A 49,420-nucleotide genomic window follows, 5' to 3' on the forward strand; every position below is an offset into this window, starting at 1 on the left:
ACACCGACCCCAAGCCCTACATATGGACCAAGACCGCAGACGAGATCCTCGAACGCCTCGCCTCATATCTGAACAGAATTCCTGACTCAGAAGACTAGCCGACCCCGGCGTCCGCCACGAGCAGGGGATCGTGCGGGGTGCGAGCCGGTGGGACGCGGCCGGCGCGTCCGCCTGGACCGCGCCCAGAGTGTCGCCGTCCGCGGGGACCGCCCTCCGCCGCCGGTCACCGGCGGACCCTGGTGCCCCTCCCGTCACGCGCCGGTGCGCGCTCGGGGGCCGTCTCGCCGTCCAGGGCGATGACCACCGGTAGGGCCGGCTCGCTGTCCCACACGGTGATGGCGACCAGCCCGCCCTCCAGCCGCAGTTCCAGCAGAACGGGTCCGGGGGCGTGCTCGTAGGCGTTGGTGACCAGCTCGCTGGTGACGAGCCGGGCGGCCTCCACCGCGCGGGGCGGCACGGATCGGCCGCGCCGCGCGAGACCCTGCAGGAAGTCCACGGTGAGGCGACGGGCCCGGGAGGGCGAGAGGCCGCCCCGGACGAAGGCGTCGGTGATGTGCGCGTCGTCGGTCTTCCGCATCGTTCGCTCTCCGTTCGCACGGCCGGGTCTTTCGGAGCTCCGGGGGCGTCCTGCCCGCAGGTTGTCCTTGTGCCCCGATATCTCCGCTTATTGCCCTGCGGGGCGATCGCATGCGCCCCCCGCTCTCGCCTCTGCCCTCGCCCCCGCTCTCCTGTCCGCTCGCCTCCGCGTGCGGCCCCGGCCCGTCCTGGACGCCCGGTTTGCCTTCCTGGGTGAGGGGCACGCGGACCTCCATGAGTCCTGGGCCCCCGAAGGGCCGGGACGGAAGAGCTCGACTCCGAGAGAGAACGCGGAAGGGTGAGAACCGATGTCGATCGGAATCGTCCTGGTCGTCGTCGCGGCCGTCGTCGTGGTCGGGTTCGCCGCCGGTGTGGCGGTGGACCGCCGGCGGCGATCGCGACTGCGCGACCGCTTCGGGCCCGAGTACGGACGGGCCGTCGAGGCGACCGGCAGCAGACGGGCCGCGGAGCAGGAACTGGAGGCCCGCGAAAGCCGCTTCGCCGACCTGGAGATCAAGCCGGTGCCCGGTGAGGTGCGGGAGCAGTACGCGCGGCGGTGGATGCGCGTCCAGGAGGAGTTCGTGGACCGGCCCGAGGCCGCCATCCACGACGCCGACGAACTGGTGGCGGCCCTGATGCGCGACCGGGGTTACCCCGACGAGGGCCACGAGCAGCGGCTGCGTGACCTGTCGGTGCGGCACGGCCGCGCCCTTGAGTACTACCGGGCGGCCCTGGAGGTCCACGCGATGAGCACCCACAACGCCGCCACCACCGAACAGTTGAGGGGCGCGATGATGCACTACCGCACCCTCTTCGACGACCTGCTCGCCGACGGCGAGCCGACCGGCACCCGCCGGTCCTGACGCGGAGGCAGGAGAGATGCGACACCACGAGACGTCCGAGCGCACGACCCGGGCGCCGGGTCGACGACACCACGCGGACCCGACGGGCGAGTACCCCGAGCGGTCGGAAGGCCGCCCCGACCCGGCTGACCGCCCCGAGCCGCGGACCGGACAGGGCCGGTCCGGCCCCGGCCGTCCCGGGCCCGCGGCGACCGGAGGCGACGCGGTGCGGCAGCCGGAGCACAGCCCGGCGGTCGTACCGACCCCGCCGCGGCAGCCCGGCGTGGAGGAGGCGGACGGGCGCCGACAGGCCGCGCCCCAGGCCTCGTCCTCCGCCCCACCCACGCCGTCGGGCCCCGCGACCGGTTCGGCGGTCCCGGGCAGCCCGGCGGTCGTACCGACCCCGCCCCGGCACGACCAGCCTCAGCAGGGCGCGTCGCAGCAGGGTCGGCCCCAACAGGGCCGGCCCCGATACGACCAGTTCCCGCAGGGCGGGCCGCAGCCCGGCCGGCCTGGGCACGACCAGTCCGGGCCCGACGGCCCCGGGGGCCCGCCGTCCACGCCCGCGGCGTCCCCGCAGGTCCCGGCTCAGAAGACGCCTCCCGCGTACCCGTCGGCCATGCCCCGGACACCGCCCCTGCCCTCCGCGCCCCCGGGCCCGGCACCCGCGGCCCACGGCGGTCACGCCCGGCACGCCGCCCCCGCCCCGCAGGAGCGGTCGCAGGGACCGGGCGACGAACGCGTCGCGCGACCCGGCGCCGCCGGAGCGGACGGGGAGGGGATCCCCGATCTGCTCGGCCCGGCCGAGGAAGGGGAGTTCCGTCGCCGCTGGCACGAGGTCCAGGGCCGGTTCGTCGACGACCCCCGCCAGGCGGTCCACGCGGCCGACGTCCTCGTCGGGGACGTGATGAGGACCCTGGCGGACACCTTCGCCCGGCACCGGCACACCCTGGAGGGGCAGTGGAGCCAGGGGCTGGAGGCCGACACCGAGAGCCTGCGCCTCGCGCTCTGCCAGTACCGCGCCCTGTTCCAGCGCCTGTTGTCCACCTGACGCCCGGGGGTCCCCCGGTTCCCGTGCCCGGCGGTGCGATCGGCCTCGCGGCCCGCACCGCCGGGCCGGCGGCATGTCCGGCACCCGCGTCGCCCGCAGGCGCTCCTCTCCGACGATCCTGGCCGTACGGCGCCTTCGCGCGGCGGTGTTGTACGCGCCGCGCACGCGCCGTACGCACGCCGACGCCCCGCGCGGTACCTCGCGCGGGGCGTCGGCGGTCCGGCTGTGAAGGCCGGGTGAGCAGGCGTCAGCGGTGGCGCAGCCTGCCGAACAGGCGGCGTGCCTGGGCGCGCCTGCGCGGGTCGGCCGCGGCGCGGCGAAGGGACTCCGCCGCGCCACGGCCCTGGGGGCTGCGGGCGAATCGCTTGATGCGGTCCAGCAGTGCGGTCATGGGATTCTCCTCCGATGTCGAACGCGCGGGACGGTTCCCGAAAGGGCGCCCCCTACCGGAAGAACGCGGGGAGGAGACAGACGAACCGCCTCCCGTCCCGGCCTCCGGCAACGCCCCCGCCTTCCTTCCGTGTCCTGGCACTCCGTGTTGCCCCAAGCGGCCGTCTCACACTTCAAAATTCCTGATGAGTCGTCAGGCGCGGTTTTTCGGAGAGTCGTTCGCGTGCGGGAGCGGCGACGTCGGTGCGCCCGTCCGGGCCCGTCCGCCGCCCCGTCCCGGGGCGGGGGCGCCGCCTCGCCCGCGCTGGCGCGCTGCCCAGTGAGCGTCGGTCCGGTGGGCGCCCGCCGGCCGGAACGGCTTCACCGCCACGGGCGCCGCAGCCGCAGGTCCAGCGCCTCGAACACGTCCGCCGCGCCGCCCCGGCCCAGGAGACGGTCGGGCCGGTAGCGCCTGGCGACGGTACGGGCCGTCCATGTGACGTCCGGATGTGCGGGCCTCGCTCGGACCTGCATCGGGGCTCCCGGGGAGTGCGGCCGGCCCTCTGCCGACGGGCCGGGAGTCGGGTGCCTCGCCCGCCGGTGCGTGTGCGGGCCCGCGGCTGAACGCGTGCCCCGCCCGTCCATGAACATCCCCTGGAAGACGGCGAATCGGCGATTCCGGCGTGCTCCCGGGGCCGGGAGGTACCCGGTCCGAACGTCTCCGAGGACGGCGGAATGATCCCCGGAGGCCCGGGTACGCGGACGCTGTCCAACCCGCAGGGGAGGAGCAACCAACCATGGGTCTGGGACTGTTCATCATCATGATCGCCGTCGGCGCCATCCTCACGTTCGCGTCCGACTGGGAGCTCGCAGCGGTCGACCTCGATCTGGTCGGCCTGATCCTGATGGGCGTCGGCCTGCTCGGGACCGCCGTCTACACCAGCGTTCTGCGCCGCCGCCGGATGGTGGTCCCGCCGGTGGCGCCCACGGTCACCGACGACCGTCGTGACCTGCTCTGAGGCGGCCCGCACGTCCGGCGCCGCGACCTGCACGAACACAGCGACAGAGGAGTGACAGCGATGACCGACCATCTGTGGTCCTTCAGCACCGAGTCCGGCCACCTGGCGGGTACCGACCTCACCGGGTGGCGCGTCGAGGCCTCCGACGGGCACATCGGCAAGGTGGACAAGCACTCCGACGAGGTGGACGACTCCTACCTGGTCGTCGACACGGGCGTCTGGATCTTCGGCAAGGAGGTGCTGATCCCGGCGCGGGCGGTGACCAGCGTCGACCTGGAGGAGCAGACCCTCCACCTCGCCCTGTCGAAGGAACAGGTGAAGGACTCGCCCGAGTTCGTCTCCGACAAGCACCTCGCGGACCGCCAGTACCGCGAGGAGATCGGCCAGTACTACCGCACGTCCTGGCCCTTCCCGGGAGGCGTGGGCGGCCTCTGACGGGCCGTCGGTCCACCCCGGCCCGCGCAGCGCAGCGGCACGTCCCCGACGGGAGACGATCCCCGTACGAGAGAAAGGTGTCGCCATGTCCAAGTCCGAGGATCCGGCGCCGGCGCGCCCTTGGCAGGGGTGACAGGAGTCGAGCCTGCGGCATCCGGTTCTGGAGACCGGCGCTCTGGCCGGCTGAGCTACGCCCCCTCGGTGTGCGGGAAGCGCGCCAGGCCGACGGGAGGCGGCGCCACCGGATATCGCGGCGGGGGATCGGACGACACCGCGCGCCCGGTACCTGCCGGGTCGACCGTGGATCGGACGACACCGCGCGCCCGGTACCTGCCGGGTCGACCGTGGATCGGACGACCGCCTCCCCGGGGCGTAGCCGGTCTCCCGGCCGGCGACGACCGCCGCCCGGGAACGTCCTTCGGCGGCTGCTTCAACTCGATCTCCGCGGACGCCGGCGGGGCGGAGCCCGCGTCGACGCCCTCGTGTTCGCCGCCGGCCGGGCGGGCGTCGGACCGGCTCGCCCGGAGATCGGAGACGTCGACCGTGGCGCCCGCGCCGATCACCCGGGTCCGCCGGTCGGTGACGGGCACGACGACGTCGTCGTACGCGTGGACGTGGCGGCCGGTGGACCGGCCGGTTCGAAGTCCCAGCGGGTCACCCCGGCCCGCCCCGGGTGAAACCGGACCGGGTGGCATGGATCCCGGTCGGCGGGGCATGCGGGTGTCGAGCGATGGGACACGCTCACGCCGGACGATCCACGGTTCCCCCCCTTGCCGTGGGTCGGCGGCACCCGCGAGCGGCCCGCACCCCGTGGAGGTGCGGGCCGCTCGCATGCCGCCCGAGCCGCCGCCCCGAGCCGCCGCCCCGAGCCCGCGCCCCGGGACGAGGTGCCCCGGCGGGCCGGACCGCCGAGCGGTCTCGCCGCATTCTCGGGGTTTGACCCCGGGAAGAGCGGCAAGCCGAACTGGTATGCACCGGAACCAGGGTGACGGACAGTCGACCCGCGGAACCCACCCAGGAGGCGCTCGTGTCGAAGCCGACCCGAGTCCTCGTCCGGGTGGCGCCGTGCGCCGTGCCGGTGGGACCGACCCGGCCCCGCCGCCTCGCCCGCCCCTCCGGTGGACCGTCGGGACCGGGGACGGCGCCCCGGTCCGCCCGCCCCGTCGCCCGCCCAGCCCTCCGGTGACACCGCCGTCGCGCCCGCCGGAGGCCGCAGTCCCGTCCGAGAACCCCAGTGCCTTGGGCCGGAGCGGGGGGAACCGCACGTACGCTCCCGCCGTGACCCCCGGCGCACCGCGCGGACGAGACGGGCAGGAGGGCTGAACGGGCGGGCCGACGGTCCTGTCGCCGGTGACCGCGGGCGGCTGCCCGGCGACGGCGGGAACGCCCGTCGCGGACGGTGGCCGCGCCACGCGCCCCCGCGAACGGCCGGTACGCCGCGGTCCTGACTCCGCACCGTGCGCGCCGGACGGAAGCCCCCACGCTCGACGGGGGCTTCCGCCGTGCCGGCCTCGCTCCGGGGAGCCGCACGTCCGCGCCGTGCCCCCGAGACCCGGCGCGCGCTTCAGAGGAGGATCGTCATGAACGAACGAAACGGCGGTACGTCTGAGGACGGGCCGAGGGAGGCGCGGCACGGCGGGAAGACACAGGAGCCGGACAGCGGCACCGGTGCCGGCACCGGCAGGCACGACGGGCGCGGCGAGACGGAGGAGGAGCGCGCGGACCGGCGCTGGCAGGAACTCCTCCAGGAGATCCGGGTCGCCCAGACCGGCGTCCAGATCCTCCTCGGCTTCCTTCTCACCGTGGTGTTCACCCCGCTCTTCCACGACCTGGGGCAGACCGACAAGACGATCTACCTGGTCACGGTCGTCCTCGGGTCGCTGGCGACGGGCGCGCTGATCGGCCCGGTCTCCTTCCATCGGATCGTGTCGGGGCGGCGGGTCAAGTCCCAGGCCGTCGTCTGGGCCTCCCGGCTCACCTTCACCGGCATCCTGCTGCTGCTCGCGACGCTGACGGCCGCCCTGTTCCTCATCCTGCGGGTGGCGACGCACGACCCGTACGTGCCCTGGCTGGTCTCCGGCGTCCTCGCCTGGTATCTGATCTGCTGGTTCGCCCTGCCCCTGTGGGTCCGCACCCACTACGCCGACTGAAGCCGACCGGAGCCGACCGGAGCCGACCCGGGAAGGCCCCCCGACCCGGGGCGCGTACCGGGGGCCCGGGTCCACCAGGTTTAGCGTGCGGGAGTCCGGCGAGACGGTGCCCATGAGTGCTTCTGAGAACAGCGAACGGAACCGGTTTCCCTGGACCGGCCCCTACGTCGTCCCGGACTACCCCGACCTGACGCGGGCGGACGCCCCTGACGTGGACGAGGGGTACGTGCCGGCCGCCCTCGGGGAGCCGGGCTTCCTGCCGGTGCCGTTCGCCGAGAAGGCCCGCGCGGCCGCGTACGTGGCCCGGGGCGCCGGGAGCGACCTGTGGGCCGCCGCGCGTGCGCACCGGACCGTGACGGCCGGTGCCGTCGCCGGCACGGCGGCCGCGCTCGCCCTCGCGTACGGGTGGGGGCACCGGGCCGGGCGCCTGGTCGCGCGGCGCGACCTCGGCCCGGTGGCCCTGTTCTTCGAACGCCGCGGCTGAGCGGGCGGCGCTTCCCGCCCCCGTAGGAGGCCGGTGCGCATGTGTACGCCGTCCGGCCGTCCCTTCATTTTCCCGTCACCGTCCCGACGGAGGTCGATTCGCATGGTCCCCCTGCTTCTCGTACTGCTGCTCGTCCTGCTCCTCTTCGGCGCCGGCTTCGCCGTCAAGGCGCTCTGGTGGATCGCCGTCATCGTGCTCGTCCTGTGGCTGCTCGGCTTCGTGGCCCGGCCGAAGGGCGGCACGGGGCGCTGGTACCGCTGGTAGGCGGCCCCGCGGCGCGCGCCCGCCCGTGGCGTGACCGAGCCCGGCACCTTCGTCGGAAGGTGCCGGGCTCGGCCGTGTGCTCAGGTGCTCAGCACCGAGTCGTCCTCGGGGCGCGCGCCCGGCAGGCGATGGCGGGCCGCGATCAGCGCCGCGTCCACGTCACGCGTACCGGTGGAGACGCACAGCGTGTAGGCGAAGTCGTCCATGCGCCGCCGTACCTCTTCGCCGCCGTTCTCGGCCTGGAGCACTTTGAGCGTCTCGTACTGCTCGATGAGATCGCGCAGGACCGCGGGGTGGGCCATCAGCACGTACTGCTCCCCTCGTCGTCGGGGCGGGGACCGCCCGGTTCGCCGCGCGTGTACCCCGGTCGCGGCGTCGTATGCCCTTCGCCCGGGGCCGGAGAGGACGGGTTCCGGCCGGATGGCCCGGCACCGCCCTCCTCTTGTCGATCACGGAGGGGTAGTGTCGTCATGATTGCCGTACGGCAACGATCGCGGCAGTCGGAGCCGTCCCGGGGGGAGCGGACGTCCGGCGCGCGGCGTGTGCCGCACGGTCCGTGTGCGCAAGCTTGGTGGGGAACGAGGATGGGGCATGTCTGAGACGACGACCAGGAGCTCCTCCGGCCGGGAGCACCCCGGACCGGCCGCGGTGGGCGAGCCTGAACTCCGTCAGCTGCTGGCAGGGCTCACGGCCGTGCGGGACGGCGACTTCGGCACCCGTCTGCCCGACGAGGCGCACGGGCTGATGGGCGAGATCTCCCGGGTGTTCAACGGGATGGTCGACCAGCTGTCCCTGTTCACCTCCGAGGTGACGCGGGTGGCGCGCGAGGTCGGCACGGAAGGGACGCTCGGCGGGCAGGCCGCCGTGCCCGGTGTCTCCGGCACCTGGGCCGACCTGACCGACTCGGTGAACGCGATGGCCGGCAACCTCACCACCCAGGTCCGTGACATCGCCCATGTGGCGACGGCCGTCGCCAAGGGCGACCTCTCCCAGAAGATCGACGTGGACGCGCGCGGCGAGATCCTGGAGCTGAAGAACACCATCAACACCATGGTCGACCAGCTCTCGGCCTTCGCCGACGAGGTCACGCGCATGGCCCGCGACGTGGGCACCGAGGGCATCCTCGGGGGACAGGCCGACGTGAAGGGCGTCTCCGGTACCTGGCGCGACCTGACCGACTCCGTCAACTCGATGGCGGGGAACCTCACCGCGCAGGTGCGGGCGATCGCCCACGTCGCCACCGCCGTCGCGGGCGGCGACCTGTCGAAGAAGGTCGACGTGGACGCCCGGGGCGAGATCCTGGAGCTGAAGACGACCATCAACACGATGGTCGACCAGCTCTCGGCCTTCGCGGACGAGGTGACCCGGGTCGCCCGCGAGGTCGGCACCGAGGGCAACCTCGGCGGCCAGGCCACCGTCGGGGGCGCCTCGGGCACCTGGAAGGACCTGACCGACAACGTCAACGTGATGGCCTCCAACCTCACCGGGCAGGTGCGCTCGATCGCCCAGGTCGCCACCGCCGTGGCCCGCGGCGACCTCTCCCGCCGGATCACCGTGGAGGCCAAGGGCGAGGTCGCCGCCCTCGCCGACACCATCAACACCATGGTGGACACCCTGTCCGCCTTCGCGGACGAGGTGACCCGGGTCGCCCGCGAGGTCGGCACCGAGGGCCGGCTCGGCGGCCAGGCCAGGGTGCCGAACGTGGCCGGTACCTGGAAGGACCTCACCGACAACGTCAACTCCATGGCGAACAACCTGACCGGACAGGTCCGGAACATCGCCCAGGTCACGACCGCCGTCGCCAACGGCGACCTGTCGAAGAAGATCGACGTCGACGCCCGGGGCGAGATCCTGGAGCTGAAGACGACCATCAACACGATGGTCGACCAGCTGTCCTCGTTCGCGGCCGAGGTGACCCGCGTGGCCCGCGAGGTCGGCAGCGAGGGCCGGCTCGGCGGTCAGGCCGAGGTCGAGGGGGTTTCCGGTACCTGGAAGCGGCTGACCGAGAACGTCAACGAGCTGGCGGGCAACCTCACCCGCCAGGTTCGCGCCATCGCCGAGGTCGCGAGCGCCGTCGCCGAGGGCGACCTCACCCGCTCGATCACCGTCGAGGCGTCGGGTGAGGTGGCCGAGCTCAAGGACAACATCAACGCCATGGTCGGCTCGCTGCGCGAGACGACGCGGGCCAACCAGGAGCAGGACTGGCTCAAGTCCAGTCTGGCCCGGATGTCCGCGCTGATGCAGGGCCACCGCGACCTGGCCGTCGTCGCCGAACTCGTCATGGACGAGCTGACCCCGCTCGTGGCCGCCCAGTACGGCGCGTTCTACCTCGCCGAGGAGGGCGCCGACGGCGTCGAGCTGGGCCTCGTCGGCTCCTACGGACGCCCCGCCGGTGACCAGGACCGGGGCCGCTTCCGGCTGGGCGAGTCGCTCGTCGGACAGGCCGCCCGCAGCCGCCGCACCATCGCCGCCGAGCACGTCCCCGCCGACTACGTCACGATCTCCTCGGGCCTCGGCAGCACGTCCCGGGGCAGCCTCGTGGTGCTGCCGGTCGTCGTCGAGGAGCAGGTGCTCGGCGTCATCGAGCTGATGTCCTTCAGCCCCTTCACCTCCGTGCACCGGGACTTCCTGGAACAGCTCATGGAGACCGTCGGCGTCAACCTGAGCACCATCGTCGCCAACGCCCGCACCGACGAACTGCTGGACGAGTCCCAGCGTCTGGCCGGCGAACTCCGCTCGCGCACCGAGGAACTCCAGGTGCGGCAGGAGGAACTCCAGCGCTCCAACGCCGAGCTGGAGGAGAAGGCGGCCCTGCTCGCCACGCAGAACCGCGACATCGAGGCCAAGAACCTCCAGATCGAGCAGGCCCGGCAGGAGCTGGAGGACCGCGCCCAGCAGCTCGCCCTGGCTTCCACGTACAAGTCGGAGTTCCTGGCCAACATGAGCCACGAACTGCGCACCCCGCTCAACAGCCTGCTGATCCTGGCCCAGCTGCTGGCCCAGAACCCGACCCGCAACCTCACGGCCAAGCAGGTCGAGTACGCCGGCATCATCCACTCGGCCGGATCCGACCTGCTCCAGCTGATCAACGACATTCTCGACCTCTCCAAGGTGGAGGCCGGGAAGATGGACCTCAACCCGGAGCGCGTGCCCCTGCGCAGGCTCCTCGACTACGTCGAGGCCACGTTCCGCCCCCTCACCTCGCAGAAGAGCCTCGCCTTCGCGGTCTCCACGGCCGCCGGCGTCCCCGTCGACCTCGTCACCGACGACACGCGGCTCCGGCAGGTGCTGCGCAACCTGCTGTCGAACGCCGTCAAGTTCACCGAGCACGGCAGCGTCGAGCTGCGCATCGAACCGGCCTCGGACGGCGAGCTGCCCGTGTCCGTGCACCGCGGCGGCCCCGTCGTCGCCTTCCGCGTCGCCGACACCGGCATCGGCATCGCCCCCGAGAACCTGGAGGCCATCTTCGGCGCCTTCCAGCAGGCCGACGGGACGACCAACCGCAAGTACGGCGGCACCGGCCTGGGCCTCTCCATCAGCCGCGAGATCGCGCATCTGCTCGGCGGCGCCCTCACCGTCACGAGCGTGCCCGGCGAGGGCAGCACCTTCACCCTCTACCTCCCCGTCACCCGCACCGACTTCACCGAGCAGCCCGACCCCGCCGCCCCGTCGGCGGACCCCTCCGCGGTGCTCACCGCCCAGGCCCCGGCCCGGGGCGGCGCGCTCGCGCTGCCCGGCGCCCCGACCGCCCGGCCGACCCGGCGCCTCCTCGTGATCGAGGAGCGTCCGCGCGGGCTCCTCGCCGTCGTCGCCGAGAACGCGGTCACCCAACTCGCGGCCGACGGCGGGGACACGGGCCGGGCGGACATCGAACTGATCGCGGTCGTCGGCCCCCAGGAGGCCGCCTCCGCGCTCGCCACCCAGCCGTTCCACTGCGTCGTGCTCGACGTCGACATGGCGGAGGGCGACGCCCTGCGCTTCCTGGACGCCATGGACGGTGACGAGGCGCTGCGCACCGTCCCCGTCCTCGCCCACAACAACCGCCGGCTCCCCGCCGACGAGGAGGGCGCCCTCCAGGACCTCGCCGGCCGCCGTCCGCTGGAACTCCTCTCCAGCCTCGACGAGCTGCGCGAGCGGATCGCCCTCCACCTCTCCGCGGAGCAGCCCGGCGACGTCGTCCCCCTGGTGCGCGGCGACCACTGGGCGCCCGCGCCCCAGGCCATCGACACCACCCTGCGCGGCAGGACCGTCCTCGCCGTCGACGACGACGCCCGCAACCTGTACGCCCTCAGCGGCATCCTGGAGCTGCACGGCATCACCGTGCTGCACGCCGAGAACGGGCGGAAGGGGATCGAGACGCTCCTGGCGAACCCGGCCGTCGCCCTCGTCCTGATGGACGTGATGATGCCGGAGATGGACGGCTACACGGCGACCGCGCGGATCAGGGAGCTGCCGCAGTACGCGGACCTGCCCGTGATCGCCGTCACCGCGAAGGCCATGCCCGGCGACCGGGAGAAGAGCCTCGCGTCCGGGGCCAGCGACTACGTCACCAAGCCCGTCGACGCCGACGAACTCATCGCCTGCGTCAGCCGCTGGCTCGACGGCGAGGCGGCCTCGTGACCGTTCCCGCGGGACCGCCCCGCGCTCCCCGCCCGGCCCCGGAGCGCCGGACCGGCGCACCCGGGCCCCGTCCGCACGGCGGCCCCGGGGCCGCCCCGACCGAGGAGTCGTCGACGTGAGCGGCCGCCGCTTCCCGGGCGGAGACCCGTCCGTCGGCCTCCCCGAGACAGGCGCCGCCGCGCCCCCGACCCCCGGCACCGCCGTCCCGTACCCCGCCGACGGCGCGTCGGCCGACGCGTCCGCCGACGGCCGACTGGCCGCCACGGTGGAACGGCTGCGCGGCGAGGTGCGCGCCGCGCACGCGGCGGCCGAGGGCCGCGCCCTGATCGAACTCGCCAAGGGGGTCATCGTCGAGCGCCTGGGCTGCGGCCCCGCCCAGGCGGCCCGCCAGCTCGCGGAGCTCGCCGACCGGGCCGGACTGTCCCGGCTGGAGCTGGCCGCGGACATCATCAACCAGGCGGCCCGGGACCGGATGGCCGAGGCGGCGGACGAGTTCGTGAGAACGGCCATCGGTGAGCCCCCCGCCACCGCCACCGCCCCTGCCGCCTCGGTCGCCGTGCGGCTGCGTACGGCGGAGAGCGCGGCGCTCAGCGCCGGCGACACCCAGGCCGTCGCCGAGTCGCTGCTCCGGCACGCCCTCGAACCCCTGGGCGCCGTCGCCGTGGCGATCTGGACCACCGGCCCGGACACCTCGCTGAGCCTGCGCGGCCACGCCGGCTTCGGCCTCGACGAGGCGGCCCGCTGGCACTACGTGCCGCCGGGGGTGACCACCGCGGCCCGCCAGGCGCTCATCGGGCGCCGCACCGTCCGATACGCCTCCCTGGCGGCCGCGGGCGTCCCCTCGATCGGCCGCGCGCGCCATCCCGACGGCGGCCGGGTCGTCGTCCCCGCCGGGACCGGCGGCCGCATCCACGGCGTCCTGGAGATCTGCTGGGCCCGTCCGCTCGACCCCCTGCCGCAGGCCGTGGAGCGCCAGATCGAGGCCCTGGCCGAGCTCTGTGCCCACACCCTGGAGGCGCTGCCCGAGGCGTCCCCCGGCGGCTTCCCCGTCCCCGGCGGCTTCCCGGTACCCGGCGGGGACGGGGCGCCGGCGCTGGCCGAACTCTCGGACGGGCTCTACGATCCCGCCCTCGTCCTCACCCCCCACCTGGGCGAGGCGGGGGAGCTCGTCGACTTCCGCATCCGGCACGCCAACGCGCACTTCCGGGATCCGGCCGGACGGCCCCGCGGCTCCGTCGACGGCGCCCTGCTCCTGGAGGCGTACCCGGCGACGGCGGGCGGCAGCGAACTCTTCGAACGGATCGAGCGGGTCTACGCCACGGGAGAGCCGTTCCGCGCCCGCCGGGTCCGGCTCACGGCCCTGGTGGATCAGGTGCCGCTCGCCTCGCTCGCCGACATCAGCATCAGCCGGTACGGCGCGAGCGTCCTGCTCATCTGGCGCGTCGAGGACGAGTCGGCCCGCCTCGCCAGCCTCCTCCAGCATGCCCAGCGCCTCGGCCGGGTCGGCGCCTTCGAGGAGGACGTCGTCGCCGGGGACATCACCTGGCACGGCCAGCTGTACGAGCTCTTCGGCCGCAGGCCGACGGAGCCGCCGGTCGCCCTGCGCGACCTCGCCGCCCACGCCCACCCCGACGACGCCGACACCATCCGCCGCTTCCTGCAGAAGGTGCTGTACCAGCGGCGGGTGGGTTCCACCGCCTTCCGCATGCTCCGCCACGACGGCGTCACGCGGCACATCCGGGTGACCGCCGAACCCGCCCTGGGCACCGACGGCGGTCTCCAGGCCGTCCGGGGCGCCTACCAGGACATCTCGGCGCAGCACTGGACCGAGGTCGCCCTCACGGCCACCCGCGACCGGCTGGCGGCGACGGAGGAGGCGGCCGAGGAACGCAACCGGCTCACCCTCCAGCTCCAGCACGCCATCATGCCGCCGGCCAAGCCGCCGCTCGACGCGCCGGGCCTCGACGTCGCCGTGCGCTACCGTCCCGCCGAGTCCGAGTCCCTGGTCGGCGGCGACTGGTACGACGCGGTCGTGCTGCCGTCCAAGAAGGTGCTCCTGTGCGTCGGGGACGTCGCCGGCCACGGCGTGGAGGCCGCCACCGGCATGGTGGTGCTGCGCAACGCCCTCCGCGGCCTCGCCGTCACGGGCGCGGGCCCGGGGCAGCTGCTGTCCTGGCTCAACAGCGTCGCCCACCACCTCACCGCCCAGGTCACGGCCACCGCCGTGTGCGGCATCTACGACCCCGCGAGCCGCACGCTGCGCTGGGCCCGCGCGGGACACCTCCCGCCCGTGCTGGTGCGCGGGGACGACGCGGTCGACCTGCCGCTCCTGCGCGGGCTGCTGCTGGGGGCCCTCGCGGAGGCCGAGTACGAGGAGACGGAGCTGCGGCTCGAACCCGGCGACACGGTGCTGATGTACACCGACGGGCTCGTCGAGCGGCGGGACACCGCCGTCCACGACTCCGTCGCCCAGCTGCTCACCGTCGCCCGGCAGCCGTCCGACAGCCTCGAACACCGGCTGGACCAGCTGCTGGCGCGCAGCAAGTCGGACACGGACGACGACACGTGCGTGGTCGGTGTCCAGGTGTCATGACCCCCTCCGTCCGCCCCAAGACCGGTCCCAACCCCCCATGGAAAGCAGGGAACATGTCCGAGCGAGAGCCGAACCTGGATGTCGACGTCGAGATCCGCGACGACCGCACGGCGGTGCTGACCGTGGAGGGTGAGCTGGACATGGAGACGGCCGGCCGGCTGGAGGACCTTCTGACCGAACAGTTCGGCCAGGGGCGGCGCCGTCTCGTGCTGGACCTGGCCGCCCTCGGCTTCATGGACTCCTCGGGGCTGAACGTCCTGATCAGGGCGGTCAACAGGGCGCGGGAGATCGGCGGCGACCTGTATCTCGCCGCGCCGACCCCGGCGGTGCGCCGCATCCTGGAGATCACCGGCGTGACGACGACGATCCCGCCGCACGACGGCGTGGCGGACGCGCTGGCCGCGGCCGGCGGTGCGAGATAGCGGACGGGTGGCCCGGTCCCCGTGCACGGGACCGGCCCAGGGAGAGGAAAGAGGAGGACCGTGCACGAGATCGCCGAGATCGAGCAGGCGCTCCGCCGGGCGGCTCCGCACCGGCTCGTGGGGGTCGTCGAGGACGCCCTGAGGGAGCACTGCGGAGTGCGGCGGGTGGAACTCCGCCTGGCCGACTACGGTCTGCGGACGCTCCAGCTCGTCGGGCACGTCTCCGGGGCGGATCCGTCGGTGCCGATCCACGACAGTCCCCAGGGGCGCGCCTTCGGTGCCCAGGAGCCGCACGTCGTCCGGGAGCCCGGGGCGCTCCGGCTCCACCTGCCCGTCACCGTCCGCGGGGACCGGCTGGGGGTGCTGACGGCCGAGCTGCCCCTGGAGGCCGACCTCAGGCCGCTGCTTCCGGGGCTCGCCCAGGTCTGCGAGGCACTCGGCCACGAGATCCTGGTGGCGGAGCGCGACACGGACCTGTACGTCCTGGCGCGGCGTGCGACGCGGCTCACGCTCGCGGCGGAGATGCAGTGGCAGCTGCTGCCCGGCCGTTCCTGTGCCCGTCCCGAGTTCGCCCTCGCCGCCCATCTGGAGCCCGCCTACGCCATCTTCGGCGACAACTACGACTGGTCGGTCTCGGACGGCCGGCTGACCCTGACGGTCACCAACGGCATGGGGGAGGGCATCGAGGCCGCCCTGCTGACGAACCTCGCGATCAACGCGCTCCGCAACGCCCGCCGGGCCGGCCTCCCGCTGGCGGACCAGGCCGTGCTGGCCGACCAGGCCGTGTACGCCCAGTACCGAGGCGAGGCCTTCGTGTCGGTGCTGCTGCTCTGCTTCGACCTGGCCACGGGCGAAGTGGAGGCCGTGGACGCCGGTTCGCCCCGTCTGTGGCGGCAGCGGGGGCAGGCGGTGGAGTCCGTCGGCTTCGAGGCGCAGCTGCCCCTCGGCATGTTCGAGGACACCGTGTACGTGCCCGAGCGGTTCGCGGTGCGGCCGGGCGACCGGCTGCTGTTCGGCAGCGACGGCGTGTACGAGGCCGTCTCGCCCGCGGGGGAGAGCTACGGGGACCGGGCGCTGGCCCGCGCGCTGCGGGGGACGCGCCTGCTGCCGCCCACGCACGTGCCGCAGGCGGTGCTCCGGGAGCTCGCCGCCCACCACGGCGGCAGCCCGCTGGAGGACGACGCCCTGGTCGTCTGCCTCGACTGGCATGGCACCGTGTAAACAGTTGCCGTGTAGCAACTGTATCCTTGGGGCAACACCTGGCGGGGTGACCGGAAGAACGCCGCCAAGGACGATCAGAGGTGGCAATGAGGACATGGGGTGTGCGCCCGGCCGGAGCCGGCGTCGCGGCCGGCGTCGCGCGGGGATCAGGCCGAACTGACGTCCTTCAGCGGCGTGCGGGACGGTGACGAGGCTGCCGCTCCACCCCTTCCCACGGCCTCGTGGAACCCGGCGAGCCCCCGCAGCAGCGCCTTGCGGCTCGTCGGCGACATGTCCGCGATGACCGCGAGCAGGGCCTCCTCGCGCTGGGCCCGGAGGTCCCGCAGGTACGCCTTGCCGTGCACGGTCAGGTGCAGCTCCAGCTGTCGACGGCTCACCGGGCTGGGCAGCCGCTGCACGAAGCCCAGCGCCTCCAGCCGGTCGCACATGCGGCTCACCGAGGGCGGTGCGGAGCCGAGCAGCTCGCCCAGGGTGCGCAGGCTGATGCCCTCCTCGCGGTCCAGGCTGTACAGCACGCGCAGCTGACTCGCCGAGACGGGTGTCGACGACACCATGTCCCGGCCGCGCTCCCACAGCACCTCCAGCAGCTCGATGAGCTCCCGGGCGGACTCGGCCGTCCGCTGCGGTTCCCGCGGCGGCGGGGCGTGGTTGCTGCTCATGCCTGCCGACCCTCCTCGGACGTCCCGGGCCGGGGACAGCGGCCTTGCGACGGACCGGTCATCTCTACATCTCTCCAGAAGGCGGTACGGATCCGGTGGATCGACACGAGACGGTGGAAGGCGCACTGCGCGGGGCGGCACCACACCTCCTCCTGGACTCCCTCCGTACCAGTCTCGCGTACCTGTACGCCGCGACCTCCGCCGACCTGCTGCTCGTCGACTACGGATTCACGACCCTGCGCCCCGTGGAGCCCGTCCAGACACCTGCCGGGATGCCGCACGCGCCCGTGGGCGCGGGCCCCGCCGGCCGCGTCTTCCACACCCAGCAACCATATCTTTTCCGTGATGTCGGGCCCACGGCGACCGTTTACCTTCCCGTCACGGTCCGCGGCGACCGGTTCGGCGTCCTGGTCGTCGTTCTGCCCGCCGACCGGTCCACCCCGCAGACCACCGCGAGCCTCGCCCGGGTCGCCGAGACCCTCGGGCACGCCCTGCGCGTCGCCGACCGCCACACCGACCTGTACCGCCGCACCCGCCGGACGCACGCCCTCAGCGTCGCGGGGGAGATGCAGTGGGACACCCTGCCGGGCCGGGCCTGCGCCGGACCGGCCTTCGACCTCCACGCCCACTGGGAGCCCGCCTACACCTCCGGAGGACACCTCCTGGACTGGAGCGCCACCGAGCGGGACCTGGTGATCGTCGTCGCCGACGCCGCCGGCCCCGGCACCCCGGCCGCCCTGGCGAGCACCCTCGCCCTGACGGCGATCCGCAACGCCCGGCGGGCCGGGCTCGACCTGGTGACCCAGGCCAGCCTCACCGACCAGGCGCTCTACGGGCAGTACCGCGGCGAGCACCCGCTCTCCGCCCTGCTGCTCCGGCTCGACCTGACCACCGGCGAGGCCGAGGTGGTGGACGCCGGATCGCCGACGCTCTGGCGTGTCCGCTCCACCGTGACCGAGCGCGTCGAACTGGACCGCCAACTGCCCCTGGGCATGTTCGAGGACACCGTCTACGCCCCCCAGCGCCTGCGCCTCCTGCGCGGCGACCGGCTGGTCTTCGTCGCCCACGGCACCGGAGAGCCGACGGCCGGCGACGGGCACGACGCGCCGGACGGTCCCGTCGCCCGCGCCCTCACCGGCGCACGCCGCCGGAAGGGCGCGGACGTCCCCCGGGCCGTCGTACGGGCGCTGCGCGGGACACCCCGTGGCGCGCCGGACGCCGTCCTCGTACTCTGTCTCGACTGGCGCGGCCACGGGGCCGGGACCCCGGACGAGGGACGGCTCGGGGGGCCACGCCGACCGCGCAGGCATCCCCTTGACGGACTGTCGGCGGGTGTGTGATCCGCGTTGCGGGCGGTGTGGGAACCATGAAGAGGGGAAAGGCGGGTACGAGGAGCCCAGCCGCCGACCCAGGACGAGGGGAGTACCAGCGCCATGACGGACGCGGTCACCGCGGAGCGCACGGTCCCGGAGCCCCTGCTGTCCGCGGGTGCCGTCTACGGCGACGCCTCCCGCGGCGGGGCGATCGCCTCCGCCCGCGACTTCACGGCCGAGTTCCTCGCGGCCGCCCCCACCGTGCTGCCCGGACCGGTCGGTGAGGAGCGCGTCGAGCTCGCGCAGCTGGTGGTCAGCGAACTGGTCACCAACGCGATCCGACACACGGCCGGCCCCTGCCGGCTCCTCCTCGAACTGGGCCGCGACATCCTGGAGATCTCGGTCTTCGACCAGGAGGACGCCGCCCCCGTGTCCCGCGGACACGACCCCCGCCGCATCGGTCAGCACGGCGTCGAGATCGTCGTCGCCGTCTGCGAGAGCCTGACCGTGGAGCCCGCCCCGCAGGGGAAGCGGGTCCGCGCCCGTCTCTCCCTCCTGCCGGAGTACGCCGCCACGGCGAACCCGCCGGACCGGCGATCGCGCTGACGCACCGGCACCTCACCGGCGTCCCCGGGCGCACCACGGCCCCTGGGGACGCCGGGGGCCGTGATCCGGCGGCCGGTCACCGGCGGTCGTCCGCCCGGCGGCGGGCCCGGCGTTCCAGCGAACGCCGCTCGGCCTCGGTCAGGCCGCCCCACACGCCCGACGGCGGGTGCGGCTGCGCCAGGGCCGAGCGCAGACACGGTTCGCGTACCGGGCAGCGCCGGCAGACCCTCTTGGCCTCCTCCTCCTGGGCGAGGGCGGGGGCCCCGGTCCCCACCGGGAAGAACAGATCGGGGTCGACCTCCTGGCAGGCCGCGGCCGCACGCCAGCCGTCCATGTGAGCCTCCTGGCACATGAGTGGGGATGGGATTCGTGTCCCCGTTCGCCTGACCGTTCGTCCGTCCGTGAAACCCGGGCGGCACCGCTCCGGGGCGTCACCGGGGCCCTCGCCGCGGACCGCGGGGGACGGGCGCGACGCTCCACCACGCCATCGCCACACCGACACCGAACACCAGGACCAGCATGACCGTCACGACGGAATCCTTCCGGGAGCGGACCGCGTTCGAGGATCCGACTGACCGCGAACACCACGCCGAAACGCCTTCCTCCGCGCCGGTGCTCCGGCTCCGGGTGCGGTGCCCGGCCCGGCCGGCCCCGCGGCGGACCGGACGGTTCTCGTCCGCACCGCCGCCCGAAGGCCGCGTCCCGTGAAGTACCTGTGCCGGAATCGTGGGGGCGGTGCGGGGAGGGCGGGGCGTACCGGAAGAGGGGGGTTCACTTGATGTGCGGCGCCCACTGCGGAAGGGTGGACGGACGAGCTGTCGTCGAGTGGGAAGGTGGCGGGCCACTACGCGCGGGCCACGCTTATGACTGTTTTCGAAGACGAGTCCGGCCGCTCCCGGGAGACCGCGGGAGCGGGAAGCACCTCCTGGATCGGGTCGCCGCATCCGGCGGTGGTGGCCGACCGCGATGGCGGCGTCGTGGAGTTCAACGCCGCCGCGGCCGACCTCTTCCCGCGGATGGGGGTCGGCAAGTGGCTGGACGAGGTCGTCCCGCGATGGCTCGCCGACGCCCACCAGCGGCTGGCCCACCCGGCACGCGCACCCGCCGCCGCGGCTTCGGCACGGACCCGCCCCGCCCCGCTGCGCGGCAGACACGACGGCCGGCTCCTGAGGGCCCACCCCACCGAGTCCGGCCACGGCGACGTGGCCTGGTGGCTGGTCGACGACTCCGACCTGACGGCCGCGCAGGACGCCCTGCGCACCGAACGGGAGCGCCACGCGATCCTGGCCGAGGCGTCCACCCAGCTGCTGGCCTCGCTCAACCCCGACCGCTGCCTGGAGAAGGCGGCCCTGCTCGCCGCCGACCACCTCGGCGACGCGGCCCTCGTGATCTCCCCGCCCGTACGGAACCGCTACACCGTGGTCACCGCCATGGGCGGGGGATTCGAGCGGACCCAGCTCACCCTGGACCCGGCCCTCGTGCCTGGCCTCGCCGAGGCGCTGCAGGGTTTCCCGCCGGTGCCCGCCCGCTGGATCGACCCGGCCGAACTGCCGTCCTGGGCCGTGCCCGAGGGCTTCGGAGGGACCCCCGGGTCCGTCGCCATCACCCCGCTGCCCGGCCACGGCGTGCCCGCGGGCGCCCTGATCCTGCTGCGGCGCGGCGGACAGCGGGCCTTCGACGCCTCGGAGGAGCTCTTCGCCCGGCTGTTCGCCGCCCGCGCCGGCGCCGCCCTGTCGGCCGCGCGCCTCTACGCCGAGCAGGCCCGCATCACGCGCGCGCTGATCGCCGAACTCCTTCCGCCCCGGCTCCACCACGTCGACGGAGTCGACTTCGCCGGCGGCTACCGCACCTCCCAGGACACCGAGCGGATCGGCGGCGACTTCTACGACGTGCACCCCGGCACCGACGACGGCCAGGAGACGCTCGCCGTCCTCGGCGACGTGTGCGGCAAGGGGCTGGACGCCGCCGTGCTCACGGGCCGGATCCGCAGCACCGTGCAGGCCCTGTTGCCCCTCGCCGGCGACCACCAGAACGTCCTGCGGCTGCTCAACGGCGCCCTGCTGACCGCCCGGCACACCCGCTTCGCCACCCTGGTCCTGGCCTCGGTGCGGCGCACGGGCGGCCGGGTGCGGCTCCGGCTCACCAGCGCCGGCCACCCCCGCCCGCTCGTCCTGCGTGCCACGGGAGAGGTGGAGGAGGCGGACACCGGCGGGACCCTGGTAGGCGCCCTCCCCGTGGTCACCAGCCGGTCGGCGACCGTGGACCTGTCGCCCGGCGAGACCTGCCTGCTCTACACGGACGGGATCACGGAGGCCCGCGGCGGGCCGCTCGGCTCGGCCATGTTCGGCGAGGACCGGCTGCGCTCCGCGCTCGCCGAGTGCGTGGGGCTCCAGGCCGAGGCCGTCGTCGAGCGCGTGCAGATGATCGCCGGGGACTGGGTGGGCCGCGGTCCTCACGACGACATGGCGGTCGTCGCCATCACCGCGCCGCACACCACCCATCTGTCCGCGGTGAACGGCCACACCCGGGGCAGGTACACCGCATGAGCCCGCAGACCACCATCTCGACCACCTCGACCGCCGACCTCGCCGCCACCCGCCGACAGCTGTGGGCGGCCCTGGAGGCGAGGGACGAACCGGCGGCCACCGCCGCCGTCCTCGGCGCCCACGACGCCGGGGTCCCGGCCGAGGACCTCCTCCTCGACGTGATCGGCCCCGTCCAGGCCAGGGTCGGCGCGGAATGGGCGACCGGCCGCATCGGGGTCGCTCAGGAGCACGCCGCCACGGCCATCCAGGACCGTGTCGTCGCCGCCCTCGCCCACCGCACGGCGGACGGGACCGGTGCCCGGCCGGAGACCGGGGAGACGCCCCGGCGCGTCACCGTCGCCTGCGTCGACGGCGAGTGGCACGCCCTGCCCGCCCGTCTCCTCGCCGAGGTCCTGCGCGGCCAGGGCTTCCTCGTCGACTACCTCGGGGCGCACGTCCCCACCCCCCACCTCATCGCTCACCTGCACCAGACCGGCACGGACGTCGTCGCCCTCTCGTCCTCGCTGCCGGTCCGGCTCCCGACGGCCCACGCCGCCGTCACCGCCATCCAGGCCATCGGGCTCCCCGTCCTCGTCGGCGGCGCCGCCTTCGGCCCCGACGGCCGCTACGCCCGCCTGCTGGGCGCCGACGGGTGGGCGCCGGACGCCCGGGCCGCCGCCCGTCTCCTCGCCGCCGGCCCGCCGCGGGCGCACGCGGCCCGGCCCGCCGGAGAACTGCCCCATCTCGCCGACCAGGAGTACACCCTGGTCACGCGCGCCCGGACACAGCTGGTCCGCCAGGTCCTCCAGGGCCTCGAGGACGCGGTCCCGGCGATGGCCTCGTACACCGACCGGCAGCGGGAGCGGACCGCCGAGGACATCGCCCACATCGTCGACTTCCTCGGCGCGTCCCTCTACACCGACGACGCCGAGCTGTTCACCGGCTTCGTCACCTGGACCGCCGGGATCCTCCGGTCCCGCGGCGTCCCGGGCGACGCCCTGGTCGCCGCCCTCGACCTGCTCGCCGACGCCCAGCACGATTTCCCCCGCGCGCGGGCGCACCTCGCCGCCGGGCGCCGCGCCCTCCTCCGCGTACCCGCCCCGCCCACCCCAGGACCCCGCTCGTGAGCACCCCCGGCCACCCCTTCGAAGCCAAGGCCGTCGCCGCGCCCGACGGAATCCTGTACGTGACGCTCGCCGGCGACCTGGCCTGGGACAGCGCCGACGAGCTGCTGGACGCGGCCCGGGCCCACCTCGACCCGGCGACCGCCCCGGCGGACCTCCGCGTCGACTGCGCCGGACTCACCCTGTGCGACTCGACGGGCCTCTCCGCGCTGCTGGCCCTCCACCGGCTCGCCGAGGCCGCGGGCGTCCCGCTGCGCCTCGACCGCAGACCGCCCTTCCTCGACCGGCTGCTCCTCCTCACCGGCACGTACGAGCACCTGACGGGCCGGTCCGAGACCGCCGGGCCCGACGGCGACACCCCGAGCGGCGCGGCGGAGGGCCCTGGTCCCGCCGGTCCCTGACGGCATTTCAAGACCTTCACCGCATCGTGACACCATCGGCGCATCCGCCACGGCGGCACGAGGTGTAACAGGGACGGGACGGGTCAAGCGGACACCGCACCCGCCCGCTGACAGCCTCTCAGTCGGAGGACCCCATGCCCCAGCACCCCGTCGCGCCGCTCCCCGCTCCGCGCGTCCTCACCCGGCCCATGGCCATGGAACTGCTCACTCCGGACGTGGCGGTCCGGATCGACACCACCGTCGGCTACGACTCCCGCGACCCCCACGCCCTGAGCATCGCCTTCCACCTCCTCGGCGAGGACACGGTGGTGTGGCGCGTCGATCGCGAGATGATCCTCACCGGATCGCTCCAGCCCGCCGGCGACGGCGAGGTCCGGCTCCGTCCCGCGCCCGACGGCGGACTCCTCCTGCGGCTCGGGCGGGCGGGACAGCGCGCCGTCGTCAGGTGCGAGCAGGAGGCACTCGGCCGCTTCGTGCGCGACACCTTCGTCCTGGTGCCGCAGGGCACGGAGGAACGCCACATCGACTGGGGACCGCTGCTCGCGTCCCTGAGGCGCTGAAGTGCGGTGCGCCGGAACGTCGTACGGGGCCGAGACGAGCGTTGCCATCGACCGGGAGGAAGGAACCGACCCAGAACACGTGAGGAGTCGGTGGGTGTGATCGCGAGAAGTCCGGGTAGGCGAGCAGCCTCGGGGACATGCGTCCCGATGAGGAACACACGTGAAAGGGCAATGGTGTGACGGTCACCACGATGTCGGTCGCGGGAGTCGAGTCCGGAGCGGGGACGCTGCCGCAGATCCCGGACACGTCGGCGATCGCACCCAAGGACGCGAGGGCCCTGTCGAAGGTCTTCTTCCAGGAGCTCGCGACGCTGGAGGAGGGGACGCACGAGTACCAGTACGCGCGCAACACCCTCATCGAGATGAACATGAGCCTGGTCCGCTACGCGGCCGGGCGGTTCCGCCACCGCGCCGACGAGATGGAGAGATCAAGCGCTTCTTCCGGGACACCTCCTGGGCGGTGCACGTACCCCGCCGGCTCCAGGAGGCGCGGGTGGAGCTGGCCAAGGCGACCGAGGAACTCGGCACCCGCCTCGGCCGGACGCCGACGGTCAAGGAGCTGGCCGACCTGATGAGCCTCACCGAGGAGGAGGTCACCGAGGCGCGGCTGGCCTCCAACGGCTACAACTCCTCGTCGCTGGACGCCGCCCTCAGCGGCGAGGACGAGGACGGCGACGCCTCGCTGGCCGACTTCATCGGCAGCGAGGACCCCGCCATGGCGCTGGTGGAGGACTTCCACTCGCTGGCCCCGCTCATCGCCGACCTCGGCGAGCGGGACCGCCGGATCATCCACCTGCGGTTCGTGGAGGAACTGACCCAGGCTCAGATCGGTGAACGGCTGGGCTGCTCGCAGATGCACGTCTCGCGGCTGCTCGCGCGCACTGTGAAGCGCCTGCGCGAGGGCCTGCTGGGCACCGGCGCCGGCTGATCCGGCCGGCCCGCACGGCTCCGGGGTCCCGCGCCGGACACGCGTCCGGCGCGGGAACCCCGGAGCCGTTCTCATGCGGGCGGGTGCTGGCCCCGGCCCACCGGAGGGCCTGCCAGCGGTGTGGGCGAGAGCGCCGACGGCTCCTCTCCCGGTTCCAGGAGGGTGTCGGCGGCGCCCACGATCAGGGGATCGGGCCGGCCCACGGCCTCGGCGTCCTTGTTGGCGTAGTCGATCCGCCACAGCAGATAGCGCATCGCCTCCAGCCGCCCCCGGCGCTTGTCGTTGCTCTTGACGACCGTCCACGGCGCGTCGGCGGTGTCGGTCGCGCGGAACATCTCGATCTTCGCGGCGGTGTACGCGTCCCACAGGTCCAGCGAGGCCAGATCCGTCGGCGACAGCTTCCACTGGCGGACGGGGTCCACCTGCCGGATCGCGAACCGGGTGCGCTGCTCTGCGCGGGAGACCGAGAACCAGAACTTGACCAGGACGATGCCGTCCTCGACCAGCATCGACTCGAAGGCCGGGCACTGCCGGAGGAAGAGCGCATGCTGCTCCTCCGTGCAGAAGCCCAGGACCTTCTCGACACCCGCGCGGTTGTGCCAGGAACGGTCGAAGAACACGATCTCGCCGCGCGCCGGCAGGTGCGGGACGTACCGCTGGAAGTACCACTGTCCCGCCTCCCGCTCGGTCGGCTTGTCCAGGGCGACGATCCGCGCCCCACGCGGGTTCAGCCGCTCCGTGAAGCGCTGGATCGTGCCGCCCTTGCCCGCGGCGTCCCGTCCCTCGCAGATCACGACCAGCCGGGCCCCCGTCTCCTTGACCCAGCGCTGCAGCTTCAGCAGCTCGATCTGCAGGATCCGCTTGGTCCGTTCGTACTCCCGGCGGCGGACCTTCCGGTCGTAGGGGTAGTTCTCGCGCCAGGTCCGGACGGGTCCCCCCTGCTCGTCCAGCAGGACGGGCTGCTCCGGCTGGCTGGTGTCCACCCTCAGCCCGGCCAGCAGGCCGTCGGCGGGGTCGTCGGAGTCGCTCATGTGTCGGCCTCCTTCGGCCGGGGCGGCGGGGCCGGGGCCGTCCCGGCCGTCGTCGTGAGTGCTCATGGGGTCCCCTTGCCCCGTCGGCGGACCGACACGAGCGTGACAGCCGACACATCACCCGGACGGCGCGGTCGGGGCGGTGGGCGCCCCGCCCCGCGGAACGCCCTCGGGCCCGGCGGATCCCGCTCGGACGAAGGTCACGGTCACCCGCTCGAAGCCCAGGCCCCGCAGCAGTTCCCGCAGCATCGCGGCGGTGTTCCGTTCCGCCCGGGACGTCAGGTCGGACTCGCGGGCCGCGTCGCCGATGCGCCGGGCGGCGAGGACGTGGACGGCCTGCTCGCTCGCAGGGTTGTCCGAGAAGAGGTCACCGATCCGGTCGAGCAGACCGCGCTGCTTCGACACGGCGTACGACCGCTCCGGATCGAGAGCCGGGTCGGCCAGCCGGGCGTGCGGCAGCCGGAGAGTGGCCTCGGTGCGGTCGGCGTCGACGGTCACGGCGTCGTCCCCGAGGCCGCCGAGGTCGACGTAGGAGGCGACGCTGCCGCTCGCCACGTACAGGGTGCGGGTACCGCGGATCGCGTCCGGCAGGAGCCGCGCGTCGTGCTCCAGGTCGACCACCACCTGGTAGGTCCCCGCCGCCCCCTCGTACCGGCTCAGGTCCTGGACGGACTTCAGGACGGCGGGGCCGGAGCGGTCCTTCACGTCCGTCCCGAGGACGTCCATGCCGGGGATCCGGAGCAACTGGCCGATCAGCATGAGGGCGACGGCGAGCACGAGCAGGACGACGGCGGCGAGGGGCCACCTCCCTCCGGGGCGCTTCCACGAACGGCGGGCCGGCGCGGGGCTGTTCTCGGTCTCTTCTCCCATGCGGGCCGGATGCCCGAGTCCGCCGCGCTCACACCCGACTCCGTCCGAAACGAGCTCTGTCGGGGCACGAGGGGAGGGTGGTTCGGAGGTGAGTACCCCGGCGGACCGCAGGGCATGCGGTCCCCCGGCGGGGGTACGCGGGATTCGTTCGCACGAGGACACCAAGGGGAGGAGACGGCTCATGTTCGGTCGGAGAGCGTCGAAGGGACGGGGCGGTGCACCCGCCGGAGGGGACGGGGACGACGGGAGAGACGCGGAGGGTGCGGGCGGCGTGGCGCCGGCCGACGGGAGCCCGGAGCGGAAGGATCCGGACACCGCGACGTCCCGGGCCGCGGTCCCGGTCCGGCGCGGCCCGGGGCGGTTCGTGCGGGCGCTCGTCGCCCTCACGGCCCTCGCGGGCATGGTGGCCTTCGCCGTGGTCCTGGCCCGGCTGACGCTGGAGGCCTCGCCGGCCTCCGTCCCCCTCACCCACAGCAACCTGACGCCCGGGCGCTCCATCGAGGCCTACCTCGGCCGGCCCGCGTTCGTGGACACCGTCAAGCAGCTCGGGGGCAACATCCTCCTCGGCGTCCCCTTCGGGATCCTGCTGCCGCTGCTGTCCCGCAAGGCCCGCGGCTTCCTCCGTGTCGCGCTCCTCACCGCGGCCACCATGCTGCTCGTGGAGCTCGTGCAGGGGGCGCTCGTCACGGGCCGCGCCTTCGACATCGACGACGTCCTCCTCAACACGACGGGAGCACTGCTCGCCTACATGACCGTCGGCCGACGGCTGGGCCGGGCCGTCCACCCCCGCCCCCACCCCCGCTGGTGGCAGCGCCGGCGCCCGGACCGCACCTCGGCATGGAAGCGTGGAACCACCGCCACTCCGTCGAAGTGACCGTGAACACGGAGGCCCAGGGGCGAGCACCGCACAAACAGATATGGACTCGTCTGTGACGGACGACGTCCCTGTCCTGAGTGGGAGTGGGACTGCGCGTGGTCCTGAAGGTTGCGTGCCGTGGCAGAGCGGTCCGATGCGATCGTCGTGGGGGACGGCCCCTCCGCGTCGAGTGACGGAGACGGGGCGGCCTTGCCCCTGTCTGTCTCGCGGGTTCGAATCCCGTCGGCACCGCAACCGTGCTGGGCCGGCCGAGAGCGATGCGCTCCCCCTGGGGCCGGCCGCAGTGGAACGCCGACGACCCTGCGTGAGGGCCCGGATCGGTCGACGTGATCGGTCAGGGCCCGACGCCTTTCGGATCAGGCCGGGATGCGGGCTCCCGCGCCGCTGACCCTGATCCGCCGGTCACCCGCCCGCAGTTCCACCGTCAGGACACCGGGACGTCCCATGTCCTCACCCTGATGAAGGGTGAGGACTGTCGCCTCCGGCACGAGTCCGAGCTCGCGGAGGTACGCGCCCAACGCGGCGGCCGCCGCCCCGGTCGCCGGGTCCTCCACCACCCCGCCCACGGGGAACGGGTCGCGCACGTGGAAGATCCCCGCATCGGCGCGCCACACCAACTGCACCGTCGTCAGGTCCAGCCGGTGCATCAGGGCCTCCAGGCGAGCGAAGTCGTACGCCAGGAGGCCCAGGCGCTCGCGGGTCGCGGCGGCCAGGATCAGATGGCGGGCGCCCGCGAAGGCGACACGGGGAGGAAACGCCGGATCGAGGTCGCCGGCCGGCCAGTCGAGGGCGGCGAGTGCCTCGGCCAGGTCCTCGGCCGCGATCTCCTCGACGTACGGCTCGACGCTGGTGAGCGTGGCCAGCAGCGCGCCGCCCTCCCGCGTCACGGTGACCGGCACGATCCCGGCGGGCGTGGTGAACACCAGGTCCCCGGGGCCGATGCGCTCACCGAGGGCCACGGCCGTCGCGACGGTGGCGTGCCCGCAGAAGGGCACCTCCGCCTTGGGGCTGAAGTAGCGGATGGTGTACGCGCGCCCGGCGTCCGATGCGCCGCCGGAACCCGCTTCGCCGGACGGAGCCGACGGAGCCGCTGTCAGGAACGCGCTCTCGCTGTAGCCGACGTCGGCGGCGATCGCCAGCATCTCCTCGTCGCCGAGGCCCGTGGCGTCGAGGACGATTCCGGCGGGATTGCCTCCCTCGGGATCGTCGGAGAAGGCGGTGTAACGCAGGACCTCGGAGGTTGCCCGTACGGAATTCATGCCGGGGGAACGGCACACGGCCTCGGTTTGATTCCCCGGCTCAGGGGCCATGCCGGCATCCCGTACCCGCACAGCTCCCAGCCGCCGCTGATGGACAGCGCGGATCGGGGTACACGGGCGGGCATGCCGACGAAGACCGAACGCCTCACGCCCTTGCGGGCCGCCCCGGGCCACAAGCCCGCGCACGCACGCGTCACACCGCCTTGGGCCACGCGCGCGTCAGGCCGCCCCGTGACGCGTAGCCGCTCCACGCCACACGAGCGCCTGAGATCGGGACCGCGACGCACCGACTCTTCACCGCGGCCCGATGCCATGTCAGAAGCCTTTCGGAGCACGGTCATCACGGAGGATGAGGGAAGCAGAACGACGCCCACACTCCGTCCCGCGCGAGGAGCCCCTATGACCACCTTCGTCGTCACCGTTCCCGGCACGTTCACCTCGGACATCACCGACTCCGAGCGCGCCGCCCTCGAACGGGAGCTGGCCCCCCACCACACTGACGTGAGCGAGAGCGAAGGCGTGAACCTGCTGACGCTGAACGAGGACGGCACGTTCGCCATCCGGCTGGAGGTCGAGGCCGCCGACCGTTACGAGGCGAAACTGGACGCGACGAGGCTCGTCTCGGCCGCACTGGGGGAGGCGGGAATCGCGGAAACCGACGCCCCGCTCGCGCCGCCGGCCGTCACCGGCATCGACAGCGATATCTGACGTACCGATGAGCGGTCGCCCCGGCTTACACGGCCGATGCGGGGGCATACGGACAGCACCCTTCGAGAGGAGCCTGTTCATGCTTGGCATAGTTGCGGCGGTGCTGTTCTTCATCGCCTTCCTGATCAACGCGGCGGTCATCAGCACCAACGACACGTTCTCCTCGACGAACGTGATGCTGCTCGGGCTGACTGCCCTGGCTCTGCAGGTGGCGGGCATCGGTGCCGGCCGGGGCGTCGGACGGCGTTCCTGACTGCCGTGCCGGGCGTCGTGAACGGCGGAGGGACCACCAGGACGCGCCTCGGCCACCTGTGACGGTTAGGGCCTGTCCGGCGGATCAGGGCCGGACAGGCCCTGGGCGGCGGTAGCCGAGAGGCACCCCGTCATGGGGTGGAAGGTCCGATCATCCTGGTCTGCCAGCTTCCGCCGTCCACCTGGTACACCGTCAGTCGGCGGTTGACGGGGTCGCCGCCGTTGAAGGCGACGCGGCCGGTGACGCCGTCGAAGGCCAGCTGCTCGACGGCTCGCGGCAGTTCCGCCCGGATGCCGTCGGCGAGTGTGCCGCCCTCCGGCTTCGCGACGGCCTTCACCGCTTCGATGAGGGCCCAGGTCGCGTCATAGGCGTAGGGGCCGTACCAGCCGGGCGGCTGGGAGTAGCCCGCTTCGCCGTACCGGGTCAGGAAGTCGCGTCCCGCCGCCGAATCCGTCGCGGGTGCGCCGATCTGGGTCGCGAGGTCGCCGTCGGCCCGAGGGTTGCCCGTGAGGTACTGCTGGTCGAAGATGCCGTCGCCACCCATCAGGGGGATGTCCACTCCCGCCTGCTTGAGCTGCTGGGACAACGGTGCCGCGGTGTCGTAGTAGCCGCCGAAGTAGACGGCTTCGGCGCCCGAGGACCGCACCCTGACGGCGAGGCCCGCGAAGGAGCGTTCCGCGGGATCCACCTGCTCGGTGCCGACGACGGTCCCCCCGAGCTTCTTCCACTGGGCCGTGAGGCCGGAGGTGAGGGCGGTGCCGTGGCTGCTCGCGTCGTCGACGACGTAGAGCTTGGTCTTCCCGGCCCCGTGCAGGTACCGGGCGGCGAACGGCCCCTGGTCGACATCCGTGCCGATCGTCCGGAAGTAGGTGGAGTACGGACGGACGCGGGTGCCCGACGCCCAGCCGGGGCCCAGTGTCAGGGCCGGGTCGGTGTTGCCCGGTGACACGTTGACGACGCCCGCGCGTGACAGCGCCGGCACCAGAGTGCGGGCGACGCCGGAGTTGAGCGGGCCGACCACCCCCACCAGTTTGTCGTCGGACACGAGCCGGGCGGCGTTGGCCGCGCCCTTGGCGGGGTCGGCTTCGTCGTCCACGGCCGTGATCTCGAAGGTCACACCGGGGACGTGACCGGTTTCGTTGGCGGTCCTGACCGCCAGTTCGGCGGAGTTCCTGATACCGGCGCCCATCGAGGAGAGTCCGCCGCTGAGGGGTGCGTCCACCCCGATCCTCACCGTGACGGAGGACGCCGCCGGCCCGCTGCCCCCCGCCCCGCCGCCGCTCCGTGCGTCGTCGTCGCGGGTGAGGGACCAGGTCAGGAAGGATCCCGTGGCGAGCACGGCGAGCGCCGTGCCCAGGACCGCGGAGCGCCGGGTGAGACCCCGCCCTCCCGCGGACACCCCGTCTCCCCGCTCCGATCGAGCTGTCGCGCCGAGCGTGCGCCGCTGCTCGTCCGGGGTCACGACGACCGGCGGGGCCGTCGGTCGGTCCGGCACGGGGTGACGCGGGGGGCCCGCGTCGGCCCCGGAGGAGTCCGGGACCGTGGGGGTCGCCACGGAAGGTGCCGACGAGGGAGCCTGCTTCGGCATCGTCGGGGCGGAGGAGGGCTCCACCGCCGCGTCCGGTGCCGGATCCGCCGTCGGACCGGGGGTCGGAACCGGTCGGCTGTCCGGCTCGGATTCCCGTGCGGGGCCGTGCCCGTGGGGCGCGTCGGGGAGGGACGGGGCGGACATCAGTACGCCCCTGAGCATCTCAGCCGCTTCCGCGGCGCCCACGCGTCGTGCCGGGTCCTTGGTGAGGAGGGCGTCCAGCACGGGCGCGAGCGGGCCGGCGTGGACCGGCGGCCGGTGCGGGCGGGTGAACACGGCCACCGCGAGGGCGTGGAGACCCTCCGCCTCGAACGGGGGGTGCCCCTCGACGGCGTGGTACAAGGTGGCGCCGAGCGCCCACAGGTCGTTGGCCGGGGTCGGGCGCTTGCCGTCCAGCTGCTCCGGCGGCATGTACTGCGGCGTGCCGATGACGATCCCGCTGTGGCTCAGCTTGGTCGTGGCGTCCGCGAGGTGGGCGATGCCGAAGTCGGTCAGGACGACACGGTCCTTGGCCAGGAGCACGTTGTCCGGCTTGATGTCGCGGTGGACGATCCGAGCCTCGTGCGCCGCGGTCAGCGCGTCGAGGACGGCGGCGCCGATCTCGGCCACACGCCGTACGGGCAGTCGGCCACGGCTGCGGATCGCGGCGGCCAGGGACTGGCCACGGACCAGCTCCATGACGATGACCGGGGCACCGTGATGCTCCACGACGTCATGGACGGTGATGACCCCCGGATGGCTGAGAGTGACCGCGGCGCGCGCCTCGCCCGTGAACCGCCGGAGCAGCGCCTCACGGGCGTCGTCGTCCATGCCCGGTGGGAAGAGGATTTCCTTGACGGCGACTTCGCGTCCGAAGAGCTGCTGGTCAAGACCACGCCAGACCCGGCCCATGCCGCCTTGGCCGATACGTTCGACCAGTTGGTACCGGCCGGCGATGAGTTCGTGGTTCTGCTCGGTCACGCGCACACTCTAGGTCCCGATGAGCCGAGCAGGTGACGGAAAGACGGCTTGATCACGCCCTTCGCGGCGAAGGCGGCGTTCTCGGCGGTCCGCCTCCGGTGGACGGCCGCCCGCTCCTTGACCGCGTCGGGCGCGGAGGCGGCCACGACCGTGGCCGCCGGGCTCCGGTGTCGGATCACCGTCCGCGCCCAAGGAAAGGACGACTTACGGCGAGGTGGACCGCTCCGGGGAGCGGAGCACGAGCAAGGTGATCTCGCTGGGGGCGAAGACGCGGAAGGGCGGGCCCCAGAAGCCGGTGCCGCGGCTGGTGTAGAGGAGGGTGCGAGCGCCGTGGTGGCTGAGGCCTGCGACGACGGGCTGGTCGAGGCGGACCAAGTGGTGGAAGGGCCAGATCTGACCGCCGTGGGTGTGGCCGGAGAGCTGGAGGTCGATTCCGTGGGCCGCCGCCCGGTCGACGAACTTGGGCTGGTGGGCGAGCAGGAGGACGGGCAGGTCGGGATCGGCGCCCTGGAGGGCTCCGGCGAGGTGGGCTCGGTGACCCGCCAGTCCGGAGGACTCGGCGGTGACGTCGTCGACACCTGCGACCACGAGGGTGTCACCGCCGCGTTCGAGCAGCAGATGACGGTTGCGCAGCGGCTCCCAGCCGAGCTCGTCCATCAGGTCGACCCAGCCCTGGGCCTCGCTGTAGTACTCGTGGTTGCCGGTGACGTAGACCCGGGCCCGCGTCGCCCGCACGGTGCCCAGGGGAGCGGCCTGGGCGCGACGGCGTTCGGCCGTGCCGTCCGCGATGTCACCGGTGTGGCACACCAGATCGGCTTCCAGGCCGTTGACCGTCTCGCAGACCCGTGCCGACCAGCGGGCGCGGTCGAGCGGACCGTAGTGGGTGTCGGTGATCAGAACGACCCGGGTGCCGTCCAGCCCGGCTCCCAGACGCGGGAGCGGCACGTCGAGTCGGCGCACGCGCGGCACGCGTCGGGCCTCGGCGTACCCCCATGCGAGCAATACGGCGGCTGTGCAGAGGACGGTCCAGGTGACGATGCGCGCCCGGTCCTGTCCGTCACCGACACCGGCCACGGTCAGGACGAGCCGCAGCGGGACACCCAGCAGAACGGACCAGGTGAACAGGACCCAGATGCCGCCCAGCAGCGTGTCACCGACGATCGCCGCCCGGTCCTGCTGGCGGCGACCGTGGCCGCGTGCCATCGCAAGCGGCATTCCGGTCAGGCCGAGGGCGAAGAGCGCGGTGCCGGTCAGTGCGACGGGGAGCGGCCAGCGCTGACCGGTGTGCAGGAGAACCCAGCACGGCACGGCCCACAGCAGGAGGGGGGCGATCAAGGGGAGGTAGCGCATCAGGCGCCGCAATCGGCTCCGTGAGGCTCCTTGCGCCTCCTGGGCGGCGGATCGGGTGTTGCTGATCTCTGTCACGCTTCCCCTCCTGAGGTCCGGTCCGGCGGACCGTGCGAGTGGCGGCGCCGGGTGACGGCAGCGGCACATTCGTCGTGCCGGCCATCCGCCGGTGGCCTCGACCCGAGCCGCCGCCCACGCCCTGATTCTGCTCCTGCCTTGCTTGCCGGAGTCTCTTGGACCCCATTGTCCGCCGTGGGGGACCGGGCGACCCGCCGCGCAGGTCGTCACCCCGCGGCCACGACCGGTCTTCCCCCACTGCGCGGCAAAGGACGCCCTGGCCCCCCACCGCATCCTGAACCCCGGCGTCCTGCTCGACCGACAGGACGAGGTGGGAGGACGGCGGTGGGGCCGTGCCGCCATGTGTGCTTCGCCTTCGTGGGGCGGGGTCCCCGCGAGGGCGGGCGGCCGGCACCCGGCGCCGCGGGTCGCCGTCATGCATCCGTCCCGGACATCGGAGTGGCCCCGGGGAGGGCGAGCGGCGTGGTTCCCGCATCTTCCGGCGCCACTTCCTGGGGTCGGCGCAGGTACGGCAGTGGGCCCCTGTACGTGTCCGACTACGGCGGCAACCGGGTCGTCGCCCTGCCCACGAGAGGCGGAGATCAGACACCCGTGCCCTTCGAGGGTCTCGTACGGCCGACGGGCATGGTCTGGGACGCTTCGGGCCGCCTCTACGTGTCGGACACCGGCAACAACCGCGTGGTCGTGAGGGCGGGGTACGGCGGTGGCCAGTCCACCGTCCCCACCGACGGCTTGTCGCGTCCCCTGGGGCTCGCCCTCGATCGGGCCGGGAATCTCTACGTCGCCGACGGCTTCAACAACCGGGTGGTCCGCGTCCAGGAGACGGGCGGTGGTCAGACCACCCTCCCGACCACCGGCCTGAACACGCCGACGGGCCTTGCCTTCCCACCGATGGGCACCCGCCCCTGAAACACCACGATCCGGACCTTCAGGTCATCGCGGTGCGCGACAGGGGCATCGGCCGGTTCCGGCTCCTGTCGGACTGCCCACGAGCCGCGGGCAGGGGCTTCTCGGCTCCTCGCGGAGGGACTCGTCGGTCCTGGCCGCTACGGGGCCGGTCGTCCCGGGGTGCGGGGAGCGCGGCCCACCCGCCGCGGGCCGGGACGGGCGGGCCGTGCAGGGGTGTCGACAGGGTTCAGTTCCGGGCGTTCAGTTCCGCGACGATCGAAGCCGGTGTGTGGCCGCTGCCGTCGGACACCCGGTGGAAGTCGACCGAGACGAAGTTCGGGTCGCGACCGCCGGCCGCCGGGCGGCACTGCCGGTCGATGCGGTCGCGCAGCTTGGTTCCGTTGTCGAGGGCGGCGTTGATGACCGTGGGTACGTTCCGGTGGTGGCTCATGGTGAAGAGCCGCCGGAAGCCCGGCTCCTGACGGTCCAACGGCACGTCGGGCCACCGGCTGACGCAGGAGAGGTCGTTGCCGAGGTCTCCGAGGCTCCAGAAGTTGCTGACGGTCCAGGCCTTGTCGTACATGACACCCAGGTGTTCACGGTCGGGCGCGTCGCTGAAGACCAGCAGGCGCTTCCCGGAGCCGACGAGGTCGGTCATCCTCGGCCACCCCTGCCGGCGCACGTTCCACGCGTCGGGCCGGAAGAGCAGCTGGTCGAGGCCGCGTACCCGGCCGAGCGAGTTGCCGAGCTGCTGGGCGCTGACGTAGTCCTCCAGGAAGACGGTCACGACTTCCTGGGGGTTCGCCGTGAGGAAGTCCACCACGGTCTGCATGCTGTTCTGGAAGGACTGCCGGGGCAGGGCGTACGTGACCCCGGCGAAGGTCTTGCACTCGCCGTGGCAGAGGTAGACGTCGCTCGGGTAGCAGTCGCTGCCGAAGCTGATGACGCAGAGCCACGTGCTGCGCTCGTACCAATGGGCGTCCAGGCTGAGGCCGCGCACCCCGTTGTCGAGCTGGTGGCGTATCGACTCGGACTGGGAAACCGAAGTCCATCGCGAGTCTTCGTAGTTGGTGAACGCGTTGTGGGTACCGAGGAAGGAGACCTCGTCGAGCCGCCGATCGCCCCAGCGTGCCCGGGCCTGGGCCACGGCCGTGTCGTTCGCGTTCGACGCCGCCGCGGACGCTCGGGTCGACGCGGGGGGCGGCGCGGCGCTGGCCAGGGCCGGTATGCCGAGGAGGCTCACCAGAAGGAGGAGGACCACGGAAAGCCGTCCGGCTCTCCGTGGCGAAGCGGTCCCGACCGAGCGCGGTCCGAACCGTGGGCCCACGTCTGGGTGGGCACTCCGGGGTGACATGTCCATGATTGGCATGCGGGGAGCGTAACGGTTCGACGGTCGATTCGGTCCTATGGGGAACGCAACGGCCGACATTGCGCGACGTGTTCGTGCTTCATGGCCCCTCGCGTCATCCAGAACGACGGGGGACGGGCCGCGGCAGCCGAGGCGGGCGGAGTTCAGGCAGGAAACGCCTTCCGCCACGCGTGGCGAGGCGAAGGCGCAGATCGAGAACGCTCCTGAGGCTCATCGCGACAAGCACCCCGGTGAGCCCCGAGACCGCGACGAACCGGCCGCGCACCACGGCCCGGCGGGCCCTCGGCACGTTTCGTGCCCGGCTTCTCGGCCAGACGCGTGAGTGGAGTCGTTCGGCGAGCGGAGCGAGGGAAAGGGCTGTCATGTCGAAGGTTTCGCATCTGCCCGGACGGGCGGAGCATCAGTGGGCCTGGCAGAGGGCGGCCGCGTGCCGCGGCCTGGGTACCGAGGTGTTCTTCCCCCCGGAGGGCGAGCGCGGCAAGAGCCGGGCGATGCGGGAGGAGACCGCCAAAGCGGTGTGCGGCCGATGTCCCGTACAGGCTCGGTGTCTGCAACACGCCGTCAGCGTGGGCGAGCCGTACGGGGTCTGGGGCGGTCGTACGGTGAGCGAGCGCCAGGCGTCCGGGGAAACCGACGCGGCCGCGGCGTAGCCGTGTCCGGCGGTGGCGACGCGGGAGCCGTGTCCGGCCCTGACGTACCTCCGGCACGGCACGGCGCGGTTCGGGTCTGGCCGGCCGGGAAGCGGCAAGGCGGCCCGATGACACCTTCTCAACCCGAGGGAAAGCGCCTGGTTCAGCGCCTGCGGACCCGCCCGGGGGATCATGGCCACTGATCCGTAGCCACGGTGGTCGGAGTCGAACCCAGCCCGGAGCGGCACCTTCGGCTCGCGGCGTGTGCGGGTGGCGAGGCGGGCCGTGGTTTCCGGGGCGGGCCGTCGGCCGCGGGGTGCTCCTTGTTCGGCGGCCGGTGGGGTGCCGGTGGAGAGGGCCTGCTCGACGACGGGGCGACCGCTCTCGAAGGCGTCGGCGGCCCGGCGGCCCCGAGGGGGTGGTCACGCGGCCACCGCCACCGCGGGCGGGGCCGGTGCCGGAGCGGTACGCCGGCCTCCGGCGTAAGGTCAGGGGTGTGCAGCCGATCGACACCTCCGGCGCACCGGCCCCGCCCGCAGCGCCCCGGCCCGCCGCGCCGCCGTCGTCGCTGTCGCCCTCGCGGGCGGGCGACTTCATGCAGTGCCCGCTGCTCTACCGGTTCCGGGTGATCGACCGGCTGCCGGAGAAGCCGAACGCGGCGGCGGCTCGGGGCGTCCTGGTGCACGCGGTGCTGGAGCGGCTCTTCGACGTCCCGGCGGCGGAGCGCACGGCCGTCCGGGCCCGGGCCATGGTGGCGGGCGAGTGGGAGCGGCTGCTGGCGGCGCGGCCGGAGCTCGCGGAGTTGTTCGCGCGGGACGGAGGGGCGCCCGCCTCGGAACGGGTCGCGGAGTGGCTGGCCACGGCGGAGCAGCTGGTCGAGCGGTGGTTCACCCTGGAGGACCCGGCCCGGCTGGAGCCCGCGGAGCGGGAGTTGTTCGTCAAGACGACGCTGGACTCCGGGCTGAGGCTGCGCGGGATCATCGACCGGGTGGACGTGGCGCCGACCGGCGAGGTGCGGATCGTCGACTACAAGACCGGCCGGGCGCCCCCGCCCGAGTACGCGGCGGACGCGCTGTTCCAGCTGAAGTTCTACGCCCTGGTGCTGTGGCGGCTGCGGCGGGTGCTGCCGCGCCGGCTCCAGCTGGTCTATCTGGGCAGCGGGGACGTGCTCACTTACGACCCGGCGGAGGCTGATCTGCGGGCCGTGGAGCGCAAGGTGCTGGCGCTGTGGGACGCGATCGGGCGGGCGACGCGGACGGGCGACTGGCGCCCGAGCCCGAGCCGGCTGTGCGACTGGTGCCCCCATCGGGCGCTGTGTCCGGCCTGGGGCGGCACCCCGCCGCCTTATCCCCTGGCCGTCACCACGGACCCGGCCGCGGGGGAGGGCGAGCGCCCGGCCGCCGACGTCGGCTGAGGCCGGAGGCGTCCGACACCCGCACATGCGAGGAGGCATTATACGCCTCCTTACTGACATTTCCGCCTTTTCTGTATTTTTCCTGCGAAAAAGGGTGGATTGTTACCTCTGGGGCGCCTAGTGTGGGTGCAGACAGTAATTCGAATGCATATTCGATCCGAGCGACGGCCACGCGGGGGCACGTCCTGCCGGACGAGGACCGCGTCCCCTGCCGGCCAGGCCCACCCGGAACCGCCGTCGCAGACGCCAGGAGAACGGCGTGAACCTCACCTTCACCACCGCCACCAAGGAACAGGCCAAGGCCCGCATCGCGCTCGCCGGCCCCACCGGGTCGGGCAAGACCTACACCGCCCTGGTCACCGCCGCCGGGCTCGGCGAGCGGGTCGCCCTGATCGACACCGAGCACGGCAGCGCCGCCAAGTACGCCGACGAGTTCGCCTTCGACACCCTCCCGCTCACGACGTTCCAGCCCACCACCCTCGTCGACGCGCTCGCGGTGGCCGCCCACGAGGGCTACGACGTCATGATCGTCGATTCCCTGAGTCACTTCTGGTCCGGCACCGGCGGGATGCTGGAGCAGGTCGACAACGCGGCCAAGCGCCTCGGGGCGGGCGGCAGCTTCGCCGGCTGGAAGGAGGCCCGCCCCCAGGAGCGGGCGATGATCGACGCCCTGCTCGCCTACCCCGGTCACCTCATCGTCACCATGCGCACCAAGACCGAGTACGTCGTGGAGGCCGACGAGCGCGGCCGCAAGGTGCCGCGCAAGATCGGGCTCAAGCCCGAGCAGCGGGAGGGCATCGAGTACGAATTCGACATCGTCGGCGATCTCGACCACGAGAACACCCTGGTGATCTCCAAGTCCCGGGCGAAGCCGCTGTCCGGGACGGTGCTCCACAGGCCGGGCCCGGAGTTCGCCGAGGCCGTCCTCGACTGGCTGGAGGCCGGCAAGCCCGCCCTCTCCGTCTCCGACTACGTCACGGCAGCCACCGCGCCGGGCGCCAGCCACGAGGAGCTGCGCGACCTGTACGAGGAGGCCCGCCGGCACAACCTGCTCGGTGCCGCCGTCCTGGACGACGCCGGGGAGACCCACACGCTCGGCCAGCTGATAGTGCGCCACGGCACCGCGGCGGCGAGGAACAGGGTCGCCGAGGACATCGAGTCCGGGGCCGGGACCAGGCGGGAGAACGGGACCGAGCGGAAGGAAAAGTCCGCATGAGCCTCAAGGAGCACGCCACCCGGGTCGCCGTGCTCCGGGTGCTGCGCGACGCCGTCGACGCCGAGTACCAGACCGAGCGCCACGAGGTCCTCGAGGGGCTGCGCGCGGCCCGCGCCGAGCTGAACCTGAAGTCGGTCCGGGTGGCCCTGCCGGACGACACACCGGTCGCCACCCTCACCCTCGTCGACCCCGAACCCACGGTCGTGATCGCCGACGAAGAGGCCTTCACCGCCTGGGTGGCCGACAACCACCCCGGCGAGGTGGAGACGCTGGTCCGGGTGCGCCCCGGCTGGCAGCGGCAATTCCTCGCCCGGCTGACCTGCCTCGATCCGGTCGCCGACCCGTACACCGGCGAGGCGATCCCGGGGCTGGGTGTGCTGTCGGTCTCCGAACCGCGGTCGTTCAGCCTGCGCCCCCTGCCCGGCGGGCGGGAACGGATCGCCCGCGCCTGGCACACCGGCACGCTCGACCTGCGCCGTCTGCTCCCCCTCAAGGGTGGCGAGGATCCATGACCGCTGTCGTCGCCCACCCCGACCGGGACACGTTCGGCACGGTGTGGTTCCTGGTCTCCCAAGCCGGTCACCTCGATTGCGGCCGCTGGACGTTCGAGGACGACAAGCGGCTGCGATGCGCCTGCGGGGCCGTCCTGTACGTGTACCAGCAGCCGGTGGATGCGGCGGGAAGCGGCGCACCGGCGTCAGCCGGGACGTTCCCCCGCGGAAGGGAAGAGCGAATGCTGCCGGCCGAGACGGCCCAGCTCGTCGCCCTGGTCGCGGCGATGTGCCCGTCGATGCACCTGGAGGACACCACGACGGACGCCTGGCACCTGCTGCTCGCCGACCTGGACGTCGCCGATGTACGGGCGGCTGTGACCAGGCTGGGCAGGCAGCGGTCCGACATCGCCGCCGCCGACATCCGCGCCGAGGTGCGCGCGATCCGGGAGGAGCGGCTCGCCCGCAACCCGCTGCCACTCCCGGACAGCGACCCTGACGACCCGCGCCGTTATCGTGCGGAACTCCTCGAGCTGGTGACCGCGATCGCCTCAGGGCAGCGAGTCGAGCGAATACCCGCCGCGCCGGGCAGTCCGCCCTCCCACCTCACCGGCTCGAAGCACGACCCGCGCGTCCGCTCCCTCCGCGTGCCCTGTCCCTGGTGCGGGGCCGCCGCAGGCCGTCCCTGCACCGTCCCCCGGCTCGGGACCCCGCTGAGGAGGGCCCCTGCCCACCAGGCACGGCTCCTCGCGGCCGGGCTCGCCGAGCCCGGGCCGAGGCAGGAGGGGGAAGCGAGGTGAACCCGGTGATCGCCCCGACTCGAGAAAGGCCGCGTACCGGAGCCCTGCCACCCCTCGCCACCACGACTCCCCCGGAGCCCCGCGCCGCCCAGCTCACCCCTCACACCAGGCCGGAGCGGTGCGGCCTCCCCTCCGGGCACCCTCACCACCGGTACGAGGCTGCCCGTCGAACTCGAACCGGCACGGGGTGAGGAATCACCCGTCGCACGAGAGGAAAACCGCCATGGTCGGTGAAACCGTCATCACCGTCGTCGGCAACCTGACCGACGACCCCGAGCTGCGCCTCACCCCGTCCGGCGACACGGTCGCGCACTTCACCGTCGCGTCCACGCCCCGCACCTTCGACCGGCAGAGCAACGAATGGCGGGACGCCGAGACGCTGTTCCTGCGCTGCTCGGTCTGGCGGCAGGAGGCGGAGCACGTCGCCGAGTCCCTGACCCGCGGCACCCGCGTCATCGTCCAGGGGCGGCTGCGCCAGCGGACGTACGAGACCCGGGAGGGCGAGAGGCGGACCGTCATCGAGCTGGAGGCCGACGAGATCGGCCCGTCGCTGCGGTTCGCCGCCGTGACGATCACCAAACCCCCGCACACCGGCGTCCCCGCCGGTTCCCGCGGCGGCCCCCGTCCTCCCGCCGAGGACCCGTTCACCCGGCCCGACGGCGGCGAGCGGCCGGTCCCCGCCGAGGGCGGACGACATGCCCCCCGCGAGGAGACGGAGCCCTTCTGACGGGCCGGCGCACCCGTGCGCCGGCCGCGACCACACACCGCACCCATCCGAGGCGGACCCCATGAAGGAACAGGACCGCGAGGAAGCGCTCGAACTCGCCCTCGCCCAGATCGAAAAACGGTTCGGCGCGGGCTCGGTGATGCGCCTGGGCGATGAGCCGGGGGTCCCCGTCGAGGTCATCCCCACCGGCTCGATCGCCCTGGATCTCGCGCTCGGCGTCGGCGGCCTGCCGCGCGGCCGCGTGGTGGAGATCTACGGCCCGGAGTCCTCCGGCAAGACGACCCTGGCCCTGCACGCCATGGCCAACGCGCAGAAGGCGGGCAGGATCGCGGCGTTCATCGACGCCGAGTACGGCCTCGACCTCGAGTACGCCAAGCGGCTCGGCGTCGACACCGACGCCCTGCTGGTCTGCCAGCCGGACAACGGCGAACAGGCCCTGCAGATCGCCGACACCCTCATCCACTCCGGCGCCCTGGGCCTCATCGTCATCGACTCCGTCGCCGCGCTGGTGCCGCGCGCGGAGATCGAGGGCGAGATGGGCGACTCGCACGTCGGTCTGCAGGCCCGGCTGATGAGCCAGGCGCTCCGGAAGATCGCCGGCGCGCTGAGCCACTCCGGAACCACGGTGATCTTCATCAACCAGCTGCGCGAGAAGATCGGCGTGCTCTTCGGCTCGCCGGAGACCACGACCGGTGGCCGCGCCCTGAAGTTCTACGCCTCGGTCCGCCTGGACATCCGTCGGATCGAGACCCTCAAGGACGGCACCGAGCCGGTGGGCAACCGCACCCGCGTCAAGGTGGCGAAGAACAAGGTCGCCCCGCCGTTCAGGCAGGCCGAGTTCGACATCCTCTACGGCCGGGGCATCAGCCGCGAGGGCGAGCTGATCGACCTGGGCGTCCAGCAAGGCCTCGTCCGCAAGTCCGGCGCCTGGTACACGTACGAGGGCGACCGGCTCGGCCAGGGCAAGGAGAACGCCCGCAACTTCCTGAAGGACAACCCCGACCTCGCCGACGAGATCGAGAAGAAGACCAGGGAGAAACTGGGCATCGGGGCGAAGCCGGAGGCCCCGGCGGCGGAGTACCGGGCGGATACGGCGAACCGAGTGGCCGCACCCGGCACCGTGCCGTTCGACTCGGCCGCGGCCGGTCGGCGCTCCACCGGGCCGACCTCGTCGGCCCCGAGCGGTCCGGTCCCCCGCGTCCTCCTCGACGGCACCCCGGCCGGGCCGTGAAGACCAGCCGGCCGCTCCCGCACCCCGGCGCGAGGCGAACGCCGGTGAACCGGGGCGGCACCGTGTTCCCCGGCGCCGCCACGCCCGGGGACGAGACGCCGACCCCGGGCAGGACCGCCGCCGACCGACCCATCGCGGCGGAGCCGGTCCACCGGCCGGTCGCAGCCCCCGCCGACGGCGAGGACCGGGCCACCGAGGCGGCGTTGCGCCCCAAGGACCTGGACGGGTTCATCGGCCAAGTACGGGTCCGCGAGCAGCTCGACCTCGTCCTCAGGGCCGCCCGGCAGCGGAGCGCCACCGCCGACCACGTGCTGCTCTCCGGTGCCCCGGGGCTCGGCAAGACCACCCTGGCGATGATCATCGCCGCGGAGATGGGAGCCCCGCTGCGCATCACTTCCGGCCCCGCCATCCAGCACCCCGGGGACCTGGCGGCGGTCCTGGCCTCGCTCACCGGGGGAGAGGTCCTCTTCCTCGACGAGATCCACCGCATGTCCCGGCCCGCCGAGGAGATGCTCTACCTGGCGATGGAGGACTTCCGCGTCGACATCGTCGTCGGCACCGGCCTCGACGCGACCGCCATGTCCCTCGAGCTGCCGCCGTTCACCCTCGTCGGCGCCACCGTCCGGGCCGGCCTGCTGCTCCCGCCGCTGCGCGACCGCTTCGGCTTCACCGCCCACATGGAGTTCTACGACCCGGCCGAACTGGAGCGCGTCATCCACCGCTCCGCCCGGCTGCTGGAGGTGGAGGTCGAGCCCGCGGGCGCCGCCGAGATCGCCGGCCGCTCCCGCGGCACGCCCCGCATCGCCAACCGGCTGCTGCGCCGGGTGCGGGACTACGCCCAGGTCACCGCGGACGGAGCGGTCACCCGCGAGATCGCGTCCGCGGCCCTGGGGGTCTACGAGGTCGACGGCCGTGGCCTGGACCGCTTGGACCGGGCCGTGCTGCACGCCCTGTTGAAGCTGTTCGGCGGCGGACCGGTCGGTCTGTCCACCCTCGCGGTCGCCGTGGGGGAGGAGCGCGAGACGGTGGAGGAGGTCGCCGAGCCGTTCCTGGTTCGGGAGGGACTGCTGGCCCGGACGCCCCGGGGGCGGGTCGCGACGCCCGCCGCCTGGGCCCACTTCGGGCTCGTACCGCCGCCCGGGCCGTCCCGGCCGTCCTGGACCGCGCCCCCGGGACACCGGAATGGCGATTCCGGACAGGACGACCCGCCCGGAGGCCGCACCGGACGGACCACCTCCCCGGCCGCCCCCCGGCACCGGCCCCCGCCACGGTGAGACCCATGGCTGCCCGTACGAGAACCGCCAAGGACCGGCCGCCCTACCGCCGCACCGAGTGGTCCGGATCTCGGTGACGGCCGGGTGCGGGCCCTCGTCGACTCCGGCCCCCCGCTGTGGCGGGCCCGCATGTCCCGGAACCGGACCGGTCGTGTCCCCGTCTACGGCGTGCTCGACGCGGTCGCCCGCGATCCGGTCGCCCGCGATCCGGTCGAACGTCCCTCGACCGCATTCACGGCCCTGCACGCGCCGTCGCCCCGCCTTCTTCGGCACTGTCGACAACGATCGGTCCGGCCGGGCAGCGGCACACTGTCAACGCCTGGGGGAGGGGACCACCGCGGCTCAGATCATCACGTGCTTGGGCCGGGTCCTCGCCTCACTCACCCGGGACACCTCCGGCCGGCACGACGCCCTCACCGGGGACCTCCACCCTCGCCCGCAACACCGCCCGGTACGGGGACGGCACCCCGCAGTCCGCCTCGCCGGCGGGCCGCGAGCTGTTCAAGCTCGCCGCCCTCAAGAACGGCCTCGCCCCGCGCGACCTCCCGCCGTCCGTCTCCTTCTTCCAGGGCGTACGGATCTCCGAGGACGGCTCCACCGAGTTCACCGGCTCCGCCCGCGCCGCCTGGTCCGGGGTCGTCCGCAAGGGCGAGCTGCTGACCGTCACCGACCTGCACGGCAACCAGGCCGCCGACTTCCTGCTGTACGACGCGCACGACACCTCCGTCCGCTACAGCGCCCCCGACACGATCCAGGCGCAGGGCACCGTCTTCCTGACCACCGGCTCGGTGCTGCTGTCCAACGAGCACACCCCGCTGATGACCGTCGTCGAGGACACCTGCGGACGGCACGACACCATCGGCGGCGCCTGCTCCAAGGAGTCCAACACCCTCCGCTACGGCCACCACACCTGGTCGCAGCACGCCTGCGTGGAGAACTTCCTCGCCGAGGGGAGCAAGCACGGACTCGGCAAGCGCGACCTGGTCTCCAACATCAACTGGTTCATGAACGTGCCGGTCGAGAAGGACGGCACCCTCGGCATCGTCGACGGCATCTCGGCACCCGGCCTGCGGGTCGTGCTGCGCGCCGAGACCGACGTCCTCGCGCTGCTGTCCAACTGCCCGCAGATCAACAACCCCTGCAACGGATTCGACCCGACGGCCGTCCGGATGACGATCACCGGCCCCGACGACAGCGACGAGGTCTGACCACGATGACGTTCGACACCCTGCTGGTGGCCAACCGCGGCGAGATCGCGGCACGCGTCATCCGCACCGCCCGCCGACTCGGCCTGCGCACCGTCGCGGTGTACTCCGACGCGGACCGCGGAACCGAGCACGTACGGCTGGCCGACGAGGCCGTCCGGCTCGGTCCGGCGCCCGCCAAGGAGTCCTACCTCGACGCCGATCTGGTCCTGAAGGCCGCCAAGGACACCGGCGCGGGCGCGATCCATCCCGGCTACGGCTTCCTGTCCGAGGACGCCGACTTCGCACACCGCTGCGCCGACGCCGGCATCGTCTTCGTCGGCCCCACCCCCGAACAGCTGGAGCTCTTCGGCCCGATGGACGACCTCTCCTTCCGGCTCGGCAACACCGCGCTCGGCAACGACGCGGGCGCACCCGGTCTGGAGTGCACCCTTCAGGGCCCCTCCCTGCGCTTCACCCACCCGACGACGGTCTGTGTCACCGGAGCCCCGGCGGGCGTGACGATCGACGGCCTTGCCGTGCCGCAGTGGGAGCCGATCACCGTCGACGCCGGACAGACGCTCGCCGTCGGCGCCCCCGACGAACGGGGACTGCGCACCTACGTGCTGTTCGCGGGCGGCCTGGACGTACCGGAGTTCCTGGGCAGCGCGGCCACCTTCACCCTCGGCCGGTTCGGCGGGCACGGTGGCCGCGCCCTGCGCGCGGGCGACGTACTGCACGGCGGCGAGGCGCGGACGGAGACCGCCGTCGTCCCCGTCGACGAGCGGCCCTCCTTCGACACCGTGTGGCGGGTCGGCGCGGTCGAAGGACCGCACGCCGCACCGGAGTTCTTCACCGAGGACGACATACGCGACTTCTACGCCGCGGACTGGAAGGTCCACTTCAACTCGGCGCGCACCGGCGTCCGCCTCGTCGGCCCCAAGCCGCGCTGGGCACGCCCGGACGGCGGCGAGGCGGGGCTGCACCCCTCCAACATCCACGACACGCCGTACTCCGTCGGCGCCGTCGACTACACCGGCGACATGCCTGTCCTCCTCGGCCCCGACGGCCCCTCCCTCGGAGGCTTCGTCTGTCCGGCGACGGTCGTCACCGGACAGCGCTGGAAGCTCGGCCAGCTACGCCCCGGCGACACCGTCCGCTTCGTCCCGGTCACCACGGCGGCGGCGGGGGAGCTGCGGCGCAATCCCGCGTCGGAGCCGCGGGCCGACCGTGACGCCATCGTCGACGGGGGCGTCCTCGCGCGCCTGGACGAAAGCGGAGGCCGCCCGGCGGTCACGTACCGGCGCAGCGGTGACGACAACCTCCTCATCGAATACGGGCCCATGCAACTCGACCTGGCCCTGCGCATGCGCGTCCACGCGCTCGCGGAGGCGCTGGCCGCGCGGGGCCTCCCGGGCGTCGTCGACCTCACCCCGGGCATCCGCTCGCTCCAGATCCAGACGAACCCCGACGCGCTGTCCCCGCGGGCGCTCCTCGACGCCGTGCTGCGCGTGGAGGAGGAACTCCCGGCCACCGACGAGCTGGTGGTGCCCAGCCGGACCGTGCACCTGCCGCTGTCCTGGGACGACCCGGCGACCCGTGAGGCCATCGCCCGCTACACGGCCGGCGTGCGCGACGACGCCCCGTGGTGCCCCTCGAACATCGAGTTCATCCGCCGCGTCAACGGCCTCGACACCGTCGACGACGTGTACCGGACCGTCTTCGACGCCGAGTACCTGGTCCTCGGCCTGGGCGACGTGTACCTCGGAGCGCCCGTGGCCACTCCTCTCGACCCCCGGCACCGTCTGGTCACCACCAAGTACAACCCGGCCCGCACCTGGACCGCGGAGAACTCGGTCGGCATCGGCGGCGCGTACCTGTGCGTCTACGGCATGGAGGGCCCCGGCGGGTACCAGTTCGTCGGCCGCACCACGCAGGTGTGGTCGGGCTGGCGGCAGCGCGGCGCCTTCGAACCCGGCAGGCCCTGGCTGATGCGCTTCTTCGACCGGATCAGGTGGTACCCGGTCGGCGCCGACGAACTCCTGGAGCTGCGTGCGGACATCATCTCCGGCCGGTTCGTCCCGAAGACCGAGGAGGGCACCTTCTCGCTCGCCGAGTACCAGGCATTCCTCTACGAGAACGCCGAGTCGATCACCGCCTTCCGCGACCGGCAGAGCCGGGCGTTCGGCGCCGAGCGCGATGCCTGGGAGGCCGCCGCCGAGGTCACGCCGCCGACCGTCGACATCACCGTGCCCGAGGGCGGCCGGCTGGTCGAGGCCGAGTTCACCGCCTGCGTCTGGCAGGTCGACGTCCGGATCGGGGACCGGGTGTCGGCGGGTCAGCAGCTGGTGGCGTTGGAGGCGATGAAGATGGAGGCGCCGGTACCCGCCCCCGCCGACGGCGTCGTCGCGGAGGTCCTGGTCACGCCCGGCAGCCAGGTCGAGGCCGGCACCGCGCTCGTCGTCCTCGCTCCCGTCGAGACCGTGGAGGCAGCCGCATGATCACCACAGTGGAGCGGGTACGGGCCGCGTACACCCGTGTCGCCCGGGTGGACCGGCCCGAGGTGTGGATCGACCTGCGCCCCCGGGAGGAAGCGGAGGCGGACGCCGCCGCGGTCGACGCGAGAGTCGCGGCCGGCGAGCGGTTGCCGCTCGTCGGCACGGTGTTCGCGGTCAAGGGCAACATCGACGTGGCCGGGCTCCCCACCACCGCCGGCTGCCCCTCGTACGCCTACGCGCCGAAGGACGACGCCCCGGCGGTGGCGCGCCTGAAGGCGGCGGGCGCCGTGCTCCTCGGCACCACCAACCTCGACCAGTTCGCGACCGGCCTGGTCGGCACGCGCAGCCCGTACGGCGCCGTCCGCAACGCCGTCGACCCCGCGTACGTCTCCGGCGGCTCCTCGTCCGGCTCGGCGGTCGCGGTCGCCCTCGGCATCGCGGACTTCGCCCTCGGCACGGACACCGCGGGCTCAGGCCGGGTCCCGGCCGCCTTCAACGGCGTCGTCGGGCTCAAACCGACCTTCGGCCTGGTCCCGACCGAGGGCGTCGTCCCCGCCTGCGCGTCGCTCGACTGCGTGACCGTCTTCGCCCGCACCCTCCCGGAGGCCGAGCGGGCGCTGTCCTCCATGGTGAGACCGACAAGTCGTGAGCTCCCCGCGCTGGAGCAGCGCCGACCGGGTCCGTGGCGGATCGCGGTGCCCGAGCCGGGGCACCTGGGCGAGCTGGACGAAGGCTGGGCCGAGGCATTCGAGGCGGCCGCGGCCCGGCTCACCGAAGCGGGCGCCGAACTCCGGCCCGTCGACCTCGCGCCGTTCACCGAGGCGGCCGCGATGCTGTACGAGGGTGCGTTCGTCGCCGAGCGCTACACCGCCGTCGGCACCTTCGTCGACGGCCATGCGGGTTCCGCGGACCTCGACCCGACCGTGGCCGGGATCATCTCCGGGGCACGTGACGTCCCGGCCCACCGGCTCTACGCGGACCGCGCGAAGCTGTCCGCCCTCCGCGCCAGGGCGCTGGCGGCCCTGGGCGACGCGGACGCGCTCCTCCTCCCGACGACACCAGGGCACCCGACCCTCGACGAGGTCGCCGCCGACCCCCTGGGCGCGAACGCCCGCCTCGGCCGGTTCACCAACTCGACGAACCTGTTCGACATGGCGGCGGTCGCCGTCCCCGCCGGCGAGGTGAAGGGGCGGCCGTTCGGCGTCATGCTGATCGGCAGGGCGTTCACGGACGAGCGGCTCGCGCGCGTCGCAGGCCTGCTCACCGCCCCGCCGGCGCGTCTCGCGGTGGTCGGCGCGCATCTGTCCGGACAGCCGTTGAACGGGCAACTGCTCGCCCTGGGCGGCCGCCTGGAACGCGGCACCACCACCGCGCCCGCCTACCGGCTGTACGCGCTGGACACGGTCCCGCCCAAGCCGGGACTCGTCCGGGTCCGTGAAGGCGGTGCCGCGATCGAGGCCGAGGTGTGGCGGCTCCCCGCCGAGGGGCTGGGCACACTCCTCTCGTCCCTGCCCCGCCCGATGGCGCTGGGCAGCGTGGAACTCACGGACGGCAGCTTCGTGCCCGGCTTCCTCTGCGAGCCCGAGGCCATCGACGGCGCCCGCGAGATCACCACGTACGGCGGCTGGCGCGCCGCCCTCCGGTCCATCGAGGACGAGGACCGCGCCGGCCGTGGCGCGGCGTCCGCAGGGTAGGAGCGCTTCCTCCGGGCCGCCCCGGGCGGAGACGAGTTCGTGATTCCCTGCGCCCGCTGAGCGCTCCGGACAGGGATCCCGCCACCGTCGGTGGCCGTAGCCACCCGGCGTGCCGCGCCGCGCCGAAGACGCTCAGCCCGTGCGCCGCCGATCGGCGGCGGCTTCATACCGCACCTCCGGCTCGCGAGGCCGCCCGCCGAGGGGCCTCAGGCGGGCGGCAGGCGGCGAGCCGGCCTCCGGGGCGGCCCGGCGACGTCCGGCCGACGGCCAAAGGGACCCTTCTGCACGAAACGGAGTGAGGTCGGTGCCCGACAGGTCGGTGACGCGTGCACGCACGTCGTCAGTGTGCGCGGAAGGGTTTCCCGCAGGGTTGATGGCTCATCAGGTAAGTCCGCATTCGGTCAGCGCGAGTTGCCGGGCGTTCCCGAAGGACTGACTGAACAAGCGTCGATGACGGCGGGAAAGCCCAGGTGGGGACCCGTTCGTCTGACCGGAGCGATGTTCCCCACAAACATCGTTCGGCGCGTGCGGATGTACAGTCGAGACCGCCCTTGACCTGTACAAAGCAGGCAGGGAGCCGTCCCAGAGGAGCCCACAGTGCTGCGCACTCCAGGGCAGCATCAGCGGAAAATCCAGCCGAACTCCACGCCCACGAAATTCGGCTCCAGCAACACCGCCGCCGGTCGGGCCTCGGGGTGGACTCCGGGGTCCCGGGAGTGGTGACCCGCATCCGGGGCGCGTCGTTCTTATCGTGGGGTATCAGCAAACGACGGTCGGCGCCGAGGCGGGCAGTGCATGAGGAATCCGCAGATCGACTACGGGGCGGTCTTCCGTGCCCTGCCCGGCATGGTGGCTCTGCTGACTCCTGACCT

45 protein-coding genes, 2 tRNA genes and 2 pseudogenes are annotated in these 49,420 nt (G+C 73.4%); 35 read left to right on the forward strand and 14 right to left on the reverse strand.

The features are described from left to right. Window positions 1–223 precede the first annotated feature (223 nt). Window positions 224–577, reverse strand: a complete 354-nt coding sequence (locus OO54_RS37525) for an ATP-binding protein (RefSeq protein WP_033211468.1) — start codon at window positions 575–577, stop codon at window positions 224–226. Window positions 578–884: 307 nt separating this feature from the next. On the opposite strand from OO54_RS37525, the gene OO54_RS37530 reads away from it, so the two are divergent. Together OO54_RS37530 and OO54_RS42765 are read left to right on the forward strand one after the other, a co-directional pair. Further along, window positions 885–1,439 carry a hypothetical protein gene (locus OO54_RS37530; RefSeq protein WP_033211469.1) on the forward strand — a complete coding sequence of 185 codons (555 nt, stop codon included), beginning with the start codon at window positions 885–887 and terminating at the stop codon, window positions 1,437–1,439. 16 nt (window positions 1,440–1,455) lie between these two features. Beyond that, complete coding sequence (locus OO54_RS42765; RefSeq protein WP_051787716.1) at window positions 1,456–2,469, forward strand: hypothetical protein; 1,014 nt, start codon at window positions 1,456–1,458, stop codon at window positions 2,467–2,469. A 247-nt stretch (window positions 2,470–2,716) separates the two neighbouring features. Here OO54_RS42765 and OO54_RS46575 read toward each other — a convergent pair whose 3' ends face one another. Both OO54_RS46575 and OO54_RS44450 read right to left on the reverse strand, forming a co-directional pair. Further along, complete coding sequence (locus tag OO54_RS46575) at window positions 2,717–2,860, reverse strand: hypothetical protein (RefSeq protein ID WP_017240744.1); 144 nt, start codon at window positions 2,858–2,860, stop codon at window positions 2,717–2,719. 359 nt (window positions 2,861–3,219) lie between these two features. Then, window positions 3,220–3,372 carry a hypothetical protein gene (locus OO54_RS44450; RefSeq protein ID WP_200146589.1) on the reverse strand — a complete coding sequence of 51 codons (153 nt, stop codon included), beginning with the start codon at window positions 3,370–3,372 and terminating at the stop codon, window positions 3,220–3,222. A 263-nt stretch (window positions 3,373–3,635) separates the two neighbouring features. Here OO54_RS44450 and OO54_RS37540 point away from each other — a divergent pair, with 263 nt between their 5' ends. Together OO54_RS37540 and OO54_RS37545 are read left to right on the forward strand one after the other, a co-directional pair. Further along, window positions 3,636–3,857 (forward strand): DUF6458 family protein, encoded by a 222-nt coding sequence (locus OO54_RS37540; RefSeq protein ID WP_026058471.1) that lies wholly within the window; start codon window positions 3,636–3,638, stop codon window positions 3,855–3,857. A gap of 60 nt (window positions 3,858–3,917) precedes the next feature. Next, complete coding sequence (locus tag OO54_RS37545; protein WP_033211470.1) at window positions 3,918–4,292, forward strand: ribosome maturation factor RimM; 375 nt, start codon at window positions 3,918–3,920, stop codon at window positions 4,290–4,292. A 121-nt stretch (window positions 4,293–4,413) separates the two neighbouring features. On the opposite strand, the gene OO54_RS37550 is transcribed toward OO54_RS37545, so the two are convergent. Then, window positions 4,414–4,490 (reverse strand) — tRNA-Trp (locus OO54_RS37550). Window positions 4,491–5,872: 1,382 nt separating this feature from the next. Between OO54_RS37550 and OO54_RS37560 the strand changes: the two genes are divergently transcribed. The 3 genes from OO54_RS37560 (at window position 5,873) to OO54_RS37570 (ending at window position 7,190) form a co-directional block, all read left to right on the forward strand. Next, window positions 5,873–6,442 carry a DUF6328 family protein gene (locus OO54_RS37560; protein WP_051787718.1) on the forward strand — a complete coding sequence of 190 codons (570 nt, stop codon included), beginning with the start codon at window positions 5,873–5,875 and terminating at the stop codon, window positions 6,440–6,442. Window positions 6,443–6,554: 112 nt separating this feature from the next. Next, on the forward strand, window positions 6,555–6,926 hold the full coding sequence (locus OO54_RS37565; RefSeq protein ID WP_157856587.1) for a hypothetical protein: 372 nt from the start codon (window positions 6,555–6,557) through the stop codon (window positions 6,924–6,926). A gap of 102 nt (window positions 6,927–7,028) precedes the next feature. Then, window positions 7,029–7,190 carry a DUF5670 family protein gene (locus OO54_RS37570; protein ID WP_033211473.1) on the forward strand — a complete coding sequence of 54 codons (162 nt, stop codon included), beginning with the start codon at window positions 7,029–7,031 and terminating at the stop codon, window positions 7,188–7,190. 80 nt (window positions 7,191–7,270) lie between these two features. On the opposite strand, the gene OO54_RS37575 is transcribed toward OO54_RS37570, so the two are convergent. Next, entirely contained in the window at window positions 7,271–7,498 is a 228-nt protein-coding gene (locus OO54_RS37575) for a DUF5133 domain-containing protein (protein ID WP_033211474.1), read from the reverse strand. Window positions 7,499–7,781: 283 nt separating this feature from the next. Here OO54_RS37575 and OO54_RS37580 point away from each other — a divergent pair, with 283 nt between their 5' ends. The 4 genes from OO54_RS37580 to OO54_RS37595 all read left to right on the forward strand — a co-directional run bounded on the left by OO54_RS37580 (window position 7,782) and on the right by OO54_RS37595 (window position 16,046). Beyond that, window positions 7,782–11,810: a HAMP domain-containing protein gene (locus OO54_RS37580; RefSeq protein ID WP_033211475.1), complete on the forward strand. Its 4,029-nt coding sequence runs from the start codon at window positions 7,782–7,784 to the stop codon at window positions 11,808–11,810. Between the two features lie 115 nt (window positions 11,811–11,925). Then, on the forward strand, window positions 11,926–14,403 hold the full coding sequence (locus tag OO54_RS37585; RefSeq protein WP_033211476.1) for a SpoIIE family protein phosphatase: 2,478 nt from the start codon (window positions 11,926–11,928) through the stop codon (window positions 14,401–14,403). Window positions 14,404–14,456: 53 nt separating this feature from the next. Further along, the gene (locus tag OO54_RS37590) at window positions 14,457–14,825 is read left to right on the forward strand and encodes an STAS domain-containing protein (protein WP_033211477.1); all 369 of its coding nucleotides are present in this window, start codon (window positions 14,457–14,459) and stop codon (window positions 14,823–14,825) included. A gap of 60 nt (window positions 14,826–14,885) precedes the next feature. Beyond that, window positions 14,886–16,046: a PP2C family protein-serine/threonine phosphatase gene (locus tag OO54_RS37595; protein WP_033211478.1), complete on the forward strand. Its 1,161-nt coding sequence runs from the start codon at window positions 14,886–14,888 to the stop codon at window positions 16,044–16,046. 146 nt (window positions 16,047–16,192) lie between these two features. On the opposite strand, the gene OO54_RS37600 is transcribed toward OO54_RS37595, so the two are convergent. Then, on the reverse strand, window positions 16,193–16,705 hold the full coding sequence (locus tag OO54_RS37600) for a MarR family winged helix-turn-helix transcriptional regulator (RefSeq protein ID WP_033211479.1): 513 nt from the start codon (window positions 16,703–16,705) through the stop codon (window positions 16,193–16,195). 95 nt (window positions 16,706–16,800) lie between these two features. Here OO54_RS37600 and OO54_RS37605 point away from each other — a divergent pair, with 95 nt between their 5' ends. Next, on the forward strand, window positions 16,801–18,045 hold the full coding sequence (locus OO54_RS37605) for a PP2C family protein-serine/threonine phosphatase (RefSeq protein ID WP_234439242.1): 1,245 nt from the start codon (window positions 16,801–16,803) through the stop codon (window positions 18,043–18,045). A 93-nt stretch (window positions 18,046–18,138) separates the two neighbouring features. Beyond that, entirely contained in the window at window positions 18,139–18,624 is a 486-nt protein-coding gene (locus tag OO54_RS37610; protein ID WP_033211481.1) for an ATP-binding protein, read from the forward strand. Window positions 18,625–18,700: 76 nt separating this feature from the next. On the opposite strand, the gene OO54_RS37615 is transcribed toward OO54_RS37610, so the two are convergent. After that, complete coding sequence (locus tag OO54_RS37615; RefSeq protein ID WP_033211482.1) at window positions 18,701–18,958, reverse strand: WhiB family transcriptional regulator; 258 nt, start codon at window positions 18,956–18,958, stop codon at window positions 18,701–18,703. Window positions 18,959–19,487: 529 nt separating this feature from the next. On the opposite strand from OO54_RS37615, the gene OO54_RS37625 reads away from it, so the two are divergent. The 5 genes and pseudogenes from OO54_RS37625 (at window position 19,488) to OO54_RS42005 (ending at window position 24,162) form a co-directional block, all read left to right on the forward strand. Continuing rightward, entirely contained in the window at window positions 19,488–21,170 is a 1,683-nt protein-coding gene (locus OO54_RS37625; protein WP_033211484.1) for a PP2C family protein-serine/threonine phosphatase, read from the forward strand. Then, window positions 21,167–22,276 carry a cobalamin B12-binding domain-containing protein gene (locus OO54_RS37630; protein ID WP_033211485.1) on the forward strand — a complete coding sequence of 370 codons (1,110 nt, stop codon included), beginning with the start codon at window positions 21,167–21,169 and terminating at the stop codon, window positions 22,274–22,276. Before OO54_RS37625 ends, OO54_RS37630 begins: the two co-directional genes overlap by 4 nt. After that, a complete protein-coding gene (locus OO54_RS37635; protein ID WP_051787720.1) occupies window positions 22,273–22,674 on the forward strand; it encodes an STAS domain-containing protein in 402 nt (133 codons plus the stop codon). Before OO54_RS37630 ends, OO54_RS37635 begins: the two co-directional genes overlap by 4 nt. 134 nt (window positions 22,675–22,808) lie before the next feature. After that, window positions 22,809–23,234 carry an SsgA family sporulation/cell division regulator gene (locus tag OO54_RS37640; RefSeq protein ID WP_033211486.1) on the forward strand — a complete coding sequence of 142 codons (426 nt, stop codon included), beginning with the start codon at window positions 22,809–22,811 and terminating at the stop codon, window positions 23,232–23,234. 191 nt (window positions 23,235–23,425) lie between these two features. Beyond that, a pseudogene (locus tag OO54_RS42005) lies at window positions 23,426–24,162 on the forward strand (sigma-70 family RNA polymerase sigma factor). 71 nt (window positions 24,163–24,233) lie between these two features. On the opposite strand, the gene ppk2 reads toward OO54_RS42005, so the two are convergent. Continuing rightward, complete coding sequence (gene ppk2, locus OO54_RS37650) at window positions 24,234–25,193, reverse strand: polyphosphate kinase 2 (protein WP_033211488.1); 960 nt, start codon at window positions 25,191–25,193, stop codon at window positions 24,234–24,236. A 117-nt stretch (window positions 25,194–25,310) separates the two neighbouring features. Next, a complete protein-coding gene (locus tag OO54_RS37655; RefSeq protein ID WP_399523960.1) occupies window positions 25,311–26,063 on the reverse strand; it encodes a DUF4230 domain-containing protein in 753 nt (250 codons plus the stop codon). A 271-nt stretch (window positions 26,064–26,334) separates the two neighbouring features. Here OO54_RS37655 and OO54_RS37660 point away from each other — a divergent pair, with 271 nt between their 5' ends. Together OO54_RS37660 and OO54_RS46140 are read left to right on the forward strand one after the other, a co-directional pair. Beyond that, on the forward strand, window positions 26,335–26,937 hold the full coding sequence (locus OO54_RS37660) for a VanZ family protein (protein WP_106970176.1): 603 nt from the start codon (window positions 26,335–26,337) through the stop codon (window positions 26,935–26,937). A 115-nt stretch (window positions 26,938–27,052) separates the two neighbouring features. Next, window positions 27,053–27,171: transfer RNA gene (locus OO54_RS46140), tRNA-OTHER, on the forward strand. Between the two features lie 125 nt (window positions 27,172–27,296). Here OO54_RS46140 and OO54_RS37665 read toward each other — a convergent pair. Next, the gene (locus OO54_RS37665; RefSeq protein WP_033211490.1) at window positions 27,297–28,199 is read right to left on the reverse strand and encodes a PhzF family phenazine biosynthesis protein; all 903 of its coding nucleotides are present in this window, start codon (window positions 28,197–28,199) and stop codon (window positions 27,297–27,299) included. Window positions 28,200–28,598: 399 nt separating this feature from the next. Here OO54_RS37665 and OO54_RS37670 point away from each other — a divergent pair, with 399 nt between their 5' ends. Beyond that, window positions 28,599–28,907: a hypothetical protein gene (locus tag OO54_RS37670; RefSeq protein ID WP_033211492.1), complete on the forward strand. Its 309-nt coding sequence runs from the start codon at window positions 28,599–28,601 to the stop codon at window positions 28,905–28,907. 79 nt (window positions 28,908–28,986) lie between these two features. Continuing rightward, window positions 28,987–29,160: a hypothetical protein gene (locus OO54_RS46580; protein ID WP_167348169.1), complete on the forward strand. Its 174-nt coding sequence runs from the start codon at window positions 28,987–28,989 to the stop codon at window positions 29,158–29,160. A gap of 130 nt (window positions 29,161–29,290) precedes the next feature. On the opposite strand, the gene OO54_RS44460 is transcribed toward OO54_RS46580, so the two are convergent. From OO54_RS44460 to OO54_RS37680, 3 genes are read right to left on the reverse strand one after another with little or no spacing between them, the layout of a single operon-like run. Further along, window positions 29,291–31,708 carry a bifunctional serine/threonine-protein kinase/ABC transporter substrate-binding protein gene (locus OO54_RS44460; RefSeq protein ID WP_157856588.1) on the reverse strand — a complete coding sequence of 806 codons (2,418 nt, stop codon included), beginning with the start codon at window positions 31,706–31,708 and terminating at the stop codon, window positions 29,291–29,293. Next, window positions 31,705–31,887, reverse strand: a complete 183-nt coding sequence (locus OO54_RS46145) for a hypothetical protein (RefSeq protein WP_157856589.1) — start codon at window positions 31,885–31,887, stop codon at window positions 31,705–31,707. The genes OO54_RS44460 and OO54_RS46145 overlap by 4 nt, the downstream gene beginning before the upstream one ends. Window positions 31,888–31,912: 25 nt before the next feature. Continuing rightward, window positions 31,913–33,133 (reverse strand): metallophosphoesterase, encoded by a 1,221-nt coding sequence (locus OO54_RS37680; protein ID WP_033211494.1) that lies wholly within the window; start codon window positions 33,131–33,133, stop codon window positions 31,913–31,915. Window positions 33,134–33,595: 462 nt separating this feature from the next. Here OO54_RS37680 and OO54_RS42770 point away from each other — a divergent pair, with 462 nt between their 5' ends. Beyond that, window positions 33,596–34,042 (forward strand): NHL repeat-containing protein, encoded by a 447-nt coding sequence (locus tag OO54_RS42770; protein ID WP_234439215.1) that lies wholly within the window; start codon window positions 33,596–33,598, stop codon window positions 34,040–34,042. A gap of 226 nt (window positions 34,043–34,268) precedes the next feature. On the opposite strand, the gene OO54_RS37690 is transcribed toward OO54_RS42770, so the two are convergent. Further along, a complete protein-coding gene (locus OO54_RS37690) occupies window positions 34,269–35,282 on the reverse strand; it encodes a PI-PLC domain-containing protein (RefSeq protein ID WP_051787724.1) in 1,014 nt (337 codons plus the stop codon). Window positions 35,283–35,752: 470 nt separating this feature from the next. Here OO54_RS37690 and OO54_RS47925 point away from each other — a divergent pair, with 470 nt between their 5' ends. The 12 genes and pseudogenes from OO54_RS47925 (at window position 35,753) to atzF (ending at window position 48,548) form a co-directional block, all read left to right on the forward strand. Beyond that, window positions 35,753–36,040 (forward strand): WhiB family transcriptional regulator, encoded by a 288-nt coding sequence (locus OO54_RS47925; RefSeq protein WP_033211496.1) that lies wholly within the window; start codon window positions 35,753–35,755, stop codon window positions 36,038–36,040. A gap of 475 nt (window positions 36,041–36,515) precedes the next feature. Continuing rightward, window positions 36,516–37,433 (forward strand): RecB family exonuclease, encoded by a 918-nt coding sequence (locus OO54_RS37700; protein ID WP_033211498.1) that lies wholly within the window; start codon window positions 36,516–36,518, stop codon window positions 37,431–37,433. 259 nt (window positions 37,434–37,692) lie between these two features. Continuing rightward, entirely contained in the window at window positions 37,693–38,649 is a 957-nt protein-coding gene (locus OO54_RS37705; protein ID WP_033211500.1) for an ATP-binding protein, read from the forward strand. Then, window positions 38,646–39,161, forward strand: coding sequence for a hypothetical protein (locus tag OO54_RS37710; RefSeq protein WP_033211502.1), 516 nt, complete (start codon window positions 38,646–38,648; stop codon window positions 39,159–39,161). The genes OO54_RS37705 and OO54_RS37710 overlap by 4 nt, the downstream gene beginning before the upstream one ends. After that, on the forward strand, window positions 39,158–39,940 hold the full coding sequence (locus OO54_RS37715) for a zinc finger domain-containing protein (RefSeq protein WP_033211504.1): 783 nt from the start codon (window positions 39,158–39,160) through the stop codon (window positions 39,938–39,940). Before OO54_RS37710 ends, OO54_RS37715 begins: the two co-directional genes overlap by 4 nt. Before the next feature lie 223 nt (window positions 39,941–40,163). Beyond that, window positions 40,164–40,667, forward strand: coding sequence for a single-stranded DNA-binding protein (locus OO54_RS37720; RefSeq protein WP_033211506.1), 504 nt, complete (start codon window positions 40,164–40,166; stop codon window positions 40,665–40,667). 61 nt (window positions 40,668–40,728) lie between these two features. Continuing rightward, window positions 40,729–41,898 carry a recombinase RecA gene (gene recA, locus OO54_RS37725; RefSeq protein WP_033211508.1) on the forward strand — a complete coding sequence of 390 codons (1,170 nt, stop codon included), beginning with the start codon at window positions 40,729–40,731 and terminating at the stop codon, window positions 41,896–41,898. 131 nt (window positions 41,899–42,029) lie between these two features. Continuing rightward, on the forward strand, window positions 42,030–43,172 hold the full coding sequence (ruvB, locus tag OO54_RS37730) for a Holliday junction branch migration DNA helicase RuvB (protein ID WP_234439218.1): 1,143 nt from the start codon (window positions 42,030–42,032) through the stop codon (window positions 43,170–43,172). A gap of 361 nt (window positions 43,173–43,533) precedes the next feature. Then, window positions 43,534–43,837, forward strand: a pseudogene (locus OO54_RS48935) (DUF1989 domain-containing protein); the annotation flags it as partial. Further along, a complete protein-coding gene (locus tag OO54_RS44465; RefSeq protein WP_418953236.1) occupies window positions 43,826–44,380 on the forward strand; it encodes an urea amidolyase associated protein UAAP2 in 555 nt (184 codons plus the stop codon). The pseudogene OO54_RS48935 and the gene OO54_RS44465, both read left to right, overlap by 12 nt. Window positions 44,381–44,385: 5 nt before the next feature. After that, entirely contained in the window at window positions 44,386–46,857 is a 2,472-nt protein-coding gene (locus OO54_RS37740) for a biotin carboxylase N-terminal domain-containing protein (RefSeq protein WP_033211510.1), read from the forward strand. Further along, the gene (gene atzF / locus OO54_RS37745; RefSeq protein WP_033211512.1) at window positions 46,854–48,548 is read left to right on the forward strand and encodes an allophanate hydrolase; all 1,695 of its coding nucleotides are present in this window, start codon (window positions 46,854–46,856) and stop codon (window positions 48,546–48,548) included. Before OO54_RS37740 ends, atzF begins: the two co-directional genes overlap by 4 nt. Window positions 48,549–49,420 lie beyond the last annotated feature (872 nt).

The organism is Streptomyces wedmorensis (assembly GCF_000716445.1).
Taxonomy (GTDB): domain Bacteria; phylum Actinomycetota; class Actinomycetes; order Streptomycetales; family Streptomycetaceae; genus Streptomyces; species Streptomyces wedmorensis.

Excerpts from the sequence above, each read along its gene's own strand:
- OO54_RS37525 (WP_033211468.1), bottom strand. The coding sequence starts at position 577 with ATGCGGAAGACCGACGACGCGCACATCACCGACGCCTTCGTCCGGGGC.
- OO54_RS37530 (WP_033211469.1), top strand. The coding sequence starts at position 885 with ATGTCGATCGGAATCGTCCTGGTCGTCGTCGCGGCCGTCGTCGTGGTC.
- OO54_RS42765 (WP_051787716.1), top strand. The coding sequence starts at position 1,456 with ATGCGACACCACGAGACGTCCGAGCGCACGACCCGGGCGCCGGGTCGA.
- OO54_RS46575 (WP_017240744.1), bottom strand. The coding sequence starts at position 2,860 with ATGACCGCACTGCTGGACCGCATCAAGCGATTCGCCCGCAGCCCCCAG.
- OO54_RS44450 (WP_200146589.1), bottom strand. The coding sequence starts at position 3,372 with ATGCAGGTCCGAGCGAGGCCCGCACATCCGGACGTCACATGGACGGCC.
- OO54_RS37540 (WP_026058471.1), top strand. The coding sequence starts at position 3,636 with ATGGGTCTGGGACTGTTCATCATCATGATCGCCGTCGGCGCCATCCTC.
- OO54_RS37545 (WP_033211470.1), top strand. The coding sequence starts at position 3,918 with ATGACCGACCATCTGTGGTCCTTCAGCACCGAGTCCGGCCACCTGGCG.
- OO54_RS37560 (WP_051787718.1), top strand. The coding sequence starts at position 5,873 with ATGAACGAACGAAACGGCGGTACGTCTGAGGACGGGCCGAGGGAGGCG.
- OO54_RS37565 (WP_157856587.1), top strand. The coding sequence starts at position 6,555 with ATGAGTGCTTCTGAGAACAGCGAACGGAACCGGTTTCCCTGGACCGGC.
- OO54_RS37570 (WP_033211473.1), top strand. The coding sequence starts at position 7,029 with ATGGTCCCCCTGCTTCTCGTACTGCTGCTCGTCCTGCTCCTCTTCGGC.
- OO54_RS37580 (WP_033211475.1), top strand. The coding sequence starts at position 7,782 with ATGTCTGAGACGACGACCAGGAGCTCCTCCGGCCGGGAGCACCCCGGA.
- OO54_RS37590 (WP_033211477.1), top strand. The coding sequence starts at position 14,457 with ATGTCCGAGCGAGAGCCGAACCTGGATGTCGACGTCGAGATCCGCGAC.
- OO54_RS37600 (WP_033211479.1), bottom strand. The coding sequence starts at position 16,705 with ATGAGCAGCAACCACGCCCCGCCGCCGCGGGAACCGCAGCGGACGGCC.
- OO54_RS37610 (WP_033211481.1), top strand. The coding sequence starts at position 18,139 with ATGACGGACGCGGTCACCGCGGAGCGCACGGTCCCGGAGCCCCTGCTG.
- OO54_RS37615 (WP_033211482.1), bottom strand. The coding sequence starts at position 18,958 with ATGGACGGCTGGCGTGCGGCCGCGGCCTGCCAGGAGGTCGACCCCGAT.
- OO54_RS37625 (WP_033211484.1), top strand. The coding sequence starts at position 19,488 with ATGACTGTTTTCGAAGACGAGTCCGGCCGCTCCCGGGAGACCGCGGGA.
- OO54_RS37630 (WP_033211485.1), top strand. The coding sequence starts at position 21,167 with ATGAGCCCGCAGACCACCATCTCGACCACCTCGACCGCCGACCTCGCC.
- OO54_RS37640 (WP_033211486.1), top strand. The coding sequence starts at position 22,809 with ATGCCCCAGCACCCCGTCGCGCCGCTCCCCGCTCCGCGCGTCCTCACC.
- ppk2 (WP_033211488.1), bottom strand. The coding sequence starts at position 25,193 with ATGAGCGACTCCGACGACCCCGCCGACGGCCTGCTGGCCGGGCTGAGG.
- OO54_RS37655 (WP_399523960.1), bottom strand. The coding sequence starts at position 26,063 with ATGGGAGAAGAGACCGAGAACAGCCCCGCGCCGGCCCGCCGTTCGTGG.
- OO54_RS37665 (WP_033211490.1), bottom strand. The coding sequence starts at position 28,199 with ATGAATTCCGTACGGGCAACCTCCGAGGTCCTGCGTTACACCGCCTTC.
- OO54_RS37670 (WP_033211492.1), top strand. The coding sequence starts at position 28,599 with ATGACCACCTTCGTCGTCACCGTTCCCGGCACGTTCACCTCGGACATC.
- OO54_RS46580 (WP_167348169.1), top strand. The coding sequence starts at position 28,987 with ATGCTTGGCATAGTTGCGGCGGTGCTGTTCTTCATCGCCTTCCTGATC.
- OO54_RS47925 (WP_033211496.1), top strand. The coding sequence starts at position 35,753 with ATGTCGAAGGTTTCGCATCTGCCCGGACGGGCGGAGCATCAGTGGGCC.
- OO54_RS37710 (WP_033211502.1), top strand. The coding sequence starts at position 38,646 with ATGAGCCTCAAGGAGCACGCCACCCGGGTCGCCGTGCTCCGGGTGCTG.
- OO54_RS37715 (WP_033211504.1), top strand. The coding sequence starts at position 39,158 with ATGACCGCTGTCGTCGCCCACCCCGACCGGGACACGTTCGGCACGGTG.
- OO54_RS37720 (WP_033211506.1), top strand. The coding sequence starts at position 40,164 with ATGGTCGGTGAAACCGTCATCACCGTCGTCGGCAACCTGACCGACGAC.
- recA (WP_033211508.1), top strand. The coding sequence starts at position 40,729 with ATGAAGGAACAGGACCGCGAGGAAGCGCTCGAACTCGCCCTCGCCCAG.
- OO54_RS37740 (WP_033211510.1), top strand. The coding sequence starts at position 44,386 with ATGACGTTCGACACCCTGCTGGTGGCCAACCGCGGCGAGATCGCGGCA.
- atzF (WP_033211512.1), top strand. The coding sequence starts at position 46,854 with ATGATCACCACAGTGGAGCGGGTACGGGCCGCGTACACCCGTGTCGCC.